The 56,517-nt window shown below is 53.2% G+C and carries 56 protein-coding genes (2 of these 56 running past the window's edge); 28 read left to right on the top strand and 28 right to left on the bottom strand.

Annotated elements, in window-relative coordinates; all coding sequences use genetic code 11:
• From ACW9HW_RS00530 to ACW9HW_RS00510, 5 genes are all read left to right on the top strand, one after another.
• Positions 1–256, top strand: the 3' portion of a protein-coding gene (locus tag ACW9HW_RS00530; RefSeq protein ID WP_457397399.1) for a hypothetical protein. 476 nt of this gene lie to the left of the window's left edge; 256 of the gene's 732 nt are visible here — the last part of the coding sequence; its start codon lies off the left edge, out of view; its stop codon occupies positions 254–256.
• 130 nt (positions 257–386) lie between these two features.
• Complete coding sequence (gene cptA, locus ACW9HW_RS00525; RefSeq protein ID WP_457397397.1) at positions 387–2,147, top strand: phosphoethanolamine transferase CptA; 1,761 nt, start codon at positions 387–389, stop codon at positions 2,145–2,147.
• Positions 2,148–2,389: 242 nt separating this feature from the next.
• A complete protein-coding gene (locus ACW9HW_RS00520; RefSeq protein WP_457397395.1) occupies positions 2,390–3,022 on the top strand; it encodes a TetR/AcrR family transcriptional regulator in 633 nt (210 codons plus the stop codon).
• Complete coding sequence (locus ACW9HW_RS00515; protein WP_457397393.1) at positions 3,019–3,696, top strand: glutathione S-transferase family protein; 678 nt, start codon at positions 3,019–3,021, stop codon at positions 3,694–3,696. Before ACW9HW_RS00520 ends, ACW9HW_RS00515 begins: the two co-directional genes overlap by 4 nt.
• Positions 3,697–3,708: 12 nt before the next feature.
• Positions 3,709–4,407: a glutathione binding-like protein gene (locus tag ACW9HW_RS00510; RefSeq protein ID WP_457397391.1), complete on the top strand. Its 699-nt coding sequence runs from the start codon at positions 3,709–3,711 to the stop codon at positions 4,405–4,407.
• A gap of 735 nt (positions 4,408–5,142) precedes the next feature.
• Here the strand turns inward: ACW9HW_RS00510 and ACW9HW_RS00505 are convergent.
• From ACW9HW_RS00505 to ACW9HW_RS00490, 4 genes are read right to left on the bottom strand one after another with little or no spacing between them, the layout of a single operon-like run.
• On the bottom strand, positions 5,143–6,204 hold the full coding sequence (locus ACW9HW_RS00505) for a dihydroorotate dehydrogenase (RefSeq protein ID WP_457397390.1): 1,062 nt from the start codon (positions 6,202–6,204) through the stop codon (positions 5,143–5,145).
• Between the two features lie 10 nt (positions 6,205–6,214).
• On the bottom strand, positions 6,215–7,147 hold the full coding sequence (locus ACW9HW_RS00500; protein ID WP_457397389.1) for a DUF6282 family protein: 933 nt from the start codon (positions 7,145–7,147) through the stop codon (positions 6,215–6,217).
• Positions 7,148–7,177: 30 nt separating this feature from the next.
• Positions 7,178–7,963: an HpcH/HpaI aldolase family protein gene (locus ACW9HW_RS00495; RefSeq protein WP_457397387.1), complete on the bottom strand. Its 786-nt coding sequence runs from the start codon at positions 7,961–7,963 to the stop codon at positions 7,178–7,180.
• On the bottom strand, positions 7,960–8,355 hold the full coding sequence (locus ACW9HW_RS00490; RefSeq protein ID WP_457397385.1) for a cupin domain-containing protein: 396 nt from the start codon (positions 8,353–8,355) through the stop codon (positions 7,960–7,962). The genes ACW9HW_RS00495 and ACW9HW_RS00490 overlap by 4 nt, the downstream gene beginning before the upstream one ends.
• Before the next feature lie 194 nt (positions 8,356–8,549).
• Between ACW9HW_RS00490 and ACW9HW_RS00485 the strand changes: the two genes are divergently transcribed.
• The 4 genes from ACW9HW_RS00485 (at position 8,550) to ACW9HW_RS00470 (ending at position 13,879) form a co-directional block, all read left to right on the top strand.
• Positions 8,550–9,980 carry an NAD-dependent succinate-semialdehyde dehydrogenase gene (locus ACW9HW_RS00485; protein WP_457397384.1) on the top strand — a complete coding sequence of 477 codons (1,431 nt, stop codon included), beginning with the start codon at positions 8,550–8,552 and terminating at the stop codon, positions 9,978–9,980.
• Between the two features lie 30 nt (positions 9,981–10,010).
• Positions 10,011–11,600, top strand: a complete 1,590-nt coding sequence (locus tag ACW9HW_RS00480) for a GMC family oxidoreductase (RefSeq protein ID WP_457397382.1) — start codon at positions 10,011–10,013, stop codon at positions 11,598–11,600.
• A 63-nt stretch (positions 11,601–11,663) separates the two neighbouring features.
• A complete protein-coding gene (locus tag ACW9HW_RS00475) occupies positions 11,664–13,004 on the top strand; it encodes an MFS transporter (RefSeq protein WP_457397380.1) in 1,341 nt (446 codons plus the stop codon).
• Positions 13,005–13,078: 74 nt separating this feature from the next.
• Positions 13,079–13,879, top strand: coding sequence for an IclR family transcriptional regulator (locus ACW9HW_RS00470; protein ID WP_457397378.1), 801 nt, complete (start codon positions 13,079–13,081; stop codon positions 13,877–13,879).
• Positions 13,880–14,025: 146 nt separating this feature from the next.
• Here ACW9HW_RS00470 and ACW9HW_RS00465 read toward each other — a convergent pair whose 3' ends face one another.
• The 5 genes from ACW9HW_RS00465 to ACW9HW_RS00445 form a co-directional block, all read right to left on the bottom strand.
• Positions 14,026–14,823, bottom strand: a complete 798-nt coding sequence (locus ACW9HW_RS00465) for an ABC transporter permease (protein WP_457397634.1) — start codon at positions 14,821–14,823, stop codon at positions 14,026–14,028.
• A gap of 2 nt (positions 14,824–14,825) precedes the next feature.
• Positions 14,826–16,037, bottom strand: a complete 1,212-nt coding sequence (locus ACW9HW_RS00460; RefSeq protein ID WP_457397376.1) for an ABC transporter permease — start codon at positions 16,035–16,037, stop codon at positions 14,826–14,828.
• 20 nt (positions 16,038–16,057) lie between these two features.
• Entirely contained in the window at positions 16,058–17,107 is a 1,050-nt protein-coding gene (locus ACW9HW_RS00455) for an ABC transporter substrate-binding protein (RefSeq protein ID WP_457397374.1), read from the bottom strand.
• An 82-nt stretch (positions 17,108–17,189) separates the two neighbouring features.
• On the bottom strand, positions 17,190–18,305 hold the full coding sequence (locus tag ACW9HW_RS00450) for an ABC transporter ATP-binding protein (RefSeq protein WP_457397373.1): 1,116 nt from the start codon (positions 18,303–18,305) through the stop codon (positions 17,190–17,192).
• Between the two features lie 35 nt (positions 18,306–18,340).
• Positions 18,341–19,711, bottom strand: a complete 1,371-nt coding sequence (locus ACW9HW_RS00445) for an aminotransferase (RefSeq protein WP_457397371.1) — start codon at positions 19,709–19,711, stop codon at positions 18,341–18,343.
• A gap of 367 nt (positions 19,712–20,078) precedes the next feature.
• On the opposite strand from ACW9HW_RS00445, the gene ACW9HW_RS00440 reads away from it, so the two are divergent.
• Entirely contained in the window at positions 20,079–20,855 is a 777-nt protein-coding gene (locus tag ACW9HW_RS00440; RefSeq protein WP_457397369.1) for an IclR family transcriptional regulator, read from the top strand.
• 263 nt (positions 20,856–21,118) lie between these two features.
• On the opposite strand, the gene ACW9HW_RS00435 is transcribed toward ACW9HW_RS00440, so the two are convergent.
• From ACW9HW_RS00435 to ACW9HW_RS00405, 7 genes are all read right to left on the bottom strand, one after another.
• A complete protein-coding gene (locus ACW9HW_RS00435; protein ID WP_457397368.1) occupies positions 21,119–21,400 on the bottom strand; it encodes a hypothetical protein in 282 nt (93 codons plus the stop codon).
• Between the two features lie 357 nt (positions 21,401–21,757).
• Complete coding sequence (locus ACW9HW_RS00430) at positions 21,758–23,131, bottom strand: beta-propeller fold lactonase family protein (RefSeq protein ID WP_457397366.1); 1,374 nt, start codon at positions 23,129–23,131, stop codon at positions 21,758–21,760.
• A gap of 455 nt (positions 23,132–23,586) precedes the next feature.
• Complete coding sequence (locus ACW9HW_RS00425; protein ID WP_457397365.1) at positions 23,587–24,264, bottom strand: OmpW/AlkL family protein; 678 nt, start codon at positions 24,262–24,264, stop codon at positions 23,587–23,589.
• 235 nt (positions 24,265–24,499) lie between these two features.
• Positions 24,500–25,093 carry a hypothetical protein gene (locus tag ACW9HW_RS00420; protein WP_457397364.1) on the bottom strand — a complete coding sequence of 198 codons (594 nt, stop codon included), beginning with the start codon at positions 25,091–25,093 and terminating at the stop codon, positions 24,500–24,502.
• 745 nt (positions 25,094–25,838) lie between these two features.
• Positions 25,839–26,207 (bottom strand): hypothetical protein, encoded by a 369-nt coding sequence (locus ACW9HW_RS00415; protein ID WP_457397362.1) that lies wholly within the window; start codon positions 26,205–26,207, stop codon positions 25,839–25,841.
• A 364-nt stretch (positions 26,208–26,571) separates the two neighbouring features.
• Positions 26,572–27,324 carry a sulfite exporter TauE/SafE family protein gene (locus ACW9HW_RS00410; protein WP_457397360.1) on the bottom strand — a complete coding sequence of 251 codons (753 nt, stop codon included), beginning with the start codon at positions 27,322–27,324 and terminating at the stop codon, positions 26,572–26,574.
• Positions 27,321–27,464, bottom strand: coding sequence for a hypothetical protein (locus ACW9HW_RS00405; protein ID WP_457397359.1), 144 nt, complete (start codon positions 27,462–27,464; stop codon positions 27,321–27,323). The genes ACW9HW_RS00410 and ACW9HW_RS00405 overlap by 4 nt, the downstream gene beginning before the upstream one ends.
• 226 nt (positions 27,465–27,690) lie before the next feature.
• On the opposite strand from ACW9HW_RS00405, the gene ACW9HW_RS00400 reads away from it, so the two are divergent.
• Both ACW9HW_RS00400 and ACW9HW_RS00395 read left to right on the top strand, forming a co-directional pair.
• The gene (locus ACW9HW_RS00400) at positions 27,691–28,620 is read left to right on the top strand and encodes a LysR substrate-binding domain-containing protein (RefSeq protein WP_457397357.1); all 930 of its coding nucleotides are present in this window, start codon (positions 27,691–27,693) and stop codon (positions 28,618–28,620) included.
• Positions 28,621–28,784: 164 nt separating this feature from the next.
• Entirely contained in the window at positions 28,785–29,654 is an 870-nt protein-coding gene (locus tag ACW9HW_RS00395; RefSeq protein ID WP_457397355.1) for an isocitrate lyase/PEP mutase family protein, read from the top strand.
• On the opposite strand, the gene ACW9HW_RS00390 is transcribed toward ACW9HW_RS00395, so the two are convergent.
• Positions 29,610–30,146, bottom strand: a complete 537-nt coding sequence (locus tag ACW9HW_RS00390; RefSeq protein WP_457397354.1) for a hypothetical protein — start codon at positions 30,144–30,146, stop codon at positions 29,610–29,612. The genes ACW9HW_RS00395 and ACW9HW_RS00390 overlap by 45 nt on opposite strands.
• 410 nt (positions 30,147–30,556) lie before the next feature.
• Between ACW9HW_RS00390 and ACW9HW_RS00385 the strand changes: the two genes are divergently transcribed.
• Positions 30,557–31,447: a LysR family transcriptional regulator gene (locus ACW9HW_RS00385; RefSeq protein WP_457397353.1), complete on the top strand. Its 891-nt coding sequence runs from the start codon at positions 30,557–30,559 to the stop codon at positions 31,445–31,447.
• A gap of 136 nt (positions 31,448–31,583) precedes the next feature.
• Here ACW9HW_RS00385 and ACW9HW_RS00380 read toward each other — a convergent pair whose 3' ends face one another.
• Positions 31,584–32,045: a hypothetical protein gene (locus ACW9HW_RS00380; protein ID WP_457397352.1), complete on the bottom strand. Its 462-nt coding sequence runs from the start codon at positions 32,043–32,045 to the stop codon at positions 31,584–31,586.
• A gap of 896 nt (positions 32,046–32,941) precedes the next feature.
• On the opposite strand from ACW9HW_RS00380, the gene ACW9HW_RS00375 reads away from it, so the two are divergent.
• From ACW9HW_RS00375 to ACW9HW_RS00360, 4 genes are all read left to right on the top strand, one after another.
• Complete coding sequence (locus tag ACW9HW_RS00375) at positions 32,942–33,808, top strand: patatin-like phospholipase family protein (RefSeq protein WP_457397350.1); 867 nt, start codon at positions 32,942–32,944, stop codon at positions 33,806–33,808.
• 84 nt (positions 33,809–33,892) lie between these two features.
• Positions 33,893–34,267 carry a succinate dehydrogenase, cytochrome b556 subunit gene (gene sdhC, locus ACW9HW_RS00370; RefSeq protein ID WP_457397349.1) on the top strand — a complete coding sequence of 125 codons (375 nt, stop codon included), beginning with the start codon at positions 33,893–33,895 and terminating at the stop codon, positions 34,265–34,267.
• A 340-nt stretch (positions 34,268–34,607) separates the two neighbouring features.
• On the top strand, positions 34,608–35,828 hold the full coding sequence (locus ACW9HW_RS00365) for a hypothetical protein (protein WP_457397347.1): 1,221 nt from the start codon (positions 34,608–34,610) through the stop codon (positions 35,826–35,828).
• A gap of 685 nt (positions 35,829–36,513) precedes the next feature.
• On the top strand, positions 36,514–37,872 hold the full coding sequence (locus ACW9HW_RS00360; RefSeq protein ID WP_457397345.1) for a DUF4041 domain-containing protein: 1,359 nt from the start codon (positions 36,514–36,516) through the stop codon (positions 37,870–37,872).
• A gap of 195 nt (positions 37,873–38,067) precedes the next feature.
• Here ACW9HW_RS00360 and ACW9HW_RS00355 read toward each other — a convergent pair whose 3' ends face one another.
• Both ACW9HW_RS00355 and ACW9HW_RS00350 read right to left on the bottom strand, forming a co-directional pair.
• The gene (locus tag ACW9HW_RS00355; RefSeq protein ID WP_457397343.1) at positions 38,068–38,637 is read right to left on the bottom strand and encodes an SHOCT domain-containing protein; all 570 of its coding nucleotides are present in this window, start codon (positions 38,635–38,637) and stop codon (positions 38,068–38,070) included.
• A gap of 42 nt (positions 38,638–38,679) precedes the next feature.
• Positions 38,680–39,045 (bottom strand): hypothetical protein, encoded by a 366-nt coding sequence (locus ACW9HW_RS00350; RefSeq protein ID WP_457397341.1) that lies wholly within the window; start codon positions 39,043–39,045, stop codon positions 38,680–38,682.
• A 392-nt stretch (positions 39,046–39,437) separates the two neighbouring features.
• On the opposite strand from ACW9HW_RS00350, the gene ACW9HW_RS00345 reads away from it, so the two are divergent.
• On the top strand, positions 39,438–40,067 hold the full coding sequence (locus ACW9HW_RS00345) for a DUF3885 domain-containing protein (protein ID WP_457397340.1): 630 nt from the start codon (positions 39,438–39,440) through the stop codon (positions 40,065–40,067).
• Positions 40,068–40,581: 514 nt separating this feature from the next.
• The gene (locus ACW9HW_RS00340) at positions 40,582–41,811 is read left to right on the top strand and encodes a hypothetical protein (protein ID WP_457397338.1); all 1,230 of its coding nucleotides are present in this window, start codon (positions 40,582–40,584) and stop codon (positions 41,809–41,811) included.
• Positions 41,812–41,918: 107 nt separating this feature from the next.
• Here ACW9HW_RS00340 and ACW9HW_RS00335 read toward each other — a convergent pair whose 3' ends face one another.
• Complete coding sequence (locus ACW9HW_RS00335) at positions 41,919–42,455, bottom strand: hypothetical protein (RefSeq protein ID WP_457397336.1); 537 nt, start codon at positions 42,453–42,455, stop codon at positions 41,919–41,921.
• A gap of 270 nt (positions 42,456–42,725) precedes the next feature.
• The gene (locus ACW9HW_RS00330) at positions 42,726–43,295 is read right to left on the bottom strand and encodes a hypothetical protein (RefSeq protein ID WP_457397334.1); all 570 of its coding nucleotides are present in this window, start codon (positions 43,293–43,295) and stop codon (positions 42,726–42,728) included.
• 514 nt (positions 43,296–43,809) lie between these two features.
• On the opposite strand from ACW9HW_RS00330, the gene ACW9HW_RS00325 reads away from it, so the two are divergent.
• The 3 genes from ACW9HW_RS00325 (at position 43,810) to ACW9HW_RS00315 (ending at position 45,509) form a co-directional block, all read left to right on the top strand.
• The gene (locus tag ACW9HW_RS00325; protein ID WP_457397333.1) at positions 43,810–44,214 is read left to right on the top strand and encodes a helix-turn-helix domain-containing protein; all 405 of its coding nucleotides are present in this window, start codon (positions 43,810–43,812) and stop codon (positions 44,212–44,214) included.
• Positions 44,215–44,450: 236 nt separating this feature from the next.
• Positions 44,451–44,885, top strand: a complete 435-nt coding sequence (locus tag ACW9HW_RS00320) for a hypothetical protein (protein ID WP_457397331.1) — start codon at positions 44,451–44,453, stop codon at positions 44,883–44,885.
• A gap of 138 nt (positions 44,886–45,023) precedes the next feature.
• Entirely contained in the window at positions 45,024–45,509 is a 486-nt protein-coding gene (locus ACW9HW_RS00315) for a hypothetical protein (protein ID WP_457397329.1), read from the top strand.
• An 80-nt stretch (positions 45,510–45,589) separates the two neighbouring features.
• Here ACW9HW_RS00315 and ACW9HW_RS00310 read toward each other — a convergent pair whose 3' ends face one another.
• Positions 45,590–46,021, bottom strand: coding sequence for a hypothetical protein (locus ACW9HW_RS00310; RefSeq protein WP_457397327.1), 432 nt, complete (start codon positions 46,019–46,021; stop codon positions 45,590–45,592).
• A 316-nt stretch (positions 46,022–46,337) separates the two neighbouring features.
• Between ACW9HW_RS00310 and ACW9HW_RS00305 the strand changes: the two genes are divergently transcribed.
• Positions 46,338–46,544 (top strand): hypothetical protein, encoded by a 207-nt coding sequence (locus ACW9HW_RS00305; protein ID WP_457397326.1) that lies wholly within the window; start codon positions 46,338–46,340, stop codon positions 46,542–46,544.
• Between the two features lie 169 nt (positions 46,545–46,713).
• Here ACW9HW_RS00305 and ACW9HW_RS00300 read toward each other — a convergent pair whose 3' ends face one another.
• Complete coding sequence (locus tag ACW9HW_RS00300) at positions 46,714–47,001, bottom strand: barstar family protein (RefSeq protein ID WP_457397324.1); 288 nt, start codon at positions 46,999–47,001, stop codon at positions 46,714–46,716.
• A gap of 88 nt (positions 47,002–47,089) precedes the next feature.
• Positions 47,090–47,989: a LysR substrate-binding domain-containing protein gene (locus tag ACW9HW_RS00295; protein WP_457397323.1), complete on the bottom strand. Its 900-nt coding sequence runs from the start codon at positions 47,987–47,989 to the stop codon at positions 47,090–47,092.
• A 111-nt stretch (positions 47,990–48,100) separates the two neighbouring features.
• Between ACW9HW_RS00295 and ACW9HW_RS00290 the strand changes: the two genes are divergently transcribed.
• From ACW9HW_RS00290 to ACW9HW_RS00280, 3 genes are all read left to right on the top strand, one after another.
• Positions 48,101–48,946 carry a class II aldolase/adducin family protein gene (locus tag ACW9HW_RS00290; protein WP_457397321.1) on the top strand — a complete coding sequence of 282 codons (846 nt, stop codon included), beginning with the start codon at positions 48,101–48,103 and terminating at the stop codon, positions 48,944–48,946.
• Positions 48,947–49,056: 110 nt separating this feature from the next.
• The gene (locus tag ACW9HW_RS00285) at positions 49,057–50,373 is read left to right on the top strand and encodes an MFS transporter (RefSeq protein ID WP_457397319.1); all 1,317 of its coding nucleotides are present in this window, start codon (positions 49,057–49,059) and stop codon (positions 50,371–50,373) included.
• A 264-nt stretch (positions 50,374–50,637) separates the two neighbouring features.
• The gene (locus ACW9HW_RS00280; RefSeq protein WP_457397317.1) at positions 50,638–51,219 is read left to right on the top strand and encodes an NADPH-dependent FMN reductase; all 582 of its coding nucleotides are present in this window, start codon (positions 50,638–50,640) and stop codon (positions 51,217–51,219) included.
• Between the two features lie 90 nt (positions 51,220–51,309).
• Here the strand turns inward: ACW9HW_RS00280 and ACW9HW_RS00275 are convergent, their stop codons facing one another.
• The 3 genes from ACW9HW_RS00275 to ilvC all read right to left on the bottom strand — a co-directional run bounded on the left by ACW9HW_RS00275 (position 51,310) and on the right by ilvC (position 55,050).
• Positions 51,310–52,296, bottom strand: a complete 987-nt coding sequence (locus ACW9HW_RS00275) for a PDR/VanB family oxidoreductase (protein WP_457397315.1) — start codon at positions 52,294–52,296, stop codon at positions 51,310–51,312.
• A gap of 71 nt (positions 52,297–52,367) precedes the next feature.
• On the bottom strand, positions 52,368–53,912 hold the full coding sequence (locus ACW9HW_RS00270; protein ID WP_457397313.1) for a Rieske 2Fe-2S domain-containing protein: 1,545 nt from the start codon (positions 53,910–53,912) through the stop codon (positions 52,368–52,370).
• Between the two features lie 121 nt (positions 53,913–54,033).
• Positions 54,034–55,050: a ketol-acid reductoisomerase gene (gene ilvC, locus ACW9HW_RS00265; protein WP_457397311.1), complete on the bottom strand. Its 1,017-nt coding sequence runs from the start codon at positions 55,048–55,050 to the stop codon at positions 54,034–54,036.
• 130 nt (positions 55,051–55,180) lie between these two features.
• On the opposite strand from ilvC, the gene ACW9HW_RS00260 reads away from it, so the two are divergent.
• Together ACW9HW_RS00260 and ACW9HW_RS00255 are read left to right on the top strand one after the other, a co-directional pair.
• The gene (locus ACW9HW_RS00260; RefSeq protein WP_457397310.1) at positions 55,181–55,909 is read left to right on the top strand and encodes a GntR family transcriptional regulator; all 729 of its coding nucleotides are present in this window, start codon (positions 55,181–55,183) and stop codon (positions 55,907–55,909) included.
• Positions 55,910–56,084: 175 nt separating this feature from the next.
• Positions 56,085–56,517, top strand: partial view of an AEC family transporter gene (locus ACW9HW_RS00255; RefSeq protein WP_457397308.1) — the start only. Its footprint extends 497 nt past the window's final position; the window shows 433 of its 930 coding nt (coding positions 1–433); the start codon lies at positions 56,085–56,087; the stop codon falls past the right edge of the window.

Here is a 56,517-nt window from a genome sequence, read left to right as displayed (position 1 = left end):
CATTGATGAGTTCGCTTTATATCAGCGCATGGCTCGCTACCGACCCACGCTGGTGATTCGTTTGAACATTGACGTGGAAACCGCTTTGGCGCGCAAGCCTGATCACAATCCAGAGTTGATCAAAAGAAAAGTAGAGGTAACACCGTTGCTGCGTTTCGGGGGGGCGCGAATCGTTGATGTCGACGCCAAGTTGCCTCTTCCCGAAGTTCAGAGCAGGTGTTTGGAGCTGATCAGGCAAATGGTGAGCCGTGCCTAATCGTTCACTTGTGATCAGATTTTTTAAGCAGTCGGCATGTAGGGCTGTTCTTCTCGAAACAACGACGTAATCCGGCACCTGCAGTGAGGGAGGTGCTGATGGACGTTGTTTGAATACAAAGAGGGGTTTCATGAACGCGAAGAAATCTGATTCAGTCCGTCCACCTACTGATTGGCCTGGTCTAGTCTGGAGTTTCATTTTTTTCTGGTACTTCTCCGGGGTGACGCAGCTGTTGATTGTTCATGCTGGTGTGGCGGGTTGGAAAGGAATGATTCAAGCATCGATGGTCACGGTGCTGTGGTTGATTCCATTGATCCTTTTCCCAACCAGAGCGCGGGTACTGGGCGGGCTGATCGGCATTGTCCTTTGGGCGTCGTCGCTATCAGGCCTGGTTTACTTTTTGATATACGGGCAGGAGTTTTCCCAAAGTGTAATTTTCATCATGTTCGATTCGAACATGCAGGAGTCATCCGAATATCTGGGACACTATTTTTCCTGGTCAATTGTTAGCGTGCTCGCTGCCTATAGCATAGGCGGCCTGGTGCTCTGGACTCGTGTTCGGCCTGCGTACCTGTCTCGCCGCGCGATCGTTGTGTGTTGCGCAATGTTCATCGTGGTGGGTGCAGGCTTCAATGCAGTCAATCAGTTGCGTAAACGCCCGACACTAAGTCTGGCGATCTCCAAATTCGAAGAAAACATTGAGGCTGCCGCGCTGTGGCAAATGGTCGTCGGTTACCACCAGTACCTTCAGCAACTGGATGAAATGTCGAAGATGCTGACTGTACAAGCGCAGATACCTCCATTGAGGAACCTTTCCGATATCCATGCCGGGCAGCGTTCAACGCTGGTGCTGGTCATCGGAGAATCGACTAACCGTCAGCGCATGAGTCTGTATGGCTACTCTCGGCAGACCACGCCAAACCTGGATCACCTGCGTGACCAATTGCAGGTTTTCGATCAGGTCATTGCGCCGCGGCCCTACACAATTGAGACGTTGGAGCAGGTACTGACGTTTGCTGACGAGGAACATCCTGATCTGTTCCTGAGCACTCCGACAGTGATCAGCGTGATGAAACAAGCAGGCTACAAGACGTTCTGGATCACCAATCAGCAGACCATGACCAAGCGCAACACCATGTTAACGCTGTTCTCAAAGCAGGCTGATGAGCAGACGTATTTGAACAACAATCGCGACCAGAACCAGACTAGTCAGTACGATGAAGATGTACTCGAACCCTTCTCGAAGGTGTTGGACGACGACGCCCCGCGAAAGCTGATTGTGGTTCACCTGCTCGGCACACACATGAGCTACAAGTATCGTTACCCTGAGTCGTACGATTATTTCAAGGATCGAACAGGGGTGCCGGACAACGTTACGCAAAGCCAGTTGGCGTTTTACAACGCCTATGACAACGCGGTGCGATATAACGACTATGTGGTGTCGTCATTGATCAAGCGATTCAGTGAAAGCGACCCCAACGGCTTTCTGCTTTATTTGTCCGATCACGGAGAGTCCGTCTACGACCCTGTCGCTCCGGATGTCTTGGGCCGTAATGAAGCAGCCCCGACGCGGCCGATGTACACCGTGCCCTTCATTGTGTGGAAATCGCCGAGCTGGAAATCGGCGCAAGGTACGGTAATGGAGCCTCCTGAATACCTGACGCGTCCTTACAGTACATCGCATTTTATTCACAGCTGGGTGGATCTGGCTGGGCTGCGATTCGATGAATTCGACCCAGCAAAAAGCATCGTGAATGCTGGGTTCAAGCCGGCGCAATTACTGATTGGCAATCCTCATGATCCACTGAGCCTGCGAGATTTCAATTCGCTGCCTTCCGAGCCACAGGTGGGCTCAGGTGGCGAAATAGCTCAGCACAAGAGCGGTGAATAGCAGAAGCTGTCTTTCTTAAAAAAGTCTGACGAAAGCTAAAGTTTCGTCGGTCTGAATATCGGCTGGCCGAATGAGCTAAAAGACCTATCCGCCTCAGTCTCGGGACAATGCACAGATAGATCCTGAATACCCTGGCTGTTGGAGCTTGGCGTAGGTGAGGGCTTCCTGTTGTTTTTGTATTGTGGCGATCGATACAAAACCTATGTTAGGGTCGTCGGCAAACCTGTAGGGATAATTACTCCATGGCTCGCCCTCGTGCATTCAATGAATCAAAGGTTCTTACCGCTGTAGTCGAAGCATTCTGGGCGCGGGGGTATGAAGGCACTTCGACGAGAGACCTCGTCAAGCACACCGGCCTAAACCAGCCAAGCCTTTACAACGCATTTGGCGACAAACGCAGCCTCTATCTTCGCTCCCTTGAGCACTACTTGGAGTGCAGCGTGCGTGATCGCATTCGCCGCCTTGAGGTTTTGTCAAACGCGGGCCAGGCCATTACAGAGTTTTTTTCTGAAGTGTTGAATCGCACGCTTACCGATCCACTTCATCGTGGATGTTTGCTGGTGAACTCTGCCCTTGAAGCGACGGCAGAAGATCCTGATTTGCGTCAGGCCGTAGCAACTGAACTCGAGACAATCCGCGTTTTTTTTCGAGACCGTTTGAATGCCTTCAGCAAACAGTCAAGCGGTGCTGTGGGCATCGATGGCTGTCAGGGCGCGAGTCATCTGCTCAGTGTATTGCTTGGCATTCGAGTGCTGGCACGGGTTAGCCCGGATCCGACATGTGTAACTGAAGCTATCGAAATGGCACTCAACAGCCTGGGGTTACCGCCCTTGGTTCATTCCAACGTTCGCCGAAGTCATCAGGAGTCAACATGATCAAGTTCTACTTTCACCCGTCTCCCAATCCCGTCAAGGTAGCGCTGTTCCTTGAAGAATCAGGTCTTGCGTACGAACTCATTCCTGTCGATACGCGTAAGGGCGAACAGCACGATCCAGCGTTCCTCAAAATTAACCCTAATGCCAAGACACCGGCTTTGGTTGATGGCGACAACATCGTGTTCGACAGCAACGCCATGCTGCTCTACCTGGCCGAGAAGACCGGGAAGTTCTTGCCAACCGACAGCCTGAAAGCACGCGGTGAAATGTATTCGTGGTTGATGTTCGTCGCGACAGGAATCGGCCCGTACTCTGGGCAAACGGTGCATTTCAAACACTACGCACCGGAACCAAAAGATTACGCCGTTACGCGCTACACCTTTGAAGCCTGGCGTCACTGGACGATCCTCAACGATCGCTTGGCAAACCTGCCTTACATGTTGGGAAATGAGTACACGCTGGTAGACATGGCGGTATGGGGGTGGGCACGTGCTGTACCGTTCATTCTGGGCAATGACGCTTGGGAAAAATTGCCGAACGTCAAACGCCTTCTCGATGAGATCAATACACGGCCCGCAGCACAGCGAGCTGAAGCATTGAAGACCCAGCACAGTTACAAGACCGAGATGGATGCTGAGGCCCGTAAAGTCATGTTCCCTCAGATCGCTCAGTAGAGGTGCAAGATCATGATCGACCTGCATTACTGGACGACCCCCAATGGGCACAAGATCACCTTGTTTCTCGAGGAGTCGGGCCTGCCTTATCGCATCGTGCCGGTAAATATTGGGAAAGGGGATCAGTTCACTTCATCGTTTCTGAACATCGCACCTAATAACCGCATTCCGGCCATCGTTGACCATTCACCCTTGGATGGCGGTCAGCCGCTGTCGATCTTCGAGTCGGGTGCCATTTTGTTGTACCTGGCCGATAAAACTCATCAGTTCATTCCGGGGGATTTGCGAGGCCGCAATGAGGCATTGCAGTGGCTGTTCTGGCAGATGGGAGGACTCGGGCCGATGGCGGGGCAGAACCATCACTTCGTCCAATATGCGCCTGAGCCAATCCCGTACGCTCAAGAGCGCTACATCAAGGAAACTGCTCGTTTGTACGGGGTGTTGAACAAACACTTGGCTGACGGTCGTGACTATATTGCGGGCGACTACAGCATCGCCGACATGGCTAGTTACCCTTGGATCGTGCCTCACCAAAGGCAGCAACAAGACCTCGGCGACTTCCCACACCTGGCTCGATGGTTTGAGCGGGTAGGGGGGCGGCCTGCGACGAAACGTGCTTACGCGTTGGCGGAACAGATCAACACTGCACCTGTGGTAGACGAAGAAACACGCAAGCTCTTGTTCAACCAGGATGCGAGCACGGTTCGATAAACAGCGCAGAAGCAGGTCCTCTTCAGGGCCTGTTTTTTCTGCGATCGCCTTATCGTTTATCACCGATCCTAGCGACGACTCGGAGTCGAGACTATCCCATACGGAGACTTCGGTATGACGGTGCAGTGTTCACAGCTTGCTGATGCTGCTGATTCTGCCAACGTTCAGCCAATGCACGTGCTTCGGTTTCAGTTGCACAGTATTTGATTGCCGAACCTCCAGCCACTACGAGCCATACAGCCCTGACATTCGGACCTCGAAAGCATTCCGGAATGTCAGTTCCCGTCAACTTATGCACCGCCACTGCCATACTTTATTCCTGGTACTCATTGATAAGCTGCCCGTCAGATTCGAGCACAAGTCTCGACGATTCACGATTTCAGATCTGTGGTGACAGTGTGCCTGGAGTCGATCCTATCATTCTTGAAATGACTAGGGGGCGGGGTGTGGCTACTCTTGAATCATCAACCTGTGTTGATTCTTGCTGGAGGTTTGCCTTGCCCACAGAAAAAACTGCACTCGTCTTCGCGGGTGGCTGAAGTCTCGGCGCAGTTCAGGTTGGCATGTTGCAAACCCGCGTCGATGCTAACGAACTTGCCACCGTACAAGCAGCTATTCAAGGAGCGGGAATAGGGGCCCATGATTTGATAACTGTAAAATGAAAAGAGCCCACTGGGCCCTTTCCTCACGGCAACATCAACCGCCAACTATCAGTGATTTCCCGACTGAGCCGTTTCAGTCGAGAGACCCTTGGCACTCCGGGGCAAAACCTTTCCACCACTCAGGTCGGTCAGGTTGCTGCTGATAGGTCTGCACCTGATCAGCCGCGCTGCCCAGCAGTTGTTCGACGCTGAGACCTCGTTTGACGACATATTCATCCAGCTCGCGTACAGCGCGGGACAATACCTCATAGCCGCCACTGAATACCGCAGAGGTCATCTCTGTGGCGCAGGCACCGGCGAGCAAAAAGCGCGCAACATCCAGCCCGCTACGAGCACCGTTGGTGGCAATCAGCGGGTAATCATCGCCCATGGCTTTGCGGGTCATCATCAACCAGCGCGCGGTGAGTGGTAGCGCCCAGCCGCCACCGATTGCGGCACTGGTTCCCAGCAAGGGCAGACCGGTTTCCAGGTCCGGCAGAAACCCCATGAAACGACCCATCATCACAACGCTGTCGGCTCCGCCTCTGCGTGCGGCCTGAGCCAGGCCGACGACGTCCTCGCTCTGCCCGGTGAGCTTGATCCACAGCGGTAATGTCGTCGCCCGCCGGATACGCGACACAATGGCCTCAATGCGTGCCGCGCCCCGCTCAAGGACGATGGCGCCCTTGGCTGCTTCTTCTCCGTGGGGGGCGCCAATGTTCAGCTCCAACACTCTCAAGCCAGCCTGTTCGATCTGCCGGGCGTACTGCGCACATTGTTCAAGGTCGCTGAGGATCAGGCTGGGAATAACGTAAGAATCTTGCTGCCGAGCCTCCAGGTCCAGCTTCACCAGCTCGTCGAGCCATTCGGCAAAACCGCGTTGCACCAGGCCTGAACGACCGAACAGGCTGGCATCCGGCGGCGGGGAGAAATCCCACGGCAAACGGTTCCAGTTCGAATCCAGCAGCACATAGTCCGTCTTGTCCAGTTGTTGCTTGGCGGCTAGCGATTCGTTGGTGGATTTGGCTACCACCGCGCCAGCTCCGGTGGCCAGGGCTGCGCGGATGGCATCGCGAGTCATGGTCTGCTCGCCAGCCCCGCAAAACACCGGATTCTTAAAGGACAGTGGTCCAATCTGAGTAGTAAGTCGCGTCATGCCCGGGCTCTCACAGGTTCATCAAGCGGGAAGCGTTGCCGGAGGTCATCTTGCGAATATCCTCGTCGCTGTAGTTCAGATCCAGCAGTTGGCCAATCACATTACGAAAGCCCTCGGCGATGCTTGGATTGCCTTGCTGACCCAAGTCGGATCCGAGGATGGTCAGGTCCACGGTGCCTGCTTCGATCACTTGTTGCAGGAATTGATCGTCGTAGAATTTGAACTTCGACCCAGGCACCCACATGCACATCGAGTGCTCCATGTAGACGCCTTGCGTGGCCAGTTGGCGCATGTCATCGAGCGTGGCATCGACCACGTAGGTTGGATGGTTGACGAGCAGTCGTTTGACGCCACGTTGACGGGCTTCTTCAAACAGCGGCCAGATTTCCTTGATGTTGAGGTGACCGGCAGACAGCACCACGTCTTCTGCGGCAATCAGGTCGAGGATCGCTTTGACTTCTTCCTTCAGACGGCCGTTTTCATCGAGTACGGTCAATGGGATCGGCTGCAGCATGCGTTGGGTGGTTTGCGGAAATTTTTCGGTGAATTTCTCGTCCTGATGGTGATGGGCGATGTGGTTGGCCGAGGAAAACGTTGGCATCCAGACCAGCTTCGCGCCCAGCTTCAAACCGTGCTCGACGGCATGGACGTTGAGCCCGCCAACCGAATTGTTGAGGGGCACACCCGACAGCATGTGAACGTCAAGCTCGCTGAAGTGTTTGTTCAGCAGGGTCGTCACTGGTGTGCAGCTGTAGTAGTGGTCCTTGAGCAACACTGCCTTCAAACCAGCCTCGCTAGCTTCACGCATGGCTTCGACATGGTCGCAGTAGCGCGGCATGACCGAGGGGCCGCTGTGGCAATGCAGGTCGATGGCGCCGCGCATGAGACTGTCGATGCGCGCCTGGCGTTCTTCGTTGGCGGATGTCTTGATGATGGCGTTCATGGGGTTACCTCTTGTTGTTTTGCAGGCGGCTCAGCGGGTGAGGCTGTGGAAATGACGTACCTGTTGAGTCCAGCCAGTGCGCAGCACCGCCTGGTCCGAACCCAGAATGAAAAAGCGCATTCCCTGGCTGCTGAAGCGCTCTAGGTCTTCGCTGTTGGAGACAAAAATCCCGGCAGCCTTACCGGCTTGCCGTGCGGCCTCGATCACACGGCTGACAGCGGACTCGACGCGCGGATCATCCAGCGCACTGACGCCGAGCGAGACCGCCAGGTCGGCACGCCCGACCAGCAGACAGTCGATCTGCTCGACGCTGGCGATCGCCGCCAGGTTGTCCAGTGCCGCGCGGTCCTCGATTTGAGCAATGATCGCGTGACGACCATCCTCGGCGGCCATGTGTTCGGCGAGGTTGGCGCGGCCATAGCCGCCAGCCCTGGGCGAGTTGGAGAAACCACGGCTGCCATTGCGATACCGGGTTGCCTGCAATATCTGGCGTGCCTGAGCCGCATCGACGATATGGGGCAAAACCAGGCCGTCGGCACCCAGGTCCAGCGCCTGCAACAGCGTGCTGGGGCGGTCATCGGCGACGCGTACCAAACCGGCCACCTGCGCGGCGCGACAGGCCAGCAGGCCACGATCAAGACTGCCTTGATCGAAGGGCGCATGCTCGGCGTCCAGCACCACTGCATCCAGCGCGCAGTCACCGGCAATCTCCACCAGCGCATGGCTTGGCGTCTTGATGAACGTGCTGATCAGTGACTGGCCGGCACGCAGCCGGGACGAAAAGCTCATGCCGTTCATGCCGCTTCTGCCGTTCATGACTGTGCTTGCCCGGCGTCGGCGAATTCGCCCGCCTGGTATTCGATCAGGTGCCGGTAGTCGTCGCGAATCGGCGAGAACACATCCAGGTTCATCACCACTTCGTCACCGATCGGTTCGGCGTAATGCACTACGTGGGGTGGTATGCGGATCATGCTGCCCGGGCCCCCTTCGACCACGTCGTCACCCAAGTGAAAGCGCACGCGTCCCTGCACGATGATCACCAGCTGTTCGAAGGTGTGACTGTGAGGGTTGATGTCCATGCCCGGGGTCAGCCAGTTCATCACACACAGCGTGTCATCGCCGCGGAAAGCCACGCGCTCGACGCCTTTGCGGACGGTTTCGCGGGGTAGGTCATCCCAGTTGTGAAGCAGTGCATTGGCAATACTCATCGGTTCGCACCTTTGTTTCTATTGTAGGAATAGTGTTTCGCTGTGAGATAAACCTAGCGCGCTCAGTAATAGATGGTCAAGCGACTTTTTCGCCTTGACATTCACGCTTTTCGACTCCTAGGATTGTGCCACACAGAGAAATATGATTTCTCTCAATGAAACCAATTCTGTTCAGTCCCTAAAGGTCCTTTTACATGCGAGTTATCGAATCCCTGCTGATTGACGGTCAATGGTCTGCTGGTGCCCACGAGCGTCATGCCGATGTGTTTAACCCCGCCACCGGCGAGTTGATTGCCAAGCTGAGCCTGGCCGCAACGGCCGATCTGGATCGAGCTCTGGCGGCGGCACAGCGTGGCTTTCAGGTATGGCGCAAGACCTCGGCCTACGAGCGCTCGAAAATCTTGCGTCGGGCGGCCGACCTGGTGCGCCAGCGTTCGGACGAAATAGCGGCGCTGATCACCCTGGAACAAGGCAAGCCGCTTGCGGAAGCCAAACTTGAAGCCTTCGGCGCTGGCGATCACATCGATTGGTATGCCGAGGAGGGTCGTCGCGCGTACGGTCGAGTGATTCCTGCGCGTGCCCGAGGCGTCCGGCAGACCGTGTTGCGCGAACCGGTAGGGCCGGTAGCAGCGTTCAGCCCCTGGAACTTCCCGGTCAGCCAATTGGTGCGCAAGATTGCGGGCGCACTGGCGGCCGGCTGTTCGATCATTGCCAAAGGCCCGGAGGAAACGCCTTCATCCTGTATCGAGTTGTGCCGGGCGTTTCAGGATGCCGGCGTGCCTGACGGCGTACTGAACCTGGTGTTTGGCGTGCCGGCCGAAGTGTCCGATTACCTGATTCGCTCCGAGGTCATTCGCAAAGTGTCGTTCACCGGCTCGGTGCCGGTCGGTCGTGCATTGGGGGCGCTGGCGGGTCAGTACCTCAAGCGCTGCACACTGGAACTGGGAGGACATGCTCCGTTCATTGTCTGCGATGACGTTGACGTCAAGGCCGTGGCGGCGCTGGGGGCGGGCCTGAAATTCCGCAACGGCGGCCAGATCTGTGCCTCGCCGACGCGTTTCTATGTGCAATCGGCGGTGTATGAGCAGTTCGTCGATGCGTTCTGCGCAGCCGGTGCCGCCATCAAGGTCGGTGATGGCCACGATGCCTCGACACAATTGGGCCCGTTGGCCAATCCACGCCGGGTGGCTGCCGCGCAGGAATATGTCGATGACGCCTTGGCTGTCGGCGCACAACTGGCGTTGGGTGGCAAAACCACCGACGGCGCAGGTTTCTTCTATCCCGCTACGGTGCTGACCGATGTGCCTGAAAACGCACGGGTAATGAACGAAGAACCGTTCGGCCCGATCGCGTCCATTGTCCGCTTCGATACCGTCGAAGAAGTGATCGAGAGGGCCAACGGCTTGTCCTTCGGGCTGGCAGCGTTCGTGTTTACCCGATCGATCCAGCGCGCAACGTTGCTGGCTGATGAACTGGAGTCGGGCATGGTCTCCATCAACCACTTCGGCCTTGCTGCGCCCGAAACGCCATTCGGCGGTGTCAAGGACAGCGGTTACGGCAGCGAGGGGGGGAGTGAAGGGCTGGACGCGTACTTCACCACCAAATTCGTCAGCCAGATCGGCTGAACAGGACACCCGACACCGAGATCAATGCCAATGCAAACCTTCGATTACATTGTGGTCGGGGCCGGTTCCGCTGGCTGTGCCTTGAGCGCACGGCTGGCGAACGCTGGCAAACAGGTGCTGTTGATTGAAGCCGGACCGCCTGACAACCATCCGTACATTCACATTCCTGGCACCTTCATCCGGGTTCACGGCTCCCGGCGTACCTGGATGTATCGCACCGAACCCGAGCCTTTCGTCAATCAACGCCAGGTCTACATTCCTCAAGGCCGCACACTGGGGGGCGGTAGTTCGGTGAACGCGATGATTTATATTCGCGGCCAGGCACAGGATTATGACGATTGGCAGGCCAGTGGTTGCCCCGGATGGGGATGGCAGGATGTTCTGCCGGTGTTTCGGCGCTGTGAATCGAATGTCCGGTTGAGCGGTGCCTTGCACGGCCAGTCGGGCCCACTGAATGTCAGTGACGCGGGACACCGGCATGCCCTGAGCCGTGCCTTTGTGCAGGCCGCTGTCGAAGCGGGGGTACGCGAGACAGACGATTTCAATGGCGCCAGGCAGGAGGGCGCGGGCTTCTATCAGACCACCACTTCACACGGTCGACGCGCCAGTTCGGCGGTGGCTTACATACGGCCTTTGCGCAACAACATAAACCTCAAGGTACGCACCGAGACCCATGTCACCGAACTGCTGTTCGATGGTCGTCGGGTCACGGGCGTTCAGGCCACGGATCGCGAAGGTATTGTGGTCAGGTTTGCCGCCCGTGCAGAGGTCATTGTCAGTGCCGGCGCGATCGCCTCGCCCAAGCTTTTGATGCTGTCGGGGATGGGGCCGCGAGCTCATCTGGATGAAATGGGCATTGCTACGCGCGTTCACTCGCCGGGTGTGGGCGAGAACTTCCAGGACCACCTCAGTGCTTCTGTTTATGCGCAAACACGCGAACCTGTCAGCTTGCTCGGACATGACCGCGGCTTGCGGGCGTTGGGGCATGGGCTCAAGTACCTGGCCAACCGTTCGGGTCTGCTCAGCTCCAATGTGGTCGAGAGCGGCGCTTTCGTCGATGCCACCGGTTGCGGTCGGCCCGATGTGCAATTTCACGTGGTGCCCGCGCTGGTGGGCGACATCGACCGGTTGCCCCCCAGTGGCCACGGTATCTCGATCAACCCTTGCGCCTTGCGCCCACGCTCGCGCGGCCAACTGCGCCTGAAAAGTGCCGATCCGATGCATGAGGTGTCACTGAAGGCCAACTATCTGAGTGATGAGCACGACCTTCGGACCATGGTGGCGGGCGTGAGATTTGCCCGACGCATCTTGCGTGCACCATCGCTGGCCTGCGTCGTGGAAAAGATGCTGTTGCTACCTGATCACGACGACATTCCAGACCATGTGCTGGAGGACTACGTGCGCAGTGTTGCAAAAACCGTTTTCCATCCGGCGGGAACCTGTCGAATGGGGACGGACGCCAACGCAGTGGTCGGGCCCGATCTTCGGGTGCATGGCGTGCAGGGGCTGCGCGTCGCTGACGCGTCGATCATGCCGACCATCGTCAGCGGCAATACGAATGCACCCTGCATCATGATCGGTGAGCGGTGTGCCGATTTCATTTTGGGGAGCGCCGCGTAGCCCGATCAAATCTGCGCCTGATGCGCACCTCTTCGCATGCACAACAATTACAAGAGTACAGCGATGAACCTCATATCCCGCAGCACCTTCGACAATGAACAGGACAGCGTGCTCTACAACCGTGTCGCCTGGCGCCTGTTACCGTTTCTGTTCGTTTTGTACGTCGTCGCCTTTCTGGATCGTGTGAACGTTGGATTTGCCAAGCTTCAGATGTCGGCCGATATCGGTTTGAGCGATCTGGCGTTCGGTTTCGGAGCCGGGGTTTTCTTCATCGGCTACTGCCTGTGCGAGATCCCCAGCAACATGGTCCTGCAGCGCGTAGGGGCGAGGTTCTGGATCACCCGGATCATGATCACCTGGGGATTGCTGTCGATCTCCATGATGTTCGTCAAAACGCCAACGGCCTTTTATATCCTGCGCTTTCTGCTGGGCATGGCCGAGGCCGGGTTCTATCCCGGGGTCGTGCTGTACATGACCTACTGGTTTCCTTCCTACGCGCGGTCCCAAGGCATGGCCTGGTTCAATCTGGGTATTGCGATGGCCGGCGTATTGGGCAGTCCGCTGTCCGGCTGGATCATGCAGACCTTTGCCGGCGTAGCGGGCATGGCGGGCTGGCAATGGTTGTTTTTGCTGGAGGGCCTTCCGGCCGTGCTGCTGGGCATCGCTGTGTTTTTTTACCTGGACGATCGACCTGGCAAGGTGCATTGGTTGAGTCCTGAACAGAACGCGCGCGTGGTGCAACAACTGGCGGCCCAGCGTCAGCAACATGAGGCGGCGGGGGCTGGACACAACTTCCGTGCGGCATTCGTCAATAAGGATTTGTGGTGCCTGATCTATGTGAATTTCGCATTACTGTGCGGTACCTATGGGGTGTCGTTCTGGCTGCCGCAGATCGTTCAGGGGCTTGGGGTGAAAAGCCTGTTTCACACCGGGTTGATCGCTGCCATTCCCTTCGCTGTGGCCTCGGTCGTCATGGTATTGGTCAGCCGTCACTCGGATAAAAAACGTGAACGACGTTGGCACGGTACGCTTTGCAACCTGGCTTCAGCCCTGGGACTCGCCATTGCGGCGTACTTCCATGATCAACCGGTGTTGTCGTTGGCAGGGCTGAGTCTGGCCATGTCTGGCGGCCTGGCAGGTTTCTGTGTCTTGTGGGCGCTGCCCGGTGTACTGCTCACCGGGACTGCGGCGGCGGCAGGTATTGCCCTGATCGCCACCGTCGGTAATCTGGGCGGTTATGCCAGCCCCTTCATGCTGGGGTGGATCAAGCAGAGCAGCGGGCACCTGGAATATGGCCTGTATGCGCTGGCCGGCATGACGCTGATCGGGGCATTTGTCATGTTTTCGATCAAGCCTCCAGGCGCCAGGGCCGTTAAAGGCTTGCCTGAATTCTCGAGCGTCTGATATCGCAGAACAACACAAGTGTTTCGGCAGGAGATACAATCGGGCTTTTCCAGTGATCGACTAGAGGTGACCTCTTGGAACAGGATGACGAAAAGCCCACCACCGGCCCCGTATTGCTGGAATCGGTGGAAATGGTGTTCCGTCTGCTCGATGAGCTGACGGCTGCACGCCGCCCTTTGGGTGTGACTGAACTGGCACACCTGCTTCAAACCGCCAAGCCCAGAACCTACAGGCATCTGGCCTCGATGCGTCAGCTTGGCATCCTCGAACAAGATCCCGTCAGCGAGAAATACCTGCTTGGGGCTCGCCTGGTCGCCTACGGTGAGGCGGCCGGTGAGCAGTTCGACCTGCGCGCCATTGCCGATCCTTACCTGACGCGCATCCGCGATGCCACGGGGCAAACGGCACTGCTGGCGGTCGCCACCCATGACACTGCACTGGTGGTGTCGTGTGTCGAGTCCAAAGCGAATGTGTGCATTTCAGTCAAGCCTGGTAACCGCGTGTTGCCCTATTGTTCGGCACAGGGGCGCACGGTGCTTGCGTTCGCCGATGCCGCCAGCCAGCAACGGGTCATGCGACGCAAAATGCCGCGTCTGACCGAGCACACCCTGCACGATCCCGAGGCGCTCCTGCAGCGTCTTGAACTGATTCGCCAACGGCTTTATGACGATGCCGACAGTGAAGTGACCATGGGCATCAACGCCCTGTGCTGCCCGATCTTTCGCGAGAACGACGTGATAGTCGGCACCATTGGCATCGTGGGCCCCAGCGCGGCGATCCCCTCGCCACCCCCGGCAGCCATGCTGCGCGAACTGCAATCGGCAGCGGCTGAGATCAGCGAGCGTTTGCATGCCGGGATCTACAAGCGTTTGTGATGGATAGAGTCGCCGCCAACCCCGCAGCTGGGCCTCATTCGATTCCGGGGGGTGGCCGTCGGGGCCTCTTCGGGGCGCTCAAATGGAAAAAAGGACAGACCTGCAATGCGGGCCTGTCCTTTTTTTGCACGAAGATCTGGCCGTTACTAGCGTCGAGTCGCAACACGTGACAACAGCAACAGCAAGGTGGCGAACAGCACCATGATGGTGGCGGCGGACAGCAATACCGGGCTCAAGGCTTCGCGGGCCGTGGTGAACATCTCGCGAGGCAGCGTGCGCTGATCGGGGCCGGCGAGGAACAGCGTCACCACGACCTCATCCAGCGAGGTGGCAAAGGCGAAGAGTCCTCCGGACACCAGGCCTGGCGAGATGAGCGGTAATGTCACTTTGCGCAGGGTTGTCCAGGGCGTGGCGCCCATGCTGGCCGCGGCCCATAACAGACGCTGGTTGAGGCCGCCCAGTGCCGAACCGACATTGACCACCACGAACGGCACCGCCAGGGTGGTGTGCGCCAGAATCAACCCCAGGTAGGTTCGCGTCAGGCCTGCATTGGAAAACACAAAATACATGCCCACGCCGACGATCACCGCCGGCACGATCATGGGTGCGATCAGCAGGACTTCGATGAAGCGTTTACCCGGCATGGCCGGGTGTCGGAGCCCCAGCGCAGCCAGTCCACCCAGGATCACGGCAAGCGCGGTACTCGCCAGCGCCACCGCAAAGCTGTTGAACAGCGCGCTCAGCCATTGCGAGGAGGAGAAGAAGTCCTCATACCAACGCAAAGTAAAGTGCCCCAGCGGCAGCGACATGTAGCGGCTGTCGCTGAACGAGAGCGGCAGTACGATAAGAATAGGCAGCAGCAGAAAGGCCAGTACCAGACAGCCACTCAGTGACACGCCGAAATTACCGGCCCAGGCCATCGGCCCGCGATTGGGATTACGGATCATCACTTCGCTCCTGTACTGCGGCGGGCAAGATGCGCCTGAATGAGGTAGAGCAGGGTGGTCGCGACCAACAGCACCAGGCCCAACGCCGAAGCCAGGCCCCAGTTCAGTGTGCCGGTGGTGAATTGGGCGATGTAGAAACTGATCATTTGATCGGCCGGCCCACCGAGCAATGCGGGTGTGATGTAGAAGCCGAGGGTGACGATGAAGACCATCAATGCACCGGCCGCCAGCCCAGGGAGGACCTGAGGAAGGTAAACCTGGAAAAACACCCGCGGTGGGCGAGCGCCCATCGAGTAGGCCGCCTGTACCAGCAAGCGATTGCAACTGGACATGGCGGCAAGAAGCGGGAAAACCATGAACGGCAGCATCACGTGAACCAAGGCCAGGATCACGCCGAAGCGGTTGTACAACAGGTGCAACGGACTGTTGACCCATCCCAGCTTCAACAGCATTGCGTTGACGATGCCCTGGTCCTGTAACAGCACCATCCAGGCCGTCGTGCGAACCAGAATCGACGTCCAGAACGGCAGCAGAATCAGCAGCAACAGTGCGTTGCGGGTCTTGGGTGTTCGGCGGTCCAGAAACACGCACAGCGGGAAGGCCAGCAGCACACAAACCAGGGTTGTGATGGCGGCGATGCCAAAGGTGCGTCCAAGGATCGAGCGATACAGGCCGGCTTCATCCTTGGCGACCAGGCCCTGTTGGTAGTCGTGTTTCATGTCCACGGCGGACAACAAGTGGTAAGTCCCGACAGGGCCTGAGGCGCGTTTGAAGGTTTGCCAGGTAGCATTTTCCAGCCAGCGTGGGTCGAGCTTTTGCATGCCCGCGCTGCTGCCGTCCAGATTACCGGCCTCGCGTTTGGCCGCCATCAGTAAAGCCCGCAGTTCCGGCGCCTCGTAGGCCAGGCGACGGGCAGCCGCCGCCAGGTCGCGGGGCGATACCGCGTTGAGATCCTGTACCAGCGGTTTGAACAGCTGCTCATCAGGGGCCGACGTGCCATCCCATTGTGCAACGGCACTGGCCGTCGCGGGCATCGCCTGGGGCAGTTCGCTGTCAGCGACCGCGCGCCACAGCAATGTGCCGATCGGACCGACGAAGGTCAGGACAAGAAACACCACCAAGGGAGCCAGCAGGCCGTAGGCGCGCCAGAGGGCGCCGCGATCCTTGCGGGCGACCACCGGTGATGAGGCATTGATTACGATTGCACTCATGTCTTTTTACTCGATTCGGATCACTGGGCCGACCAGGCGGTCCATTTGGCGTTCAGCTCGTCGATACGGTCGACCCAGAACTTGTCGTTGAGCACCAGCACGTTGGCGCTGTTCTGAGGCGCGCTCGGGGAGTCGGCTAGAGCAGCCGGATCAGTTTCGGCGATCCCTTTGACGGACGTGATTCCGGTCGGCTGCAAGCTTGGCCATTTCTTCTGGTTCTCAGCTTTTCCCATGACATCCAGCAGGCCATAGGCTTTGTCGACGTTGGGCGAGTTGGCGAGGATCACCCAGCTGTCCATGGTTTGCAGAGACTGATTCCAGACTAGCCCGAATGGCTTGTGATCCTGATGAATCGCGTTGGTGACCCGACCGTTATAGGACGTAGTCATGCTCACTTCACCTGATGCCAGTAATTGCATCGGCTGGCCACCCGCTTTCCAGAACAGCAGTTGGTTCTTGATCGTGTCGAGCTTCTTGAAAGCACGCTCTACGCCGCCTGAGGTGTTGAGGACTTTGTAGACGTCGGCCGGTGCAACACCGTCGGCCATGAGAGCGATTTCCAGGTTGCCCTTGGGACCCTGGCGCAATGCGCGTTTGCCGGGGAAAGTTTTAGTGTCGAAAAAGTCGCTCCAATCTTTCGGGGCACGACTGGCTTTGCTGGTGTCGTAGCCCAGCACGAAATTGTAGACCGCACTGCCGACACCGCATTCGCTGACCGCACTGGGGATGTAGTTGTCCTTGCCGCCGATGCGTTTGAAGTCCATCGATACGAAAAGCCCTTCACCGCAACCCAGCTGTAAGTCTTCGGCCTCGACTTGAACCACGTCCCAACCACTGTCGGCGCCTTCGGCGTGAGTTCTCAACAACCCGATGCCGCCTTCCCAACTGTCATCGATGATTTTGTTGCCGCTGGCTTGGCTGTACGGTTCGAAGAAGATCTTGCGCTGCACATCCTGATACGCACCGCCCCAAGAGGCCACGGTCAGGTCTCTGGCCTGGGCGGTTCCCTGGAGCAGGGCAAGCCCGCACAAAACGAAGGTGAGACTGCGAACGGAGCATGAATTGAACATGATGTGACTCCCAGACTTTTGATTTAGTTGTGGTCGGCAGTAGTGACGTAACAGATCGAAGCGTTCTTGTTCTTTGCGGCGCTCAGCACAAAACCATTGCTTGAGCGGCGGGCAACGCCAGTCTCACGCTTTCGCCGGGCTGGGGAGGGGCCTGGCCTAGGTTTCCCGGGTTGTAAGTCATCGACAGCTCACAGCCATTGCTCATCACCAAGCGCAGCTTGCAGTGAGCGCCATGAAAGATGCTGTCAACGACATTGGCTTGAATCGAGGCATCTCCTGGAGCTGCCAGTCGTAGGTTCTCTGGGCGAATTGCAAGCGCTGCCGGGTCACCCGCGGCCAGCTCGGAGTCAGAGCAAAATGCCTCATGGACCGTGCCGCCTTCGGTCAGGCGGATTCGTGCGAGGTTGCCCGAGACACTGACCAGAACACCTTCCAGAATATTGGTCTCGCCCAGAAAATTCGCTACGAAGCGCGTGGCAGGCCGGTTGTAAATGGTTTCCGGCCGGTCGATCTGGGCGATTTTGCCTTCATTGAAAACTGCTACGCGATCAGACATGGTCATGGCTTCGTCTTGGTCGTGGGTGACGTAGACAAATGTGATGCCCAACTGTTTGTGGATGGCTTTGAGTTCCAGTTGCATGTGTTCGCGCAAACCCTTGTCGAGGGCGCCCAGCGGTTCGTCCATCAGCAGGATGCGTGGGCGATACACCAGCGCCCGGGCGAGCGCGACACGTTGCTGCTGGCCTCCGGACAACTGGGCCGGGTTGCGATCTTCGAATCCTTCCAGGCGCGCCAGTGCCAGCGCCTCCTTGACCCGAACCTTTGCTTCGGCGGCCGGAACTTTGCGCAGGTTGAGGGGGAAGGCGACGTTCTCGGCCACGCTCATGTGCGGGAAGAGGGCGTAGCTTTGGAAGACCACGCCCATGTCCCGTTTATAAGCCGGCAGTTTGCTGATGTCATGGCCGTCCATGAGGATACGGCCACGATCCGGTGCGTCGAAACCGGCGAGCATCATCAGCGTGGTGGTCTTTCCCGAGCCGCTTGGACCCAGCAGGGACAGAAATTCGCCCTGACGGATGCTCAACTCCAGGTTGTCTACAACCCAACTACGCTCGTCATATGTTTTGTGTACACCTTCGAACCGAACCAATACCGGACTTTGCGTTTCGGGTGCTGCGATGTTGTCGGGTATTGGCATAGGCACTCTGGTCAACGCGCGGCTGGAGTGTGCGGTCATGGTCGGATACTCGCGAGGACTTCGTCGAGCGCCTGAGCCACTGCCTTGAGAATAGTCTGGATCTGATCGGCATCGACGATCAGCGGCGGTGCCATCACCAAGGTGTCACCCAGGGCACGCAACAGAATGCCGTTGCGTTGCAGTACATCGCTGACTTTGCTCGCCACTTTGAGCTCGGCAGGGAAGGGTTCACGCGTCTGTTTGTCGGCGACGAACTCCAGCGCAGCCATCAGGCCGATGCCGCGTGCTTCACCCACAAGGGGGTGATCGGCAAAGGCTTTGACGCCGGCCTGAAAGGCCGGGGCCACCTCAGCCACGTGTTCGACGATATCCATCTCGTCATACATGCGCAGGGTTTCCAACGCTACGGCTGCAGCCACTGGATGCCCTCCATAGGTATAACCGTGACCCAGACCACCCAAGGTGTTGCTCTGATCGGCAATGACCTGATAGACCTGATCACTGAGCAGCAAAGCTGAGATCGGCTGAAACGCTGCGGACAAACCTTTGGCGCAGGTCAGCATGTCGGGCTGGATACCCATGGCATGGCAACCCCAGTAATAACCAGTACGACCGAAGCCGCAGATCACTTCATCGGCCACCATCAGAATGTCGTATTTGCGCAGCACCGCCTGAACCTTGGCGAAATAGCCTGCTGGCGGCAGGATCACGCCACCGGTACCCATTACGGGCTCCGCGAAAAATGCGCCAATGGTTTCGGGACCCGCGTCGAGAATGGCTTGCTCCAATTCTTTGGCGAGACGGGTGGAGAACGCTTCTTCGGTTTCGCCTGGCAAACCTTGGCGATAGAGGTGTGGGCAACGCACATGGATGACATCGGCCAGTGGCTCCCCCCAACCTTTATGCATGTTGGGTAAACCCGTGAGGCTGGCGGCGGCCAGGGTAGTGCCATGGTAGCTGCGGTGACGGGCAATCAGGCGCGTCTTGCCCGGTTTTCCCAGCGCAATGTGGTAGTAGCGAACGAATTTGATCGCGGTATCGATCGCTTCCGATCCTGAACTCTGGAACACCACTTTGCCCAGGCCTGCCGGCGCATGGGCAATCAATTCAGCGGCCAGGTCTGCGGCCGGCCCATGGCTGCGATGCGCAAACGTCTGCTGATAGGGCAGCTTCAACATCTGCGCATACGCCGCTTCAGCCAGGCGCGGCTGGCTGAAGCCCAGCGTTGCACACCACAGGCCTGACATACCCTCGATGTAGCGCTGGCCTTGGTCATCAAATACATAGATGCCCTCGCCACGCTCGATCAGCAAAGGGCCTTGCTGTTCGTGCAGTCGCAGATTGGTCTGCGGGTGGAGATGGTGGGCGATATCTCGCTGGGCCAGGGCCGAATCACGAGCGGTCATGACGTCATCCTCTTAAATCATCAATCAGTCGTATGCGTATGCGGTACGTGGTTTCATTTTTACGACTATTGACGGTGGTCGTCAAATGTTTTGTGTATCGCTAGGAGTAATAGTATTTCTATGAGAGAAAACTCATTCGCGATTTTTTTGATAAATTGAGGGCTTTTACAGAAAAATCAGCTGCTTATGCCGCGGCCAATAACATTTCGAGATGAGAAGCTCAGCGAGGCAAAAATGCGGAGACTAAGGCTTGTTGATGAGTGATGCACAGATGTATCGTTTCGCCTACGCGAACAACGTGCTTATTTGCAGCACAAGCTTCCTTGCTCGATCGAGCTTCGATGAATTGCATTAATGGGGATCAAATATGAGCGACGATGCAGGGAAAGGTGGGGTCAGGTCGGTGCAACTGGCCCTCGATGTGCTTGAACGGGTGGCAAGCGCGGGGGAGGAGGTGGGGGTCAGTGAGCTGGCCGTACAACTGTGCACCACCAAAGGCTCAGTGTTCAGGCACCTGAAAACTCTGGTCGAGCGTGGTTACTTGAGCCAAAACCCGCAGACCTCAAAGTATCGGCTAGGCATCCAGGCCTATGTGCTGGGGCAAGTAGCAGCCAGCGGCATCGACTTGTTGAGTGCTTCCACTGACGCCATTCGAGATCTGCGAGATGAGTTGGGATTGACAGTGGTTTTGTCGGTGCTTCAAGCGCGCCGGCTGATGGTGGTGGAAACGTTGTTGGGGAAATCCACTCTTGAAATTGGCGTGCGTATCGGTACTGAACTGCAGCTGCATTGCAATGCTCAGGGTAAGGTCGCTTTGGCCTTCGCCAAGCAGTTGAGCATGGATCAACTGCCAGGCGAGTTGCCTGCTATCACCGTCAATACTGTGACCGACCATGTCGAGCTGGCGCGCCAGGTCAGCGAAGCCAGGTCTCAAGGCTGGGCGTCTGCGATCGAGGAAGAAACACTGGGAATTTCTGCTATCGCTGCACCAATATTAGGCATCAATGAGGAATTTATCGGTACTGTGGCGCTCGTGGCGACCGTGCAGAGTATTTCTCGTGAGCTGGATCCTGAGCAGGTCCGGGCATTGAAAAAAGCAGCGCTGCGCGCTTCTTGGAACCTTGGATTCAAAGGGGACTTTTAATCGCTGAAGGTTTTGTCAGGAGACCATCCTGGTTTCCTCAGTATTACTAATGTCGAATTTGTGTTCGCGCAAGTCTGATAAAGGATGCAAAAGGTACAAATCCCGTATTTGCCTAGGGGAGGCTGGACCCGAGGCATATTGCTCTACGTGGGGTAGAAGCATTGGGTATTTGGCGTGGAATTGAGGCGAACGTAATTTCCTGTTTTAGAATACATTCTTTCCATTAGTCTACCTCTACTCGCACGCCAAATCAGGAGCTGCGTTTAGTTGCGACCTCCACCCATACTGGAATTGCCGATGCTAGTGATGGCGCGCTGTGTCACGGCAATACATTTGTTAATATCTCCGGCATTTTTTGCTTCTATTGCTTCTTTCTTTGCATTCTCAAGGTTATTTACTACTCCTCCTCCGAGGTTCTGGCCGGCCGTATGTAGGACATCATCAATACTTTGTAGATTGACGTCGCACAAATTGTCAGAAGCTTGAGACTGGATTGAAAATATGGAAATGGCAATCGATATGATCAGAGCGAATTTGTTTTTCATGATTTACTCCGGTAATGAGTATGGGTTACGAAACCAGGTCCAACAGTTTTTTGGAAAATTAGCGGTTTCCGTTTCGCCTTTATTGTATATAGCGTGGCAGGGTGTTAATGCAAGTAGGTAAAAGAGAAATATTAAATTTTATACGCCAAAAAAAGCACGTTTCTAAAATACAAAATTAGTGGCCGGTGCTAGTGAGGGAGGGCATTAAATCAATGATGAGTTTAAATAAAATATTCATCAGGTACTTGATTCCTAATTGTTGGTTTGGCGGGTTAGTAATTGTTAGTCAAATCTTTCGATTACGCTGGCATTCGTAGTTCATACGAATGTCAGCGTTCATCTCGAAAATTTTGAGTTTCAGAGGTCAACCGCAACGACTCCTTGAGCCCTGGAGTTCGAAGGGAATCCGTCTTTTGAAAGGTCGACTGAGGCTGTTGCCTTGATCAAGCCATCCTTTTGGACAGAAAAACTGTGTATGGCGTTACCAGTTTTACCAGTGTTTTCTTCGGTCTGATTGATTCTTTGATTGATGACATAAAGGAAATCCTCATCGGGTGAAAGCGCTATCTCGAATGAAGTGCTTCCTGGCTGTACCAAGCTTCGGTTGTTGATGAACGGCTCACCAGGGATAGGAACATCAACGACTTGAATTTCCATAGGTGACAAGGCGTTTTCGCCTGCAATGTCATAAACAGATATTGTACTTGTAGTCTGCTGTGTATTTAAGCGTGGCAGGTTGTTCACTGTATAAAGTCGCGTCGCTTGTTTGTTGACCAGTACCCAACAGATATCTTGACCGCTATTGTTTACTGCGTTTACAAATTTGAGCCGACCAAAGTGATCGTATGAGAATACACCCAGCTGATTTCTCGTTACGAACCCTGCATATAGTATATTTTGCGATGGATGACTCCAAATGCCTAATGGCATTGAGGGAACGCCTGGCGAACCAATGTATAGATAATTCTCAATCGTCTCCGGTAGTGTGACTACATCAGTAAGCGTAATTTTTCCCTTTTCGTCGACTCTCATGGTCCTAACTTGGCCTTGAACGCTGTTTTTAGGGCCTGCTAAAAAAGACCGATTACCCTCTCCGTCAAAATCCACGTCAACTTGAAATTCATCGGCGAAAAATAAATTCTTTACTGTTTTCGATGCGTGAATTTGCGCGGGCTTCTGGAAGCCAGGCACCTTCAAGCTATCCGCGTACATCAAAGCCCCATTTTGCTGAATTTCAAACGAAGTGTAACTGGCTCCCTCAGGGTCAGATAAGCTCGCTTTTTGATGATAGTCCTCGTTTCGATTAGCAACGACCAAGATGTTTCCTGAAATATTAATGCTGACTGGTGCGATACCCTTTGATGGAAATGGTGAGCCCGGAATTTCGGTTAGGGTGCCATCTTTTCTAATGTTAAATCCGGATATATTATTGCTGTGCGTATTCACTGCATAAAGTAGTTTTTTATCGTTCGTGACGATGATTTGCGAGTCGTTATCCTGCGGTCCAAGTTTTCCGTGAGTGTTATTATTGATTCCTGTGCCATTCGTTTTGTAGAATCTTATGAATTGAAGTGTGCCATCATTCAGTCGTTTGTATTGCGCGACTGCATTTTCATTTTCTTTGATGTTATTCGTTAATGTGTAAAGGAATTTTTTCTCGTTGTCCGCGACAGCAATGCAGCTGATGCAAACAGCCACTGCTGACAGAATGAGTTTAGGTATTACTGTCATTGAAAGACCCTCAGGTAACCGATTTATTGGTGGGGATGAGACTGTCGTTACAGATAACAGTTGCTTGTGAAGTTCGAGCAAAGGTGGTCACACAAGGACGTTAACATTGCCGTTAGCTGATTGCTTTCAAAAATATGCTTTTTTGCAAGGGCGATATATGTAGACCGTGCTTATGAAGAACTTCAATAAACTAGTAAAAATTATTAAAGAGTGGGAATTTATGAATGCCTGTTACTTTCCGGTACGTCGCCAATACACATAGAAACTCCTCATGCGACAGTATCGACTATGCAATTCAAACAGAGCTTCCATATAGGCTAGCTTGACCGTGTCAGCCATCTGAGTCGTATTACCAAGGTCTCTTAAATTGCCTAATGCGCAGCGACCTGCGTGGTAGTGCGGTAAGGAATTGTCCGTGAAGTTCGATCCTTACGTGGATTGGCGCAGAGGTTGGTTTAAAACTTGTACCCCAGGCCGATCATATACACCCAAGGATCGATGTCCACATTAAGCTTCAAGTCTCCGGCGCCGGCCAAATCGACGTGGGCATTAGTGTCAATGTCGATATAACGCAGCTGGCCGTTGACCATCCAATGCTCGTCAAGCATGTAGTCGACACCGATTTGTGCGGCCATTCCCCAAGAGTTATCCAGGTCAAGGTTGCTGTACCCTTTGGCTTCAGCACTGCTTGAAGTGTGAGTGTCATAAAAGGCTGTGTAATTAAGACCTATACCTGCGTACGGTTGGAACGCGTAATTTTTATCCAGCGGGTAGTAGATCAAGCTCAGAGTGGGTGGCAGCTGTTTGATATCACCGAGGTCGCCGTTGAGTCCTGCCAGATTGCCTGACAGGCCATGGACACCTACATCATGGCTAAATGTGGCTGCCAATAATTCGATCCCCAAATGGTCTGTCATCATGTAGGCAAAATTGAGGCCTAGCCGAGTGTCGCTGTCGACCGTTGCTTTGCCACCCAAATTGCCTAGCGAGCTTTTCACGCCGGAACTATCCTCGTTCGGCTCAACGGTGATTGCGCCAGCACGAACGATGATGTCACCAGCTTCATAGGCGTGAGCAAAACCAGGGGCGGCCACCAGCACTAACAATTGACCAATGCGGGTATATTTATTCATGGATAGTTCCTTCTGAGCTGGGATTATTCGGTGACGATTGAATTAGGCGCCAGAGTTGAACAGGGTTGATTAACAAGCAGCTGCTGGTGAATGCGGCGCAAGGTATTTGCGAAGACGCTAGCATCGATTTTAGTAATGTTCTTACAGAAACATGCTTTTCTGTGGGGCGGATGCATGTGCTGCGCTTATGAAAAAATCATAAGCGGATAAAAGAGAATAATTGATAGGTGTGTGCTCATGAAGGGCTGTTGGCGTACCCGTAAAATGAACTCAGCTCTGGTTCTAAAGTGACTGAGCGTTTCTTCGAAATTTGAGTATGCGTGAAGTGCTCAATACTAGCGGCCAGCCATATCGAATAGGTGAGTAGCTCGATACCTTCTTCAACGGTAGTCTTGGCGAGTCTCATGTAACCTTCGCTCAGAACTAAGTGCCAAAAATCACCCATGCCAAATACACGAGAAAATACCAAAATGCTCAGCCCCGTAGTCATGGTCCCAAATACTCGAGTACGAGCGAAGGACGCTAAGGCAATCAGTGTTCCCTGGCGATTTTTTTTGTTGAAGGCAAGAGCAATGGAGACTGTTGCTATGGCTGTGAATGGCCAACACCAGGCGCTATGACTTATCGGGTCTAGTAAGCCATCCAGTTCCCGCATTAACAGGCATGCGAAAAAGCCACCAACCAAAATGCTGAATCCCTTTTTATCTGAGGTGCTTGTGCCTGCAAAAAATAATGCTGCACACAGAAATAGCATTGTCTCTTGAGAAATTTCTACAAAGGACATTTCCAACATATTCGTTTTGAATACAACGATGTCTAACCAAATCATACTTAAGGCTACTCCGGTTAGAGCCAACTTCAAACATGCTTCGATACATGAGGTCTGTAACGTTTTAACATCGGAATTCATTCGTACCCCCGGTTTCCAACCATCAGCCGAGACAATCAGGTGGAAAAAGCCAAAATTTCACGAAATTTTCACATTTCGAGCACGCACCTTAGTGTCGATCCTTAGGGGGTTCTTTCAGAAAATTGCTGTTTATTGAGCGGGGTTCCTTGCTGCCTATCATCCCTTTCCCACTGACTACGTCGTGTTCAGCGCAGATTTGCTCCTATGCGCACCTATCGTGCTGAGCGTCGTTTATTCCAGGATGGACATTTTTAGGGGGGTACGAACAATTGAAGTGCTCACTGAGAGCTGCACCCGCGTTTCATTCTGCGAGCTGGCGAAACGCCGGTTCGGTAACATAAAAGGCCTACCACTCCCCTTTGATGACACCAAGCTATCGAGCTGTTTGGTATGGAGCCGTCGTCGGAGTGGAGAGGCAGGGGTGTGGAGACCCTATGTCGTTTGCTGTAACAGAGGTGTACTGCTGCGGCAGGAGAAAGGGTTTTAACCTGATCTCACACACCCGATGAACTCACAAAGATTGGGACGGACTTGAGTTCGGTGAGCTCAGTATTTAGGCGAGAAAATGGATAGCCAAGATTCTCTTTCCATGCCTTTAGGCCAGCGACTCTTAATGTTCGCAGTACCAGCGTAAGGTCTTTAGTAAAACCCCAGAGTAGGCAGTTTAGGCTTTCGGGGGGACTTTGAGTTTTTTAACGCCACTTATTTCCAAAAGATGAACTGTGTCCCCTGAATCATTCCATACCGCATTATTCAGGCCCCAATAGAAACGATGGAGAGGTTTTTCAGTAGTCGTTGTACCTAGACTATATTTTCCCGATTTGGTGTACAAAGCAATCCGGTCACCTTTCTTAACCAGTTTGGACGGAAAGAAAAAAGTATGCCGAACTTTGTTACTGGCATTCCCTGAAGCATCGTAGGTGTTGTCAACCACGGCGTATTTGCCCAGGTCGCAATCATCAAGAGCGAGTAGCATAAGGTATTCATTGGGGGCGTCGCCTTGCCCTTTTACAGCGCGGATCTCTAATTTCATCGCTTCGTCCTTGGCCTGAGTCGGTTGTTATGAGGGTTGCAGTCGCATGCTAGCCATTTGCCGTTACGGCGTCTAGCGTGAGCTTTTTTCTTCCACCCGAATCAAACGACAATGTCTATTTCGGCGCTCAAATTAAAGGGTTGGATAGCCTTATCTTCTAGACAGGCCACCTCGATGGTGTGAAGCAGGACTTAATCAGTTGGGACGGTACCTGTCTTGTGCCTAAACTACGATCCAAGACAGGGATATTGAGTATCGCCAATGCGTCCGCGAGATCAAGCCTGCTATGTCGCTCTTTTAGGCCGGGCGGTTTGTTAAAGGCCGGTGCCAGCGATTGTTATTGTTATCCTGATTGTCATCTGCCTCAGAAGAAAAATTGATGACCTGCGAGTTCAAGTCCAAGAATTGCGAGGAAGATAAGAAACCAGCGCCGGAAGGTTGCGGCGCTTATACGCTCGCGGACCGTTGTTCCGAGCCACATGCCCAACAATGAGGGAATGATCGCGAGCACGGACAAAGTAATATTTTCAAGATGGAAGGCTCCGCCGCGAGCCAAGCCTGCTGCAAGCGCAATTGTTGAGACCGTGAATGACAGTCCCAATGCCTGAATAAGATCATCTTTGGAAAGGCCAAGGGCTTGAAGATAGGGGACAGCGGGTAGCGTGAAAACACCCGTCACCCCGGTGATTGCCCCGGTTACCAGTCCAATTACGGGCGACAGTACACGCTCAAAACGCGCGGAGACTGACAGTGGCTTCGCCCACAAACCGTGAATCGCATAGAGAACTAATGCCGAGCCCAATCCAACACTCGCGTATTTCGTATTAGCGCTTGTCAGGAACCATGCCCCGGCGAGTGTGCCAACCACGATGCAGAGCATCATCATCCAAAGCCTTTTTATTAGTAAAAGGAAATTAGAGCCCGTGAAAAGCTGCCAAAAATTGGTGACAAAAGATGGAATAATGAGTAGCGAGGCTGCGCTGACCGGTGAGGTGATTGCTCCGAGGATGCCCATTGCGACAGTGGGCAAGCCCATCCCTGTTACGCCCTTCACGATACCAGCAATAAAGAATGTCGATACAACAATCAGAACATGCAGCGAAACGTAATCGTTCATTTGATTTGCTCGGATTGGTCGGGATTGCACTCAATAGCGTGATGATTGGGAGCATCTTTTGTAAGCAAGCCCATTCGACTGGCGAGCATTTCTATGGTGGAGCCGGTTAGGGAACCGCGCCCATGTATATGTTTATTCATGAAGCTTTCCTCAATTCATTGTTCTGTCTTTTACCTGGTCGGAGGGTAATGCCATTGCTTGAAGATTTTTGGCGATGCTCTAAGCGTTTTTGATTTTAAAACCAGGTTTGATAGAACGTGATGAGTAATTTTGATAGCACTATGCTGTTTTGGAATAGTCCTCGAAATTGCTGCATCTCCCGACTAGAGCGCAGTAAACTGAAGATTCATAAAGCGGGATACCGTCATGCAAATCAAATGGTTAGAAGACCTTCTGGCATTATCAGAGTGGAAGACCTTTTCTCGAGCTGCGGAAGTTCGTTGCATCACGCAGTCGGCACTCTCGCGTCGTATACGTTCACTTGAAGATTGGGTGGGTGTTGAATTGGTGGACCGTGGAACCTTCCCTGTCCAGCTCACCGCAGCAGGGCGGAGTTTTTGTGAGGAAGGCCGCGAGACATTAACTGGCTTATTGAAACTGCGATCAGCCTTGCGCGAAGTCGAGCGAATGCCCGGTCGATCTTTGCAGATCGCTGCTGGCCATAGCCTGTCAATGACGTTTCTACCGAAGTGGTTAACCCAGTTTCATCAGAACAACGAGCAATTCAGTGCGCGGGTTGTTGCTGCAAATATTCCAGATGCCATCATCGCTCTAGAGGAGGGGAGTTGCGATCTGATGATTGTCTACCACCACCCACTAGCCCCCATTCTTCTAGATCCTGAAAAATTTCGCAGCCTAACATTGGGAAGTGATGCTTTTTTTCCTTTATGTGCGCCTGACAAGAAAGGGCAGCCGTTGTATCGCTTGCCAGGTACCTCAGCCCAACCTGTTCCCTTTCTCGCGTATACGGCCACGACTTTTTTAGGTCGAGTTGCCGAAATCATGATCAAGAATGGAGCAAAAGTGAACGTGCTCGAACGCTGCTACGAGGCAGACATGGCAATGCTTTTGGTACGTATGGCGATCGAAGGGTATGGCGTGGCTTGGTTGCCACAAAGTGCTGTCATTGACGAGCTTCAGCGAGGGCAGTTAGTGAAGGCGGGTGGAGATGAATGGAGCACGCGACTGGAGATACGCTCATATTGCTCCGTCACGAATAAGAACCCTACGATGCACAGCTTGTGGAAGTCACTCGAAGAAGCTTCCCTCGATCTTCACGGAAAATCTGCCGATTGATTTCAGTCCCCAAGTCGAAAAACATCTTTCAAGTATGGGTAATGAGCTTTGCGCATTGGGTCATTCTGAAACGTCATAACCAGAATTTTTGCGTGTGATAGCTTCGTCGCACTTTGAATTGGCACTGTTCATCTCCGCGATGACAGCCATAGTGAGGAGCGATGATGCCTAGAGTTTCACACCAAACATTACGTCGCTCGTTTCGTGAGCTGCTGACATCCAGTGGTTGTTTCCAAACCGCTTCAGTTTTTGATCCGATGTCAGCGCGCATGGCCGCCGACCTCGGATTTGAAGTAGGTTTCCTGAGTGGGTCAGTTGTTGCCCTGCAGGTTTTGGCTGCACCTGACTTCGCGCTCATTACCCTTCCTGAGTTTGTTGAGCAAGCGACCAGGATAGGCCGGGTAGCGCAATTACCAGTCATTGCTGACGCCGACCATGGTTATGGAAACGCACTCAACGTCATGCGAACTGTCCAGGAATTGGAGCGTGCAGGAGTAGCGGCACTCACGATCGAAGATACCCTTGTTCCAGCTCAATTCGGGAATAAATCAACAGGTCTCATCAGCACCGAAGAAGGTGTAGGCAAAGTACGGGCTGCATTAGAAGCACGCCGTGATCCCGAGCTCTCAATTATTGCGCGAACCAACGCGTCAGATTTACCGATGCACGAGGTCATTTATCGAGCAACTGCTTATCAACGGGCTGGGGCGGATGGCATTTGTATTGTTGGCATACAAGATTTTTCACACCTCGAACAGATCGCGGAACACATCAGGATTCCGCTGATATTGGTCTCGTACTCAAACCCAAGACTGAATGATAGCGAGCGGCTAGCCAAGCTAGGAGTACGAGTTATTGTTGCAGGTCATGGTGCTTACTTCGCGTCCATTAAAGCGACCTATGACAGCCTTCGTAAACAACGCCCGCTCACTCGAGACACATCAAACATTTGCGCGACCGATCTGGCTTACCGTTACACGATGCCGGAATCATATTTGACTTGGATCCGGGATTTTATGGGGGCGCAGGAGTGATGAAAATTTCTTGATCAGCTTTCGCCCGCTGCTCTGCGTATAGATTTCTACAGAACGAGGAAGTCTTAAGTGCTTCTGACCAAGCCCAGATGCGTAACGGGGCATATGGCCTGGCGTATTCATATTGTCGGACACAATGTTCTTGGCATCGCCAACAGTCATGGCCGATTGATGTAGGTCGGTCCTGATGGTTATGTAGTTGAATCGAAGGAAAGCGACGCATTTGCTTCTACTGGACGGCACAGGATTATTCGACGCATTAGGATGCTTCCGCAAAGACACCTCGCGACGCGGGCCCGCTGTTTTCGAGCGATGTTGTGTTGGCAGCATGCGTTTGGGTGGTCTGCGGTAGGCCAAGCATTTTTCAAGCTCGACAATGCGAAGCTGGAAATACAAATCGACACTCAAACGATCATCGAGAGCGTATTGGCGAACGCCTACAGCCTTTAAAAAAGGCTCGTCAAAAGCAGCCTCATAGGGAAATGGCTCCATGCCTCGTCTCTAGACTTCAGAAGCCGACGTTGAGCGCTTTGGTTCGTGAGTGTTTCGGCTGCAGTTTTCCTGTTATTTTTTCCAAGCCCCATGTCACCTACGTTTTCAACTGGTGTTTGGGCTTCGATCTGAGAGAGTCTCGGTTCAACCATGATTCGTGCCTCAATAAAATGACCCTTTATGGAGTTGCTCCAGTGGAGCCTACGACCATGGTGATGAGCGCTATGATCACGAGGAAAACGTACCATGCGGTCAACAGTGTGCCTGGCTCGATGTCTTCAATTTTCATGACGTGCTCCGGGAAACGGCTGTGGTTGTCAGGCATTGATTTCAAGTGAATTTGCCTCAGCGGACAATCAGGTTTATTTGCTATAGCCTTCGGAATAGTCGAAGGGTAACGGAAGGGAAAGATGCGATTTGATCTGGTAGATCTTCGTCTGTTTCTTTGCGTGGTGGATGCCGGGAGTATTACCAAAGGATCAGAGCGCGCGAACCTCGCGTTGGCATCCGCAAGTGAACGGTTGCGCAGCATGGAGAACGATGCGGGAGTAAGCCTTTTAGTAAGGCGCTCGCGAGGAGTTGTAGCGACTCCAGCCGGGGAAGCTGTTGCTCACCACGCGCGGGTGATCTTGCAACAGCAAGCGTTGTTGAAGGGAGAATTAAAAGGCTTTGCGTCAGGAGCTGCAGGTACGCTTACGCTGTACGCCAACACAGCTGCCTTGACTCACTTTCTCCCTCATAGGCTTGCCGTCTGGCTTTCAGAGCGGCCACAAATCTTTGTAGAACTACGTGAGCGGACAAGTGCAGAGATCATCCAGGGTGTCACCGCTGGGCTGATCGACGCGGGAATTGTTTCCGACTCAGTCGACGCGCCGGGGCTTCAGTTGCGCGCGGTTGCTAAAGATCATTTGGTGCTTATTGTTCCCAAAACTCACCGCTTGGCGTTGCACAAGACAGTGCATTTCGCTGACGTTCTCAATGAGATCTTTGTGGGGCTCGCACCGGGTAATGCATTGCAGGATTACCTTCAGGATCGAGCGCGCACCTTTGGTCGTGATTTAACGGTTCGCATCCAGATGAAGACTTTCGATGGGATGTGTACGATGGTCAATCAGGGCGTAGGTTTAGGTATATTGCCTCAAAGCATTGCGGCTCGATACAAACGCCGATACTCCTATCACACGTTGGTGATTGAAGATGAATGGGCCCGCCGCCGCTTGTGTGTGGCCTATCGAAACTGGTTTGAGCTCACGCCCGCAATGCAGAGCTTATTGACGCAGTTAGGAGCAACAGCCTGCTAGAAAGCCTTTCATATGGATTAAAGAGCGTTTCAAAATTGGCAGCGATTTGTGATGTATTAGAAATGCCGCCGACCATCTGCTTCAGTAACACTGGTACATCGCATCCGACTGTTGACTGAGCTAGGTGTTCGAATTTTTAAACGGTAAATTGGCTAGATGGAGTTTCCTGCAAAGGAAGTTCTTGGTCAGGGTACGGGAAGGGGTTAGGGTTCCAGATGAGGCTGTAGGCATCGAAGCCAGGCCAGAAATTGTCGTAGTGACTAAAGTCCATGATTCTCGCCACTTCGCGCTCGCGTTCTCCGATGATTTCCCAGACGTATTCAAAACGATCATTGAGAGTTGTCAGTTCGAGCAGGCGGGCGGCCTCATCAGGCGATAACCCGGCCACCCGCTCCAGCGCTTCTTGTTCATACTCTGGATTCATAAGCCCATCGGACCTGGCAGCCAGACGCTGAGCATGGTCGAATATACTCAAAAGCCAGCCGATACGTTGAAATTGGGAGATTCTGACGGACCGGAATTCCTCGCTCGGACCTGTAATTTTGACGGAGACTAGGGTTTCTCTTTCAAGATGACTTACATTGATGCAGTACGACATGTCCTGTTCCCTTTGTTTTTATATATTTTTATCTGTTTTTATACTGTCTCATGAGTAAAGTTTTCTATGCAAGTGAAAAATAGTTGCCAATTTGGCAACTAAGAACAAAGCGTGTCAGTGCAGGTGTCGTGGGTGCGGTGAAAAAAAACCATTTCCAAGGAAGTTGTCCGACGCTGGCCGGGATATTGATATGGTTCTCATGAAGGGTTGTTTTTTTTGAAGCGGCAAAACGGCAAGTGCCAAAGTTCCTGTAAGTGAGGGCTAAAACAAGTTTGTCCCGGCTACCGCAGACATCTTAAGGGGCGTAACCTCGGGATCCCGTGCGTATATAGGTATATCTGATCGAGAGCATGAGTCATGCAGATAGATGATAACGCTACTAGCAGCATATGAGTGTGGATCGATGGGGTTGGTCCAGGGGCAGCATCATCCTTCTACGTATTTCTGAGTTAGCCTAAAAGCCTCGACAGATCAATCGCATGATCTATCAACATTGTTATGTACTCAGCGGTTACAGATACTGTCTGTGTGCATATAGAAAATTCGGTACTGCATCGCACAAGACGCCTGAATACGTGAGTTTAGATTGGTAGCTTGCGAGGGTATTAGACACAAGCAGGCTTGATGCGGGTCGTTCGTTAGTACAGCCAATGAGTTTTTTATCACCTCGAAAGAGAAATTTTCAAATAATAAATATTGCTAAAAAGTTCGAGGATGTGCGGCGACGATTTTGTCTTTCAGTTTCTTGCTCACTTGTTGTTGTGGGCTAAAATAATTTCTAAAAGTTGTCTGGTCATAGCTTTGAGTGAGATTTTATAATCCGAAAAATAACCTAAAATCCACAGGTAGGTTGTGTTGCAGTTTCGTCTCGCATTAAGTCTCGTAGGAGGTCTGCCATGCCTACTGAAAAAACTGCGCTCGTTCTTGCGGGTGGCGGAAGCCTCGGCGCAGTCCAAGTTGGAATGCTGCAAGCACTGGTCGAGGGAGGAGTGACATTCGATTTGGTGGTTGGTGCTTCTGTCGGCGCTATCAATGGCGCGTATTTTGCTGCAAGACCTAATGCGCAGGGTATATCAGAGCTAGCTGACTTCTGGCGTAATTTACGCAAGACGGATGTATTTCCGTTTTCGCTGGTAGACACCGTAATGGGAATACTGCGTGGGCGAGGTCACCTGCTTCGCACGTCTGCTTTACAGCACTTGGTGCGTCGATCTCTACCCGTCGAATTGATCGAAGAAACGGAATTGCCCCTCTATATCGTCACAACAAATCTACTCAGTGGCGTCGAAGAGTTATTGTCCAGTGGCAATGCAGAGCAAGCTTTGCTCGCCAGCGCGGCGATTCCCCTGGTTTTTCCCGCCGTGCAGATCGGTGGGAAATTTTTAGTCGACGGTGGTGTCGCTAGTAATACACCGATCGCCAGTGCGGTGGTATTGGGAGCCACACGAGTGATCGTAGTGCCAACAGGATTCGGTTGCGCGAGCGCCAGTCCCCCCAAAGGGTTGGTGGCTCTAGCTCTGCACACATTGAATCTCATGAGCATGCGCCAATTAGTGCGAGATATTGAGTTATATAGCCCTCGGGCGGCCATACACGTAGTGCCGCCATTGTGTCCTCTGGACACGTCCGTCATCGACTTCAACCAGACAGGTCAGCTGGTGCAAAGGGCTTATGAATCTACTGAATTGTGGATCAAAGAGGATGGGTTGTTCAGCGTTGGAGTGCCGCATACGTTGCAAGAACACACACATCATTTTGGTTAAGCGAAGGACTCGTAGCATCTCGGGTATACCTGTGACTATCTGCAGGTGATTTAAAGAAACTAGTATCGTTAATTGGAGTGAGACATGAACAAGAAACGGCCGGTTAATCTTGACCTCCGAACCATTAAACTCCCGCTGCCTGCGCTTACATCTTTTTTGCATAGAGTTTCAGGAGTTGTGCTTTTTCTTTTTTTGATTCTAATGCTGTACACATTTGGAAAGTCGCTTGACTCCGAGGAAGGATTTAATGAAATCAAAGGTATATTGTTTTCACCGTTCGGCAAAATCATCACTTGGATAGTCTATTCCACGTTTATCTACCATCTGGTCGCCGGGATTCGGCACATTATTATGGACTTCGGCGTAGGCCATACGTTAGAAGGCGGCAAACGCGGATCTATCGCTGTCATAGTTGTGTCTGGGTTGTTAATAGCCATTGGCGCCCTATGGATTTGGTAGTGTGCAATGCGAGTGATATTGATATGCAAACTAAGCGTCAAGAGGCGTCATCAATGGCCTTGGGCGAGAAAAACGTCTCGCAATTCGCTACTTCACGGGCCGCGGTCCTGCGCCTGAAGCGCTCACTAATATGGCGAAGGGATTTGGTTGCCACTGCCACGCGAAAAGCGCACTAAATGATGGGAGGTTACTGCCGGGTCACCGGGGTCAATATGTCAGCCTCCCATTGGAGATGTTGGAACGGATCTCGTGATCAGATTGGTGCTATGAGGAAGAACCAACCGGCCACCGCAACTATCAGCCTATGGCCGTATTTGTTACCAGATAGGAAGAACTAGACTTGATTGAACTACTGAAATCAAAGATCGGGCTGTTGCACGGCGCAGAGCTCGAAAAGTTTGTACGTAGACTGCTGCCAACCGTGTCCAACGATTACGAACATTTGACCGATACGCTTAATTACTTGGGCCGGGTGACCCAAGGCTCGGCTGATCTGCTGGCTTACAAGAAAGCTAACGATCGCTACATCGCAGTTATTTGCTCCGGCCAAATGTCCGGGCTCCAAGCGAAAATTCTAGCTGACATTGAGAAACTCAGACGTGAAGACTGTGCAGTTCGCGATAAGATTGATCAGGTTGTCATCTGCCTATCCGTACCAGGTAGTACGGATGAGGAGATCTACCGTGCGGCGTGTGCGGGACACGGCTGGTCATCAACCATATACGCCCTGGATCTATTGGCTCATCTTGCCAACGAAAGCCCTGAAATCTCAGACGCCCTCTGTGCTGTGGAAATCTCTGAATTGAGGAAAAAGCTGGCGTTAGAGGAGAAGCCTTCGCCCATTACCAATAGCAATCCGATAAAGAAACGCTTCTACGATTGCGGGAAGCGGGTCTGCGCCGTGAGAGCCAGCCTCTCAATGTCTCCGAGCCGATTCATTGACCTGATCGATTACGACAGTGAGAAGCGACTGGCGCACTTGGAGTCTGAGACGATCGATATGAGCCAGACAGAGATCGCCAGTGTCTGCTACGCAACGGGTGTCTGCGTGGAATGGCTGAGCCACGGGGAGAGGGATATGTACCCGGTAGAATCAATCTCTACCTACCACTGGGAAAAAATGAAGTGGCTGAAGGACGCAAACCCAACTTCCGTGCACATGCTGATCAACGACGTGACCCAGCAGTTGGTCGTGCTTGCTCATTTGCACTCAAAGCACTGGAAGATCTACAGCATAGCGTTCGACCTCGACTTTGCTGCTTGGTGGGGAGACCAGCACCAAATCCCGGAGGTGTACGACATGCTCAAGCAACTGGCCGATGATTATAGGGGGCGGATTTTTGGCAGGGTGATTGGCCCCATTGAGCATGCTGACATCCTATCAGGACAAACACATCCAGCACTTTTCATGAAGAAAACCCATGCGGCTGGTGCTCATTGGTTTGACGATATTTTCGATTATGACCACGGGTATCCGATAGCGGAGAACTATGAAGGCTGGTACGGAAAGTGGTTCACAACGGCACAGGATTATTTCAGTCGATTGGTACCTAAGACGTAGACCCTGAGCCTGGCCGACTCTCAATGCAGCAACTGAGTATGGCCAGGCCGTGACACAGGATGCTTCGGGGGGGGCTTGAAACTCGCCTATTGCTATCAAGTCAGCTTGGCCGGTAAGACTTTCCTGCGGAGCGACCGGTTCGATCAGCGGAGCGCCTTTACTCCTTGATTTGACGGCATGGAGAGAATCTAAACCCATAAGCGCTTAGGAGCTCAAGCTTTACTCTAGATGCAAAATTGCACTCTACTTGACCACCTGATTGCATTTGAATTGATCAGCTATTTGCATTCGTTCTGATTAACGATTGCATCGGTTTTGAGCAGCACGCCCCATAGTGACGAACAGCAGAGAACGGCCAGGAACAGCCGGTCGCGACAGCGAAAAACGACCAGACAGGGTTATTGCTCTTCACCATAAGACAAGGGAATCAAGAGCCGGCGAAAGTAGTTTTCACGGAAAACTCTCAATACTCTGCACCGAACTCAAATAATGTGACGCAAGGAAGCCAAGCTCACAGGCGATTCCGGCGTCTTATTGCGCTCATCGCCACGGGGAAGAGTTTTGTCATAACGAAAAACGGGCACACCTTATGCGTGCTCGTGAGTACAGAGTCAAAAAACGTACGCGTAGGACGGTGTGCAACCGCTCTGCCACCATGCATTCATCAGAAACGAGGAAGGAACCTATGTCCCTTAGCGACTATTGGAAAGGCCCGGCCCACCGGCAACGTGCGGATGATTTAGAAGTCCAGCTTACGGATCTCCAAACGCAGTATGCGCAGCTAAACGCGCTCACTATGAAGATCGGTGCCATGGAAGTCTTGGAGGTTCAGAGGCTGATTGAGCAAGAGAAAGAGAAACTTGCTGCCGTGCGCCAAGAAAATCAGCGCGCTGAGCACGAAGTGGCAGCGCTAGCGCAACGCTCCTCTGATTTGCAAGGGCAGATACTCGTGTGGGAGGAGACGCTTCTGCTAGAAAGCTTTGCGCTCTATGAACCCAAGTTCAAGTTAACTACCAGCCAAGAATACAAGGTCCGACTGGACAGTGTCCGCGAGCGTCAGAAAGCGATGATTAAAGGCGGGGAAGCAGCGACCGGAAACATGGACTGGACGGTCAACGACAGCAAGGCCCAAGGCCGCAAGCTCGTAAACGACATGATCAAGCTGGTGATTCGCTCGTTCAACAACGAAGCCGATTTCTGTGTGGACAACGTGAAATTCGACAACGTCGAGCTGGGTGAAAAACGAATTCTCAAATCGTTCGAAACCTGCAATCGCCTTGGCAAGATTATGAGCGTAGAGATATCCGGCACTTACCTGAGCCTCAAGCTCGATGAACTACACCTTGCCCAGGAGTTCCAGATCAAGAAGCAGGAGGAAAAGGAAGAAGCTAAGCGCGCCCGTGAAGAGCTACGGGAACAACAGAAGCTTGAGCAGGAAATTCGCGCGGCCCGGGAGAAAATCGCCAAGGAACGCAAACACTTTACGACCGCCATGCGTGACCTCCAGGCTCGCCTCGACAAAGTAGAATCTGAAGAGGAGCGTGCCGCCCTGCTGGCGAAGTTAGCCGAAGTCGAAGCGGGTCGAGCCGAACTGGAGAGCGAAGAAAAGCTCATTGACTATCGTGAACAGAATGCCAAAGCTGGCTATGTGTATGTGATTTCCAACCTAGGGGCATTCGGGGAAGGGATTTACAAGATCGGTATGACCCGCCGCCTGGAGCCTATGGATCGGGTTGATGAGCTGGGTGATGCGTCGGTGCCGTTTTGGTTTGATGTACATGCAATGGTCTTTTCGAATAATGCGCCCGCATTGGAAGCAAAACTGCACGAGCGCTTTGCCGTAGGTCGTCTCAACAAGGTCAACGGACGCAAGGAGTTCTTCCGTGCGGACATTGCAGAGATCGAGGCTGTCATTCGAGAAAATTACGATGCTGTCGTCGAGGTCACCCACGAGGCGCCTGCAGAACAGTATCGCGAAAGTCTCCGCATGGCATTGCCCAAACCGGCTATCCAGCAATCGGAACGAATGGCGGCGCAAAGCTAAACTTGCCGTTTGATGCATATGCTTGTTGAATGGGCTGGTTTTGTAGAGGCTAATGCAACAAGCATAGAGATGGAGAAGTCCGCTTTCGGCCAGGAGCGGACGCTCAGGGGGGGGCGATGGAGCTAGACTTCTCGAATCCGAATCACGGGCAACAAAAAAGCCCCGAAGGGCTTCTCTAGGTTTCCATACACCTCATCACTGAAGAAGCTTCTTTCTCGCATCGTTAAATTCTTGCTCAGTGATGTGACCGTCCTCTTTCAGCTTCGCCCATTTAATCAGTTCGTCAGCGACGGAGAACGTGCGAAGCCTTTCGCCTTTGATAATCTCAACGTCATTGGTATCAGGAACGGTTTTCGCTTTGCCAGAAAAAATACCGTTCGCTTCAACCCATTGTGCGTGGGAACGCAGAGGGCTTAGAAAAAGGACGTGCAGAAGGATGATGTACAACAAGGCGATACCTGACAAGGCAGCCGAAAGAATAAATTCCTCGGTTTGACGATCCCATCTGTCAGATGCGCCAAGCGTTGTCGCGAAATACAAGGCGAATAGCCCGCTGCCTATTAATGCGATGTATACGTAACTTTTGTAAATCCGCGCTGCGGTTTCGATGTGACTGAAGTCGCTGTTTTTCTTCATCATCACCAAGCCAAAAATCAAAAATATGGCCGGGATGATTCCGACGATGAAAAATAACGAAGGGAGCAATAGGAGTACAAAAATCAGGAGCTTACTTTGTTCAGTGCTAGACAACGGTTTGTTGGTCATTGTTACGTCCGTGTTTATTAGGTTAGATTTCAGAGACGATGATTAGTATTTTGTGAAAAATTTCAATGCTTCCACGGCAATAATAAAAATTGCCCAGCCTATGAAAATCCGGCGGCGCGTAGAGCTATTGCGTTTAGACTTGTAGAAAGAAGCAATGCCAATGTGGATTATAGGTATAAATATGCTTCCGCCAATGGCTCTAGAAATGTAGCTTTGGAACAGCACTGGTTCTCTGACAATGTCCATGACCGGGGATGCGCTAAAGTCATGTTTGACATTAGCTAGAAAAACGACGGAGAAACTAATCAGCGATAGGAGAATTGCAAGTGCTAAGGAGGTCGTTTTTTTAACCGAAGCGTCATCCTGATTCTGAACGTTCACATCTTTATCTGGCGCTGATACTTCCATGTCCCTTCCTTGTTCAATCATTGTGAGTTTCGTAGCTATGGGGAATCTATCGTGCATGGCATAGTAGCATCACCACCGTCTCGGCCAAAAGGAAGGTAGGCATGGATGATTTTCTGAATAGGTCAGATGAACTGCACGACGAATCTTGAGGCTGCTTGACGGTGTACTGAATCGTCCTAGGTCTTGTCGACACTTCCGAATCACATTCCTTTGGCCGAAATCAGCCTTTCGCGACAGTCCACTATAGGTCGTTTTCCGCCTCTCGCGACGGACAGAAATCGGCCATAAGCGGCCTCTCGCTGACTAGCTTGGCCCAACCCCTTACGTATACAGTAATGTCCCGTAGCACCGCCCAAGCCATGGAGCCGAGCTGATAGCCACGAAGGGACTAAATGAATTTAGAGCTTGAAATTGGGAGCGTTTTTGGGGGCAAAGCTTTTGTTAGGCCTCTTTTCTATTCGTATCCAGGAGGGCTGCGCTTTGAACTTTCCGAAATCGGCGGGGCAATAGAGCAGTTCCTTTCAGCACTGCGAAAATCAACGAAGATCTGCAGCGATATCTTTGCTGGTGAAACGACACTTGTTGCTTGCTTACGCATTCACTCTGGAAGCAATCCATTTGCTCATCGTGCCGTGATTCACGATCTTCGATCTGCCGGCATTGAGATACCCACAAAACGGTCAGTCTGGAGAGACGAAATAGATCCAAGTGAGTGGTACTGCGAAAATGAACCGGAGTATTGGATCAACGCAGCATTTGAAGCGCCTGTGACCCTGCTTCAAGCAATTCTTTGGTGTGCATTGGCTAAAGACTTCGCCGTGATACAGCCTAAGCCCAGATGTGATTTCTATCTGTTCAATTTGAAACAGCGCATCGTGGCTTTCCCATATGACGATAGGGGCATGGATGTGATCGGCCCCAATACAAGCCTGCTCTTACAGTTGTACCGCCGTCATCATGCAGACCTGCTGGACCACGACCGCCCGCTGATGGATATCACATTCGCAAAGCATGCGATCTAGCTTCTATTTTGGATTGATCCTGGCGCAAAGATCGACCGTCGCCTTTGGGTTGATAGCTATCCCCAAGGCAGGCAGCGAGCGGCCAAGACGGAACGTATCGGAAGCGTATTATGACAAGCAGCAAAAAGCCGCAATACTGCACGATCTGCGGACGCCTACTCGACAATCCGGAAGATCCGCTATCAGGCAATACCGGTGGAGATTGCTGGGGATGCATAGGCGCTATAGAGGCGGAAATGGGATGCTCAGAGTCGCTCGCCTACGTACGCAAAGAATACGAGGCAGGACTTCGGCCTGGCTGGATCGATCCATTCAAGCCCTGATTCGGAAGCTGCATTACGACCGCTTTGGGTCGCTTTCTGCCTCTCACCACTGGCGGCAATCGGCCAAAAGTAGTCATTCGGGAGTATCTAGGAAAGCCGGATCAACTCACCTCAAGCTTGGATTCGAGAACTGAATCGCAAAAAATCTTATTTCCTTGCATCATCTCCAATTTGACAGGCATTTGCGGCAGATGAGTAATGAGGATCTGAACGTCAAAGCGACGACAAACAAAAGTCCCAAAGCTAGGACCGATAAAAAAACTATGCGCTCAAGTCGCGATGATTTTTCGCCTAAGACAGTTCGCCTGCTGCGTGATATGGCAGGGAACGTTTGCTCAAAACCTGACTGTCATGTGCACACTCATGGCTCGAAATCCAAGCGAGATGGAGCGTTCAGCGTCGGTGTCGCTTGCCACATCAAAGCGGCTGCTCCTGGGGGGCCTCGTTACGATCCCGACCAATCTCCGGAGCAGCGCAGGCATCCTGATAATGGCATCTGGATGTGCCAGACGCATTCTAGGCTCGTTGATGCAGACGACTCACCGTATCCAGTGGAGATTCTAGAGGCGTGGAAACGCCTTGCCGAACTTCGTGCGAACGACATGGTGAACAAGCGGGCGTTCACCGAAACGGAATTAAGCAATGCAGCGCGTACAGAATCAGTTGCGCTCCTGGAACAACTCGTAAACCGGATAGGTACACTTACCTCACCGACAGCTAAAGCTGACATTGAGGGCAGGTGGAATCTCTCGGCAGCACAACAACTGGCAGAAAGAGCCCTTGAAAATGCTGATTGGTCAGTGCTGATTCCTGAGCCTCAACAGCCTGTCGCCCACTACTTTGAAAATGAGTACTACCTCCACCTTCGAGATCGAGAGCGCATTGTTTTGGCCTACAGTTCAAAGGAGCTCGATGCCGAATACCACGCCTGCTCCCCACATATGAGTTTTTTCGAATTCGAAAAGTCTGATGAGGGCTGGAATTTAATCGCCGAGGGAATTGGGGTCTTCTGGGGTGGGAGCTGGGGCAATCCCCCGGAGATACAGATACTGCCAATCTCCTATGAGACCTTCGGCGTATTTATGAAAGACGGCGGTGGAAATCAAGGGTGGTTCAATATGCGCCAATCCTTGCACATTAAAATGGGCGATACCTTCAAGTTAGTACTCGAGTTGATCGTCGGGCAATGTGCACCTGATGACCGTGGATGGAGCAGCGAGCTGCGAGTTGTTGAGCGGCCCAACGGCTATTATGACATTGAGGTGACACGCGCGGGGGATAACGGCCCCAAAGACCTACAGATGTTGGACACAGTCGAAAACGGCTATTCAACGATTTGCGATTTGAACGGTAAGATTAGTTCGCATGACGTCTTCAAATTCGACGGGCGTCAGTACCGGAGAGATATTGCGATTCGATAAGTTCAATTTTATTTATTGGGTCTAAAAAAGAAGGGCGGATCTATTTTCAGGCAATAAATCCGCCAACTCTTATATCGTGTATTAATTCTGAAAAAGTACGGGAGATCTCACCTGACTACCATTGTCTCTGTGCCCGTACTTGGATCGCGAGAAAGTTCAATGTGGCAAGGATCATCACTGCCAACTTGGGTAAATAATGAAATCACTTGATCAATATTGATGAAGTACAGGTGGCTGTCCTTATCCCGATCAGAACTAAAGAACGCCCCGTAAAGGCCGCCGGTTTCTGACTCGCAGGGCGCAAAAACGAAGCTGTGGATAATTCGCCCACAAACGAACAGCACATCCCGAGTCTCCTTACAACTCCTGGATAGGTCATAAAGCTCGTCGAGTTTGTGGTTATTTCGCCACGTTACGGGTTTTAGGTTTGAATGTTTTTTAAGGAAGAGAGAAAGACCGCGTGTCCTATCTGTAATTTTGGCGGAGGCCTCGAAAAGCTTCCTTACTGAATAGAATCCAATGAAGATGTCTCGCTCCACTTGAGCAATTTGGTCTTCGGATAGATCATTGGACGCCTTGAAACTCTCAAGACGCTCCGCCACCTCCAGCAGCGGTTGCTTCCAGTACCAACTCTCCCAGATCATCTTGTAGTCCTAACAATTAAGCTAACGGGCAGGAAAACACTACACGGTCACACTGAAGTTACGAAATTGTTAGCGGCGCGTCCATGGCTGCTTCTGGCCGTGGGCTGCTCTAGGTGAAGGGCAGTTCAGGGTCGATTACTGTCCTTCGTGAAATGCAGTAAACGACAAGTAGTTGATCTAGCGTTTCACAGGATGCGCGTCCCCGAGTTGCTACCGTGCTGTGCCACAGACCAATATCCCAGGATGAGCCAACACGTTGTAGGGAGGCGTTCAGCCTGCAAGCCAATAACCGACGTGCTGCCAGCCCGTAAAGAGCAGTGCATTGATGGCTTTCGCTAGCATGTAGGCGCAATCGGGGAACGCACACAACGCGGTGCCGACGAGCGTCAGCATTGTCGCAACGATCATTGTGCCGACCTGACCTGCCAGCGCATAGGGAAGTGTGATTTCCTCATGGTAGCGAATGTTATCGAAGCATAGGCGCATATGCGTTTTCAGCGCCATAAGCTCAAATACGGCACTATCATGCTTATCCTGGAGCGCTCTTAGGTCCTGGCGCAGCGAAGCCAATTCACGGTGCTCCTCGCTACGGTAATTCTGTATTGCCGTGGTGTTGTTGAAGGAGAACGACTTATTCTCAACGACCGCGGGCGTGGGCACAAAGATCGCGCGCAATGCTTGGATCTTCGCGGTGGCGGCCAAGGCGATGGTAACCAAGCCTGATAGCACGGCTAGAAACAGGCCAAAGCCCAGCATGTAGTTTTTTTCGGCGAGACCGAGCGCCGTAAAGATCGCCGCGACCAGCACTACTATCAGTGCCATCCCTAGAACTGTTTTCATTGATCGCGCCCACGCATTTTTTGGGACGGCAGTATGAGCGGTGCGAAGTGAGGAATCCAGACACCTGGCGCAGAGGCGGAGCAGTTCACGCCTCAGCTTACTCGGCCGCTGCAGGTTGTTGCCCAGTCGAGTCCAGACCGTCCTTATAAGGTTCGTACTCAGTGTACAAAATTGCACTCCACTTGCGCACTCGTTTGAATTTGACTTGTCGAGTCATTTGCGTTCGATCTGACCACCGATTGCCGCGTCTTAAATATGACCGGCAAAGAACGACCCGAAGCGGGCGCATTCGAATGGTTCCTAAGGGTCGGGTGCCACCCTTCACGGCAGGCAAATACCCGCGAACAGGAACCGGTCGTGTTAAACAAGTCTTGGCGAGTACTTGGATTACCAACCACTAGGACGGGCACTCATATCCGCACCTACCGTGTGATAGCCTTTTTGGCCTGAACGCTTATGGTCATCCTCATCCTTGAGGATGATCATGTCAGACATCGGGATTTAGGAAGCCTTTATGTCAGTCAAAAATGCAGTAGCAGTCGTACTCAAGGCGATGCGAAAGACTCGAGGACTGTCCCAGAAGAACTTGGCAGAGGTCAGCAGTCGAACTTACGTTTCAAAACTGGAACGGGGTCAAAGCAGCCCTACTTTGGAGATGATGTCGACTTTGAGCTCTCCGCTTGGCTTGAGCCCACTTGGATTGGTCGCCCTCACCTTGGCGACAGAGACAGGACAATCAATCAGGTCATTGATTAACCTTGTTGAGAGTGAGGTCGAGGAGTTGGCGCAAGCTGGTGTACTCAAAGAGCTTCAGATTCCAACCGATGAGCCATCGCATCAGGGGCGGATCAGAAACGCACCGAAGAGCCGCCATCCGGAGAAACAGTTTGGGCAAACTGAATTTTGCTTCTTCGATTGAAACTTTCAACTTGCCCAGTTCCAGCCAAGCTAGGCCCTTCGGTGGCCGATAGAGCTTCGTGCCGGTTTGTAACTATCAGCCGTTTTTTGCCTTTCGCCAAGGACACCAACCGGCCAAAAGAAGCCGGTGGACGGAGCGATGGCAAGTGAGTAGCTAGGCTTTCTTCTATTGCCGGACCTGATTACGCTATGCGTCACAAATGGTAAAGTTCGCGCTCTATCTGGGGAGGGATCCACTTGAAAATCTTCAGCGCTCTCGTGCTGCTCGCTTTGTCTGCTCCGGCCTACGCTTCAGATACGACGACGTTTGTATCGTCACTAAAAAACTGGGCATATGAATGCGAAATCGTAGGGGCCACAGCGCTAGCAAATGCTGATACTGCATTGCAGAAGCACGGAGCAAACAGTTACGAAGTCGCGCGTTCCCAATCCAAAATCATTGCAGCTCCCAAATTTTGCATTGAGGACAAAATGGAGTCAGGAAACGCTAGCGTGGATCAGGAGATCCGCAGGCACCCCCAGTTGCGCGCAGCAATTAGGGAAACCTACGGGAAGTGGATCACCTATCTATTTTGGCTTGTGCCGCCACACCCTCTGGGAACAATCAGCTTAGAAAAGACAGCGTTTGAAATGTCGGCTATCCGACTTCAAGCGCAGATCGACTCGCTGTAGAAGCGCAAGTTACTTTGAGGATGGCTAGCTTGAATGTGAGTTGAGTTATGTAGGCCTGTTACACACCCTGCAACCGGCAGCTTTGGGTCGAAAGCTCCCCTCAGAGCCATCCCTTCGCGCAAACGGTAGGCACTCCACGTGGATTTTTCCGAATACTTTACAACTAACGATGGATCGCTCCCTGAGGTCGAGGTGACGTATTCAGACTCGTCGCTTGTACCGCAGGCATTTCAATATCTGTTCGATCATGGCGCGAAAAATGTCACTGTTGACGGCGGCTATCTTTGGATCAAAGCATCCCAAAGTGGAAAGCCATTCTCCGGCCCCCAGGATGCTTTGCTTGTAAGCTCAGGAGCAGCAGAGGCATTCCACATCATTCTCGGTGGGCTGTACATCACCCGGGTTCAAATACCTGATCTTGGTATTTACGTAACCACTAATAGCCTCACATTGGACTATCGGATGGGGGCTCAGTGGGGACAAGATCAGATCTACTCATTGTTAGAGCTACTGCGGCAGCTAAGAAACATAGGCGGCGTTGTATCTATCCCATGGTGGGGAGCTGAGGGTGAACACGACTTCCTTGCGGCCCTAGAGTGCCCCAATCAAATTTTTCATACCTAAATTTGCCGCGGGTCGTGACAGGCAGAAATCGGCCAATAGCGGACGTCCAAGCAGGGCAAATTGGTCAGCGAACCTGTGAGCTAGTCTTTAAGGGTACGCATTATTTCGACGACGACAGGCTTCGTGTATTTCCCACCGATGTCAGTCACCGGTGGGTCGCCACTGCGGAACCACTCACCTTGGTCGAATGCTTGGTAAAGCGAAAAAGCAGGCTGAGGCATGTCATCAGTGATGCTCACTTCAACTACGGCATTGATAATCCCGTTCATGACGCCGTCACAGAATTCGTAAGTTAGCGATCCATCTAGATAGCCTTCCGCAACCGCAATGGATAGCTCGTTCAGGACGTCTTTCGGTGCAACGCTGAACCTTTCGCAAATTGGTAAAAGATCGCTCAGCGTTAAACCGTCTGTTTCCGCCGTTTCCGACAGCTCATTGAGTTCGTTCTGCGGTAAAACCCTGATCATGAATTTCTTCCGGTTAGATGCGATGGCAGCGACTGCAACATTCATGAAGCTTCTGGCGATAGAGTTGGCTGCACAGCGCTGCCATCAGGCAACGCCTTTCTCCATCATGGCATCATGGTCGGTCAATCTCCGCTAAATGCAATATCCGCTTTGGGTCGACTGCTGCCGTTCGACTAAAACAAAATCCCACCTCCTCATGCATCCCCCCTAGCAAATTTTAAGCAACCGTTTTCGGCTCCAATTCCGTGCACTGTCGCTGTTGAATAAATTTTTGATGCATTGGCGCCCGGCACCATGAAGCCACCTTAAAAGTGAAGTTTTAATGCTGCTACGCTTTTCGCTTCAAGGAGGAATCACAACGATGAATTCAGACCTGCTCCCTTCTCTGCTATACAAAATCAATGAAAACCAGCTCGCCTTGGAAGCCGCCATCATGGAGCTCACGAACTGGGTCGAGCAGCGTGGTTCGGCTGAGGTTGCCGACAACGTCCGCGGCGCCCTGGTTGCGATTGATCGTAACGAGGAATTCATCAAGATGACGCTTGCGGTGCTGATGACACCCGAGTGAAAAGCAAACGGGTACATCCGTCAGATAACGGTCCAGGGTGCGTAAAAACAGATGGTGCAGCCAGCCAACGGCAGTGAACCAAGAATCTCGCTGCGGGATCTACTGAAAATTTTCATGAGGGAGGCTGGCGGTTTACGTGGCTCCGGCCAAATGTCGGCCTAAAAATCGTTTAGTCGAACTCCACATCTGGTGCGAGTGCTGGATACTCGAACTTCATGTCTTCAAGGATTTTTTGCATCAGCTTCGCATCCCCCGGTAAACGTCTGGATAAAGTATTCCATCCTGAGATTTTCACGTGTATGGGCATTTCAACAAGTCCCGTAATTGCGTCCCAGAAAGCATCCCAATTACAGCCGTACCAGCCAGGGAATCCGAGTGCATCTTTCAAGATGGAATGGAGCTCGTCAGAACTCGTCACCTCACTCAAGTCAATCTTTACAACCTGTAAGCGGGCCATCGTCAGCACCTCAAAAATTGTTCGCCAGTAAGAGGGGTAACTGAAGTCCGCCTCTGTCAGGTGCTAAAGCAGTTTCGCTTCAAGACTCTCAGTCTAGTTTGTTGCAGGTATCCATCAGCCACTCGCGGAAAGCTATGATCTTGGGCGAGTTTCTCTGCGTGTGCCGATAGCAGAGAAAATGCACCTCGCGCATGACCGGTTGGCAATCCTCGATGGCATACCTAACCAGCGTGCCCTTAGCCAATTCCTGTTCGGCAAACCGTACGCTTTCCAGTGCCAGTCCCAGGCCATCCACCGCTGCTGCTAACGCCAGTGCGCCACGGTCAAATGAAGGTCGGTGCATGATTTCTGGAATGGGCTTGCCGTGCTGTCGGAAGAAGTCATGCCAGGAGAGCGGATTGAGTTGCGACTCGATCAGTGGAATGGAGGAGAGTTCGTTGAAACCGATCTCTCTCCTGCCGCCCATCAGTGCCGGCGCTCCCATCGGGCAACACTCTTCGAGCCCCAGGCTTTCCACGCAGATGTCCGAGCTTTTGAGCGCCGCACCATAGGCGATGACCATGTCCAGTTCGGGATGTTTGTGCAGATCGATCGGTGTAGCGCTGGAGGACAGGTTGAGTGTGAACTTAGGATATTGGGCGAAGAAGTCCGTCAGACGCGGCCCCAGCCATTTGCTGGCGAAACTGGGGGAGCAGTGGACGGCCAGTTTCTCCGTCTCTGCAAAGGGCCGCAGCTCGGTACAAATTTGATCGATCGAGTCGAAGGCCGGTTTGATGACGCTGAACAAACGCCGGCCCTGATTATTCAGTTCCAGATGCCTGCTGTGACGGATGAACAGCGGGAAGCCGAAGTAACTTTCGAGACTTTTGATTTGATGACTGACGGCAGACGGTGTCTGGTGCAGTTCGGCGGCAGCAACGCTGAAATTGCCGTGTCGGGCGGCTGCTTCAAAGGCTCTCAAGGCAACCAGGCTGGGGCGATTACTCATTATTTTTATCCTGTGAAATTATTTCACAGTTCAATGAAATAGCATCGTTTGTTCCCCATTTCAAGCTTTGTAAAGGTACAGCTTCCGACAACAACAATGGGGGCTGCCCACATGAACATCAGCGTCAAACAACCCGACAGTACTTTGACCAAGGCAAAAAACCGGATCTCGATTTATCAGCCTGAACAGGAAGGCCTGATCTATCCCGAAGTGCCTGAGTTCAACAACCATGCTGAGCATCGCAAGCACCTCAAAGAGCGCCTCGTGGCCGCTTGCCGCGCCTTTGCCTTGCAAGGTTATGACTATGGTTTTGCCGGTCACCTCACGGTTCGTGATCCCGAGTTTCCTGAGCTGTACTGGACCAACCCGATGTGCGTGCACTTTTCGCAGGTCAAGGTCTCCAACCTGATCCTCGCCGACCACAACGGCAAGATCGTCGAGGGCGACTACGCCATCAACCGCGCAGGATTCGTGCTCCACGCGAATGTCCACGAAGCCCATCCTCACATCGTTGCAATGTGTCACGCCCACACCGTCTATGGCGGAGCCTGGGCCAGCACCGGTTTGCCGCTGGAGCCGATCACCCAGGACGCGGCAGCCTTCTTTGAGGATCAGTTGGTGATTACGGCCGAAGCGGGTGCCGTGGCGGTCAAGACCGACTCCGGCAAATCCATCGCCTCCCTGTTCGGCAAACATAAAGCCATCCTTCATCAAAACCATGGCCTGCTCACTGCCAGCACCCACAGCATCGAAAGTGCCGCGTTCTGGTTCATCGCCCTGGAGCGTTGCTGCCAGCAACAACTGATGGTGGCGGCGACCGGCATCAAGCCGAAACTGGTCACCGATGAGCGTGCGCGCTTCAGCCGTGAGAACGTCGGTAGCGACTACATTGGCTGGCTGCACTTCCAACCTATCTGGGGGCAATTGCTGGAAACCCAGCCAGACATGCTGGATTGAAACGTCGATAACTCAACGTATTGACGATTTGCACCCCTTGCCGTGTTCACGAGACCAGCAAGGGGTGAGACGCGAGCCTTATAAATTTAACAATGCTTGGAGGCGTCCTCATGAACACTATTGCCGACCGTGCCCAGCCATTAGCTGAACCGTCCATAAACACCGAAGACTTGATCTACAGGAAGGTGATGATCCGGCTGATCCCGTTTCTATTCCTGTGTTATGTCTGCTCTTACCTCAACCGTATCAACGTCAGTTTTGCCAAGCTGCAGATGGTCCAGGATCTTGCCTGGAGTGACGCCGTCTATGGCCTCGGTGCCGGGATGTTTTTCATCGGCTATTTCGCTTTTGAGATTCCGAGCAATATCATCATGTACCGCGTGGGAGCCCGGCGCTGGATCGCCAGAATCATGGTGACCTGGGGCATTATTTCTGCCGGTATGATGTTCGTTCACACACCGATGCAGTTCTATGTAATGCGCTTTCTGCTGGGGGTGGCCGAGGCCGGCTTCTTCCCTGCAATCCTTCTCTACATCTCCCAGTGGTTTCCTTCTTCCAGAGGGGCAAAAGTTACCGCGCTATTCATGGCTGCCATCCCCATGTCCGGTGTGATCGGCGCCCCGCTTTCCGGCTGGATCATGCATTCGTTGAGCGGTGCGCAGAATCTTACCGGCTGGCAGTGGCTGTTCATCATTGAAGGTGTGCCGACTGTCTTGGTAGGCGTCTTTGCCTACTTCTACCTGACCGATCGCATTGAAGACGCCAAGTGGCTGGACGAAGAAGACAAGAAGGTGCTGCGCCACAACATCGACAAGGAGTCGAGCGGAAAACACCTGCATCGTCTGATGGATGGCTTGGCGAATCCAAAGATATGGCTACTGAGCTTCATCTATCTGTTTTTCACCATGGGCCTATATGGTGTCAGCTTCTGGCTGCCCACGCTGATTCAGGCGTCCGGCGTTCAAGACTCCATGCAGCTGGGCTTGCTGACATCGATCCCTTACGCCTTGGCAACCGTGACCATGATCGTGGTGGGCAAAAGCTCTGACCGATTCAAGGAGCGGCGTTGGCACCTGGCCGTTCCAGGGGTTTTGGCGGCGGTGGGTTTCCTGCTCAGCGCGTACTTCCAGTCGAATCTGATGATCAGCCTCCCGGCGCTGTGCCTGGCGACCATGGGCGTCATGACCACGATCTCGCAGTACTGGACATTGCCTCCTGCCATCCTGACTGGTGCAGCGGCGGCCACGGGGATCGCCTTGGCCAACTCAATCGGGAGCGCCTCCGGTTTCATCAGCCCGATCGTGATGGGCAGCGTGAACTCGGCGACACACAGTACGACCATGGGCATCGTCCTGCTGTCGGGTGTTCTGTTGTGCGGATGCCTACTGGTGTTCTTGGTTCCAAAACGGTTACTGAGCTACAAGTAAATTCTGCCTCCCGTACGAGCTGTCGCAGGCTGCGATCTTTGGATCTGATTTTGAAATCAACAAGTTCGCAGCCTCGATGTACTCGGCACTCCCAACAAAAAAACCGTGTTCCGGACTCTCTGAAGGAAGCGAGCATGCTCGCGATGGACGTTAACGATTACGCGGGCTATCTACATGCCCACGTTGTCTGCTCGTTTATCGCGAGCATGCTCGTTTCTGGAGGGGTATCGGGACATTAAAACCGCAATCACCCACAGGGACATCATGAGAACAATAAACTTGCTCGGGCTCTGCGGCAGTCTGCGCCGTGACTCCACTAACGCGATCATCCTACGAACTCTGGCTATGGAGCTGATGCCAGCAGGCGTTCATTTAAGTACCCACTCTCTGCAAAACCTGCCTTTCTATAACGAAGATCATGACGTGGACAATTTGCCACGCGCGGTGCTGGATTTTCACCTGGCAGTCGTCAATGTTGATGGGGTCGTGCTGGCCACGCCTGAGTATTGCCACAGCCTGTCTGGCGTGATGAAAAATGCACTTGATTGGCTATCCAGTCCCCATCGTTCATCACCCCTTATAAACAAGCCGGTCATCACTATCACGGGTTCATCCGCACTGATTGGAGGGGCGCGAGCTCAGCAGCAGCTCAACGAAATTCTGTGGTCAATGAAGGCGACGCTGGTGCCTTACCCACAAATTGTCATCACTGATGCGAATGCCAAGATCAGTAACGCGCGTCTGACTGAAGAAGCGACCAGGCAGTTTCTTGCCGAAGGGATGTTGGCAATGGAAGAGATGATTCGCACAGACACGCGTCCTACGTCCTCACTTATCTGGGCGTAAGTAAGACAAAGCGCATTCTGATGGAGTGACAAACAGGCTTGGTGCCTATCATTGCACCAAGCCTGAGGATACGAGGAGGGGAATACTTTTTTAGAGATCGAGCAACAACGTGCCACATGTCGCACGGGACACACAAACCGTCAGGAACTCGGGTCTTTCGCTTTCATCCAGAATGAAATCCTGGTGGTCGACATCTCCGGCCAAATAACGCACTTTGCAGGTGCCACACAACCCGGACTGACATGAAGTTTCCACTGAATGGCCGGCATTGTTCAGAACCTCTGCCAGGCTTTGATCAGGCCCCACTGCGAGCTTCTCTCCCGTGCTGGCGATTTCGGCAATGAACCCACCGACTACGGCAGGTTGTGCAGTGTCCTGCTTGACTGGCGCCTTGAAGTGTTCGCAATGCACGGTTCCGCTCGGCCAATGTTCCGAGGCATCTTTGCAGGCCTGCATGAAGCCGCCTGGACCACAGTAATAAAGGTCGCACGCAGCCTCGGGGTTTTTCAGGATAGAAGGGATGTCCAGCTTATTGCCAGGGTCACCACCATCGAAATGAAAACTGATCCGACCCGATTTCGCCATTTCCTCAAGCTCCGCTTGAAAGGCAGCGAACTCCGGCCCCTTGGCGCAGTAGTACATCTCGTAGGCGATGTTTTGCGCCTCCAATTGATGGGCCATCGACTTCATCGGAGTCACCCCAATGCCGCCTGCCAGCAGCATCACTTTGGTTGAGCCTGAATGCAGCTCGAAATTGTTCCTGGGCACGCTGACTCGAACTCTGTCACCCACCTTGATGGTTTCATGGACGGCCGTAGATCCACCGCGACCATTCGGATCCTTCAATACCGCAATCACGTAGCGATGGCGCTCCGAAGGAGCATTGCACAGCGAATACTGGCGAATGACGCCTGAGCCGACGTGAACATCAATGTGCGCACCGGCTGTGAAAGGAGGCAAGCTGGAACCGTCCGTGGTGACAAACTCATAAGAGTTCACACCATTGGCTTCCATCCTGATTTGTTTGACCACCAGCTCCAGATGCGTTGCGGCAGTGTTATCGACGATTGCGTTCATACCTCACCTCGGCATTGCGCTTACAGCTTCCGGGATAAGACCTATCCCAGAAGCTGATGTGGGCTTTCTTGTTATTTTTTGAAGCTTTGCTCGAGTTGCTCAAGCCGCTCTTTGACGAAGGTGGCCCGGTCGACACCTTTCAACTGGTCGGCTTCGGTCAGAATCGCTACCGTTTCCTTAGCAAGGCGACGGCGGTTGGCAACCTCCTGTTCCACGGTATCGGCGATTGGCATTTCAAAAACGTTACCGGTGCAATAGCTGTTAGGCGCCCCGTTCATCGAACGCAACCATTCAGCGAATCCGTGCGCGCCCGCAGCCGGATTAGTTCCGCGAACAGCGTCACGGAGCATTTTGCGGAACGCGTAAACGCCGGCATCGAACTTGGTAGGGTTTTCCAGTTTGTGCACGGCAATAGGTCGCTGAGAGATGATCGCCTCGTAGTCGCCTGGTGCGTATTGAGCGTCCTTGTAAATCTCACGTTCGCGGTGATTCGTCGGAATCGGAGGAAGGTCTTCCAGTTTGTATTTGCCGAAACGCTCAGGTCTGCGCATTGCCACTTGGCCTTCAAGAAAGTCGATGGTCTCGTAACCCACCATGCTCTTGTCACCGATGCCTCGCGTATCGATGCCGGGGCCCATTACGCGCCAGCCCATCATCTTGCTGTTCTCGTCGTCGACCGGAACAGTCCAGCGGACGATGTGGAATCGGCTGAAGAGTTTCTTCGCCGATCCATCTTCAGAGGTGTACGCATGCAAGCTCAGGTTAGGCAGTACCTGATGCTGGATGCGCAGGAACATCTTGTCGTCGTTCACTCGACGTGCGCCGGCACAGGCAAGGCTGCGGCCTTGGTGTACAGGAATGAATTGCATGTCAGGTGCTACTTCCATGGAGGCTGCGCCGACCTCATCGAAGGTTGTCCCCTGGAAGTTCTTGTTCACCACGTTTTTGGCTGAGTGCAAGGCGGTAGGGTGGAAATTGTCTGCGGCGTTGTCTTGAACCTGCATCCAATTGCAATGCTGGAAGTTGCTATACGGAACCAGCTCATCCCCTTCGGCGACGGTGAAGTTTTCTTCCCATTCAGGGAATGGCGGCTCTTCGTCCGGAGGGCCCATGTAGGCGAACACCAGGCCATGACGCTCGAACGCCTTATACGCGCCCTGGCGGATCGAGCAGGCGTATTTTTCCGCCTCTTTTTCCTCACCGGCGGGGAAGGGAACGTGCAAGCAGGCACCATCCACATCAAACACCATGCCGTGGTAACAGCACTTGATGCCGCGCTCCTGGATGGCCCCATATTCCAAGGATGCCCCCCGGTGACAGCAGTGGGCATGCAGGACCCCGATCTGGCCACTGCCATCTCGGAATGCGACCAGCTCTTCGCCAAGAATCTTCAAGAAACGTGGCGTGTCGGTCAGTTCAATCGCCATACAAACCGGATGCCAGAAACGACGCAGGTATTCACCCATCGGCGTACCAGGCCCGGTCTCTGTCAATTCGGGATCATGCTCCGGCACATTATTGGTGTGGTACCCACCATAGGCGATGAGCTTCTTGGCAATGGGTGCACCGGTGCCGGTGGATTGGTTGGCTTCGTGCTGTTCGAATTTCTCGGTCATGACCTTGTCTCCGTTTTGTTTTTGTTTGAGCTCAGGCTACGGAACTCTGTATACAGATATTTTGAGCGCAATGACGCTAAACGAGCTGCTTTTGACGGTTGGGTATTTACCTCTTAATCAATCAGTTATGAGCTTGATTAACCAAGGCGGACGCTTTGATCCAAGGCATCATCGCTCGCAGTTGCTCGCCAACAATTTCGATGGGATGGCGTTTGAGCTGATTTCTGCGTGCGGTCAGCAGCGAGTTTCCAGCCTTGCTTTCAAGAATGAATTGCTTGGCATACGAGCCGTCCTGGATGAAGGCAAGGACCTTGCGCATAGCCTGCTTGGTCTCGGGGGTTACGATCTTCGGCCCGGAGATGTATTCCCCGAATTCCGCGTTGTTGGAAATGCTGTAGTTCATATTGGAAATGCCACCTTCATAGAGCAGATCAACGATCAGCTTCAGCTCGTGCAGGCATTCGAAATAGGCGAGCTCAGGTGAATAACCGGCCTCCACCAGAACCTCGAAACCACCCTTGATCAGTTCTACGGCACCGCCACAAAGAACCACCTGCTCGCCGAAAAGATCAGTCTCGGTTTCCTCGCGGAAATCGGTTTGGATAATGCCGGCCTTGCCGGACCCGATCGCCGAGGCGAAGGCAAGTGCGAGATCTTTCGCGAGGCCGGAGACGTTCTGCGAAACCGCGATCAGAGCAGGAACACCACCTCCGGCAGCGTACGTTGAGCGCACGGTGTGACCGGGTGCCTTGGGCGCAACCATGAACACATCCAGATCGCTGCGCGGCGCTACTTGCCCGTAATGAATGTTGAAGCCATGGGCGAAGACCAGCGCCGCACCCTCCCGGATGAAAGGTTGCACTTCCCGGGTATAGACCTCGGCAATCGATTCGTCCGGGATCAACATCACCACCAGGTCCGCACCGCGTACGGCCTCTCTGACTTCCATGACTGGCAACCCGGCTTTTTCCGCCTTGTTCCAGGTACTGCCGCCAGCCCGCAGCCCGATAACTACGTCGATGCCACTATCACGCAAGTTCAACGCTTGCGCATGCCCTTGCGATCCGTAACCGATGACAGCTACCCGTCGGCTTTCCAGCAAAGCCAGGTCGGTATCTTTGTCGTAGAACACTTTCATTGGTAATCCTCGTCCGTCTTCGATATTCTGACTTCTGCGTACTGTGTTCTGTATACAGATAATTCATTCTTGGCCTGGCTCACAAGAATGTCAATACGCCCCGTTGGAATCATTTTGGAGAACATGGACAATGAGCGTCGCTATCAAGCCACCGAAGGCTCAACTGACCGCTATGACAACGAAGCTGCAGAGAATCCAGGCGCGACCCGACTATGTAGACGAGGTCTACAAGGCGCTACTCGACGCAATCAGTGATGGAACGATGGCACCGGGTGTTCGTTTCACGCAGGAAGAGATTGCCGAGCAAATGAACGTTTCACGTTCTCCTGTCTTGCAGGCCATTCGTCTGCTGAAAAAAGACGGTCTGGTTCAGGACGCTCCAGGCAAAGGCGTTCTGGTTACGCCGCTGACCGTGGCCTCGATCCGAAACCTCTATCTGATCCGGGGTGCGCTGGACAACTTGGCTGCGAAAATGGCCGCGGAAAATCGCCATCAGATGGACCCGAAAATCATTGAAACGGGTCGTCGTGTATCCCGGGGCAAGGACCTTAAGGCGATGGTCGATGCTGACGTCGCTTTCCACCACGACATTTACGCCGCTTCCGGAAACCCACTGATCGCCGAGAGTGCGCAGGTCTATTGGGTGCACCTGCGTCGTGCGATGGGCACGGTGCTGCAGTCCTCCGCCTCCCAGCGTGAGTCCATCTGGGACGAACATGAAGCCATCGCCAAGGCCATCGCTGAAGGTGATGCGGTGAAAGCCGGAGAGTTGTCGGACCTGCACACCACCAAGGCGCGCGAATACCTGGCCTCCCGTCTGGATGAGTACCTGGGACAGGGTGATGCTCATTCTCAATGAGCTGACGTTGAGCCTCCTGATCTAACACCGTTCGACATGACGACTCGGCGCCGATACGGGTACCCCCACGGCGCTTCGCGGCTCAGTGATTCAAACCCTTCACATGAAGGGCTGGACGCTTTTGCGCGACTCTCCCGTTGAGTTCCAGTCACCACCCATGTGAGTTATCCGGCCGATGGCCTCTGTTCTGAATATCATCCTTCCTGTCTTCGCACTTATTCTCAGTGGCTTCGCCTGTCGGCGGCTGGGACTTTTAGGGCCCAATGCGGCCACGGAAATCAACCGCATGGTGGTCTGGTTATGCCTGCCGGCCTTGCTCTTTGAAGCCATGGCCACAGTCGTGTGGGAGCAGATCTGGCAACCGGGATTCATTGCCACTTATGGGCTATCTACGATCGGTTTATTCTGCCTGACACTGGTGTGGCGCTTGCGACGCTCTGGCAATCTAACCGATGCCAGCGTACTGGGACTGAGTGCGTCCTATGCCAACGCTGGGTACATGGGTATTCCGTTGTGCCTACTAGTGTTCGGAGAAGCCGGCATGGAACCGGCCCTGATCGCTTGCCTGATCGTGGTCTGCTTCCTGTTTTCTATCTCGGTGGTCTGCA

The sequence above is a fragment of the Pseudomonas sp. SDO5532_S415 genome (assembly GCF_054071155.1).
Note: the sequence above shows the minus strand (reverse complement) of the source record. Positions and strands in the feature narration are given on the sequence as shown.

Bases quoted from the DNA above. Each gene is read 5' to 3' on its own strand.
- ACW9HW_RS00325 (WP_457397333.1), top strand. From the start codon at position 43,810: ATGTCAGTCAAAAATGCAGTAGCAGTCGTACTCAAGGCGATGCGAAAG.
- ACW9HW_RS00385 (WP_457397353.1), top strand. From the start codon at position 30,557: ATGCGATTTGATCTGGTAGATCTTCGTCTGTTTCTTTGCGTGGTGGAT.
- ACW9HW_RS00515 (WP_457397393.1), top strand. From the start codon at position 3,019: ATGATCAAGTTCTACTTTCACCCGTCTCCCAATCCCGTCAAGGTAGCG.
- ACW9HW_RS00415 (WP_457397362.1), bottom strand. From the start codon at position 26,207: ATGAAATTAGAGATCCGCGCTGTAAAAGGGCAAGGCGACGCCCCCAAT.
- cptA (WP_457397397.1), top strand. From the start codon at position 387: ATGAACGCGAAGAAATCTGATTCAGTCCGTCCACCTACTGATTGGCCT.
- ACW9HW_RS00440 (WP_457397369.1), top strand. From the start codon at position 20,079: ATGAGCGACGATGCAGGGAAAGGTGGGGTCAGGTCGGTGCAACTGGCC.
- ACW9HW_RS00500 (WP_457397389.1), bottom strand. From the start codon at position 7,147: ATGAACGCCATCATCAAGACATCCGCCAACGAAGAACGCCAGGCGCGC.
- ACW9HW_RS00420 (WP_457397364.1), bottom strand. From the start codon at position 25,093: ATGATTTGGTTAGACATCGTTGTATTCAAAACGAATATGTTGGAAATG.
- ACW9HW_RS00300 (WP_457397324.1), bottom strand. From the start codon at position 47,001: ATGGCCCGCTTACAGGTTGTAAAGATTGACTTGAGTGAGGTGACGAGT.
- ACW9HW_RS00355 (WP_457397343.1), bottom strand. From the start codon at position 38,637: ATGACCAACAAACCGTTGTCTAGCACTGAACAAAGTAAGCTCCTGATT.
- ACW9HW_RS00330 (WP_457397334.1), bottom strand. From the start codon at position 43,295: ATGAAAACAGTTCTAGGGATGGCACTGATAGTAGTGCTGGTCGCGGCG.
- ACW9HW_RS00405 (WP_457397359.1), bottom strand. From the start codon at position 27,464: ATGAATAAACATATACATGGGCGCGGTTCCCTAACCGGCTCCACCATA.
- sdhC (WP_457397349.1), top strand. From the start codon at position 33,893: ATGAACAAGAAACGGCCGGTTAATCTTGACCTCCGAACCATTAAACTC.
- ACW9HW_RS00485 (WP_457397384.1), top strand. From the start codon at position 8,550: ATGCGAGTTATCGAATCCCTGCTGATTGACGGTCAATGGTCTGCTGGT.
- ACW9HW_RS00285 (WP_457397319.1), top strand. From the start codon at position 49,057: ATGAACACTATTGCCGACCGTGCCCAGCCATTAGCTGAACCGTCCATA.
- ACW9HW_RS00495 (WP_457397387.1), bottom strand. From the start codon at position 7,963: ATGAACGGCAGAAGCGGCATGAACGGCATGAGCTTTTCGTCCCGGCTG.
- ACW9HW_RS00305 (WP_457397326.1), top strand. From the start codon at position 46,338: ATGAATTCAGACCTGCTCCCTTCTCTGCTATACAAAATCAATGAAAAC.
- ACW9HW_RS00275 (WP_457397315.1), bottom strand. From the start codon at position 52,296: ATGAACGCAATCGTCGATAACACTGCCGCAACGCATCTGGAGCTGGTG.
- ACW9HW_RS00280 (WP_457397317.1), top strand. From the start codon at position 50,638: ATGAGAACAATAAACTTGCTCGGGCTCTGCGGCAGTCTGCGCCGTGAC.
- ACW9HW_RS00480 (WP_457397382.1), top strand. From the start codon at position 10,011: ATGCAAACCTTCGATTACATTGTGGTCGGGGCCGGTTCCGCTGGCTGT.
- ACW9HW_RS00350 (WP_457397341.1), bottom strand. From the start codon at position 39,045: ATGGAAGTATCAGCGCCAGATAAAGATGTGAACGTTCAGAATCAGGAT.
- ACW9HW_RS00400 (WP_457397357.1), top strand. From the start codon at position 27,691: ATGCAAATCAAATGGTTAGAAGACCTTCTGGCATTATCAGAGTGGAAG.
- ACW9HW_RS00290 (WP_457397321.1), top strand. From the start codon at position 48,101: ATGAACATCAGCGTCAAACAACCCGACAGTACTTTGACCAAGGCAAAA.
- ACW9HW_RS00445 (WP_457397371.1), bottom strand. From the start codon at position 19,711: ATGACCGCTCGTGATTCGGCCCTGGCCCAGCGAGATATCGCCCACCAT.
- ACW9HW_RS00360 (WP_457397345.1), top strand. From the start codon at position 36,514: ATGTCCCTTAGCGACTATTGGAAAGGCCCGGCCCACCGGCAACGTGCG.
- ACW9HW_RS00375 (WP_457397350.1), top strand. From the start codon at position 32,942: ATGCCTACTGAAAAAACTGCGCTCGTTCTTGCGGGTGGCGGAAGCCTC.
- ACW9HW_RS00520 (WP_457397395.1), top strand. From the start codon at position 2,390: ATGGCTCGCCCTCGTGCATTCAATGAATCAAAGGTTCTTACCGCTGTA.
- ACW9HW_RS00410 (WP_457397360.1), bottom strand. From the start codon at position 27,324: ATGAACGATTACGTTTCGCTGCATGTTCTGATTGTTGTATCGACATTC.
- ACW9HW_RS00380 (WP_457397352.1), bottom strand. From the start codon at position 32,045: ATGTCGTACTGCATCAATGTAAGTCATCTTGAAAGAGAAACCCTAGTC.
- ACW9HW_RS00430 (WP_457397366.1), bottom strand. From the start codon at position 23,131: ATGACAGTAATACCTAAACTCATTCTGTCAGCAGTGGCTGTTTGCATC.
- ACW9HW_RS00450 (WP_457397373.1), bottom strand. From the start codon at position 18,305: ATGCCAATACCCGACAACATCGCAGCACCCGAAACGCAAAGTCCGGTA.
- ACW9HW_RS00390 (WP_457397354.1), bottom strand. From the start codon at position 30,146: ATGGAGCCATTTCCCTATGAGGCTGCTTTTGACGAGCCTTTTTTAAAG.
- ACW9HW_RS00455 (WP_457397374.1), bottom strand. From the start codon at position 17,107: ATGTTCAATTCATGCTCCGTTCGCAGTCTCACCTTCGTTTTGTGCGGG.
- ACW9HW_RS00260 (WP_457397310.1), top strand. From the start codon at position 55,181: ATGAGCGTCGCTATCAAGCCACCGAAGGCTCAACTGACCGCTATGACA.
- ACW9HW_RS00335 (WP_457397336.1), bottom strand. From the start codon at position 42,455: ATGATCTGGGAGAGTTGGTACTGGAAGCAACCGCTGCTGGAGGTGGCG.
- ACW9HW_RS00310 (WP_457397327.1), bottom strand. From the start codon at position 46,021: ATGAATGTTGCAGTCGCTGCCATCGCATCTAACCGGAAGAAATTCATG.
- ACW9HW_RS00345 (WP_457397340.1), top strand. From the start codon at position 39,438: ATGAATTTAGAGCTTGAAATTGGGAGCGTTTTTGGGGGCAAAGCTTTT.
- ACW9HW_RS00435 (WP_457397368.1), bottom strand. From the start codon at position 21,400: ATGAAAAACAAATTCGCTCTGATCATATCGATTGCCATTTCCATATTT.
- ACW9HW_RS00425 (WP_457397365.1), bottom strand. From the start codon at position 24,264: ATGAATAAATATACCCGCATTGGTCAATTGTTAGTGCTGGTGGCCGCC.
- ACW9HW_RS00475 (WP_457397380.1), top strand. From the start codon at position 11,664: ATGAACCTCATATCCCGCAGCACCTTCGACAATGAACAGGACAGCGTG.
- ACW9HW_RS00295 (WP_457397323.1), bottom strand. From the start codon at position 47,989: ATGAGTAATCGCCCCAGCCTGGTTGCCTTGAGAGCCTTTGAAGCAGCC.
- ACW9HW_RS00510 (WP_457397391.1), top strand. From the start codon at position 3,709: ATGATCGACCTGCATTACTGGACGACCCCCAATGGGCACAAGATCACC.
- ilvC (WP_457397311.1), bottom strand. From the start codon at position 55,050: ATGAAAGTGTTCTACGACAAAGATACCGACCTGGCTTTGCTGGAAAGC.
- ACW9HW_RS00340 (WP_457397338.1), top strand. From the start codon at position 40,582: ATGAGTAATGAGGATCTGAACGTCAAAGCGACGACAAACAAAAGTCCC.
- ACW9HW_RS00490 (WP_457397385.1), bottom strand. From the start codon at position 8,355: ATGAGTATTGCCAATGCACTGCTTCACAACTGGGATGACCTACCCCGC.
- ACW9HW_RS00505 (WP_457397390.1), bottom strand. From the start codon at position 6,204: ATGACGCGACTTACTACTCAGATTGGACCACTGTCCTTTAAGAATCCG.
- ACW9HW_RS00460 (WP_457397376.1), bottom strand. From the start codon at position 16,037: ATGAGTGCAATCGTAATCAATGCCTCATCACCGGTGGTCGCCCGCAAG.
- ACW9HW_RS00395 (WP_457397355.1), top strand. From the start codon at position 28,785: ATGCCTAGAGTTTCACACCAAACATTACGTCGCTCGTTTCGTGAGCTG.
- ACW9HW_RS00270 (WP_457397313.1), bottom strand. From the start codon at position 53,912: ATGACCGAGAAATTCGAACAGCACGAAGCCAACCAATCCACCGGCACC.